At 35.6% G+C, this 57,671-nt stretch carries 54 protein-coding genes; 36 read left to right on the top strand and 18 right to left on the bottom strand.

The features are described 5' to 3' along the window. Window positions 1-202 precede the first annotated feature (202 nt). The 4 genes from R1X58_RS10120 to R1X58_RS10105 all read left to right on the top strand — a co-directional run bounded on the left by R1X58_RS10120 (window position 203) and on the right by R1X58_RS10105 (window position 5,915). On the top strand, window positions 203-472 hold the full coding sequence (locus R1X58_RS10120; protein WP_240574895.1) for an Asp-tRNA(Asn)/Glu-tRNA(Gln) amidotransferase subunit GatC: 270 nt from the start codon (window positions 203-205) through the stop codon (window positions 470-472). Window positions 473-475: 3 nt separating this feature from the next. Next, entirely contained in the window at window positions 476-1,876 is a 1,401-nt protein-coding gene (locus R1X58_RS10115) for an amidase family protein (protein WP_240574894.1), read from the top strand. Further along, window positions 1,876-5,211 carry a bifunctional amidotransferase subunit GatB/aspartate--tRNA ligase AspS gene (gene gatB/aspS / locus R1X58_RS10110; protein WP_240574893.1) on the top strand — a complete coding sequence of 1,112 codons (3,336 nt, stop codon included), beginning with the start codon at window positions 1,876-1,878 and terminating at the stop codon, window positions 5,209-5,211. The genes R1X58_RS10115 and gatB/aspS overlap by 1 nt, the downstream gene beginning before the upstream one ends. A 176-nt stretch (window positions 5,212-5,387) precedes the next feature. Further along, window positions 5,388-5,915: a DUF2911 domain-containing protein gene (locus tag R1X58_RS10105; protein WP_240574892.1), complete on the top strand. Its 528-nt coding sequence runs from the start codon at window positions 5,388-5,390 to the stop codon at window positions 5,913-5,915. 51 nt (window positions 5,916-5,966) lie between these two features. On the opposite strand, the gene R1X58_RS10100 is transcribed toward R1X58_RS10105, so the two are convergent. Both R1X58_RS10100 and R1X58_RS10095 read right to left on the bottom strand, forming a co-directional pair. Beyond that, on the bottom strand, window positions 5,967-6,293 hold the full coding sequence (locus tag R1X58_RS10100; RefSeq protein WP_240574891.1) for a DUF202 domain-containing protein: 327 nt from the start codon (window positions 6,291-6,293) through the stop codon (window positions 5,967-5,969). Window positions 6,294-6,336: 43 nt separating this feature from the next. Then, window positions 6,337-6,966: a 7-carboxy-7-deazaguanine synthase QueE gene (locus tag R1X58_RS10095; RefSeq protein WP_240574890.1), complete on the bottom strand. Its 630-nt coding sequence runs from the start codon at window positions 6,964-6,966 to the stop codon at window positions 6,337-6,339. A 188-nt stretch (window positions 6,967-7,154) separates the two neighbouring features. On the opposite strand from R1X58_RS10095, the gene R1X58_RS10090 reads away from it, so the two are divergent. The 6 genes from R1X58_RS10090 to rluF are packed head-to-tail and all read left to right on the top strand — an operon-like array spanning window position 7,155 to window position 12,342. Next, window positions 7,155-8,687: a helicase HerA-like domain-containing protein gene (locus tag R1X58_RS10090; RefSeq protein ID WP_240574889.1), complete on the top strand. Its 1,533-nt coding sequence runs from the start codon at window positions 7,155-7,157 to the stop codon at window positions 8,685-8,687. Window positions 8,688-8,735: 48 nt separating this feature from the next. Beyond that, window positions 8,736-9,287, top strand: a complete 552-nt coding sequence (locus R1X58_RS10085; protein WP_240574888.1) for a hypothetical protein — start codon at window positions 8,736-8,738, stop codon at window positions 9,285-9,287. Between the two features lie 5 nt (window positions 9,288-9,292). Next, window positions 9,293-10,267 (top strand): YitT family protein, encoded by a 975-nt coding sequence (locus R1X58_RS10080; RefSeq protein WP_240574887.1) that lies wholly within the window; start codon window positions 9,293-9,295, stop codon window positions 10,265-10,267. 17 nt (window positions 10,268-10,284) lie between these two features. Continuing rightward, a complete protein-coding gene (locus R1X58_RS10075) occupies window positions 10,285-10,659 on the top strand; it encodes a cupin domain-containing protein (RefSeq protein ID WP_240574886.1) in 375 nt (124 codons plus the stop codon). Continuing rightward, window positions 10,660-11,484: an alpha/beta fold hydrolase gene (locus R1X58_RS10070; RefSeq protein ID WP_240574885.1), complete on the top strand. Its 825-nt coding sequence runs from the start codon at window positions 10,660-10,662 to the stop codon at window positions 11,482-11,484. A 42-nt stretch (window positions 11,485-11,526) separates the two neighbouring features. Next, entirely contained in the window at window positions 11,527-12,342 is an 816-nt protein-coding gene (gene rluF, locus R1X58_RS10065; protein WP_240574884.1) for a 23S rRNA pseudouridine(2604) synthase RluF, read from the top strand. Window positions 12,343-12,458: 116 nt separating this feature from the next. Here the strand turns inward: rluF and R1X58_RS10060 are convergent, their stop codons facing one another. From R1X58_RS10060 to R1X58_RS10045, 4 genes are all read right to left on the bottom strand, one after another. Beyond that, window positions 12,459-13,028 (bottom strand): acetate uptake transporter, encoded by a 570-nt coding sequence (locus R1X58_RS10060; RefSeq protein WP_240574883.1) that lies wholly within the window; start codon window positions 13,026-13,028, stop codon window positions 12,459-12,461. A gap of 247 nt (window positions 13,029-13,275) precedes the next feature. Then, window positions 13,276-14,151: a bifunctional methylenetetrahydrofolate dehydrogenase/methenyltetrahydrofolate cyclohydrolase FolD gene (folD, locus tag R1X58_RS10055; RefSeq protein ID WP_240574882.1), complete on the bottom strand. Its 876-nt coding sequence runs from the start codon at window positions 14,149-14,151 to the stop codon at window positions 13,276-13,278. Window positions 14,152-14,201: 50 nt separating this feature from the next. After that, a complete protein-coding gene (ffh, locus tag R1X58_RS10050) occupies window positions 14,202-15,530 on the bottom strand; it encodes a signal recognition particle protein (RefSeq protein ID WP_240574881.1) in 1,329 nt (442 codons plus the stop codon). Window positions 15,531-15,725: 195 nt separating this feature from the next. Continuing rightward, entirely contained in the window at window positions 15,726-17,477 is a 1,752-nt protein-coding gene (locus tag R1X58_RS10045) for a hypothetical protein (RefSeq protein ID WP_240574879.1), read from the bottom strand. Between the two features lie 112 nt (window positions 17,478-17,589). Between R1X58_RS10045 and R1X58_RS10040 the strand changes: the two genes are divergently transcribed. From R1X58_RS10040 to R1X58_RS10030, 3 genes are all read left to right on the top strand, one after another. Continuing rightward, window positions 17,590-18,105, top strand: a complete 516-nt coding sequence (locus R1X58_RS10040) for an RNA polymerase sigma factor (RefSeq protein ID WP_240574877.1) — start codon at window positions 17,590-17,592, stop codon at window positions 18,103-18,105. A 69-nt stretch (window positions 18,106-18,174) separates the two neighbouring features. Then, entirely contained in the window at window positions 18,175-19,071 is an 897-nt protein-coding gene (locus tag R1X58_RS10035; protein ID WP_240574875.1) for a FecR family protein, read from the top strand. Next, window positions 19,064-21,415, top strand: a complete 2,352-nt coding sequence (locus R1X58_RS10030) for a TonB-dependent receptor plug domain-containing protein (RefSeq protein WP_240574873.1) — start codon at window positions 19,064-19,066, stop codon at window positions 21,413-21,415. The genes R1X58_RS10035 and R1X58_RS10030 overlap by 8 nt, the downstream gene beginning before the upstream one ends. A 67-nt stretch (window positions 21,416-21,482) precedes the next feature. On the opposite strand, the gene R1X58_RS10025 is transcribed toward R1X58_RS10030, so the two are convergent. Next, complete coding sequence (locus R1X58_RS10025) at window positions 21,483-24,119, bottom strand: valine--tRNA ligase (RefSeq protein WP_240574872.1); 2,637 nt, start codon at window positions 24,117-24,119, stop codon at window positions 21,483-21,485. A 311-nt stretch (window positions 24,120-24,430) separates the two neighbouring features. Here R1X58_RS10025 and R1X58_RS10020 point away from each other — a divergent pair, with 311 nt between their 5' ends. Next, a complete protein-coding gene (locus R1X58_RS10020; RefSeq protein WP_240574867.1) occupies window positions 24,431-24,856 on the top strand; it encodes a DUF1573 domain-containing protein in 426 nt (141 codons plus the stop codon). A 47-nt stretch (window positions 24,857-24,903) separates the two neighbouring features. Here R1X58_RS10020 and R1X58_RS10015 read toward each other — a convergent pair whose 3' ends face one another. Further along, the gene (locus R1X58_RS10015) at window positions 24,904-26,232 is read right to left on the bottom strand and encodes a PDZ domain-containing protein (RefSeq protein WP_255802954.1); all 1,329 of its coding nucleotides are present in this window, start codon (window positions 26,230-26,232) and stop codon (window positions 24,904-24,906) included. Between the two features lie 126 nt (window positions 26,233-26,358). Here R1X58_RS10015 and R1X58_RS10010 point away from each other — a divergent pair, with 126 nt between their 5' ends. The 4 genes from R1X58_RS10010 to R1X58_RS09995 all read left to right on the top strand — a co-directional run bounded on the left by R1X58_RS10010 (window position 26,359) and on the right by R1X58_RS09995 (window position 29,959). Continuing rightward, window positions 26,359-27,549, top strand: a complete 1,191-nt coding sequence (locus tag R1X58_RS10010; protein ID WP_240574866.1) for a pyridoxal phosphate-dependent aminotransferase — start codon at window positions 26,359-26,361, stop codon at window positions 27,547-27,549. Continuing rightward, window positions 27,549-28,562, top strand: coding sequence for a UDP-N-acetylmuramate dehydrogenase (gene murB / locus R1X58_RS10005; protein WP_240574864.1), 1,014 nt, complete (start codon window positions 27,549-27,551; stop codon window positions 28,560-28,562). Before R1X58_RS10010 ends, murB begins: the two co-directional genes overlap by 1 nt. A 66-nt stretch (window positions 28,563-28,628) precedes the next feature. Further along, window positions 28,629-29,159 carry an RNA polymerase sigma factor gene (locus R1X58_RS10000; protein ID WP_240574862.1) on the top strand — a complete coding sequence of 177 codons (531 nt, stop codon included), beginning with the start codon at window positions 28,629-28,631 and terminating at the stop codon, window positions 29,157-29,159. An 11-nt stretch (window positions 29,160-29,170) separates the two neighbouring features. Then, window positions 29,171-29,959, top strand: a complete 789-nt coding sequence (locus R1X58_RS09995; protein ID WP_240574851.1) for an anti-sigma factor — start codon at window positions 29,171-29,173, stop codon at window positions 29,957-29,959. 82 nt (window positions 29,960-30,041) lie between these two features. Here R1X58_RS09995 and aqpZ read toward each other — a convergent pair whose 3' ends face one another. Continuing rightward, window positions 30,042-30,767, bottom strand: a complete 726-nt coding sequence (aqpZ, locus tag R1X58_RS09990) for an aquaporin Z (RefSeq protein ID WP_240574849.1) — start codon at window positions 30,765-30,767, stop codon at window positions 30,042-30,044. A gap of 149 nt (window positions 30,768-30,916) precedes the next feature. On the opposite strand from aqpZ, the gene R1X58_RS09985 reads away from it, so the two are divergent. The 7 genes from R1X58_RS09985 to R1X58_RS09955 are packed head-to-tail and all read left to right on the top strand — an operon-like array spanning window position 30,917 to window position 38,233. Then, complete coding sequence (locus R1X58_RS09985; RefSeq protein WP_240574847.1) at window positions 30,917-31,120, top strand: membrane or secreted protein; 204 nt, start codon at window positions 30,917-30,919, stop codon at window positions 31,118-31,120. A 6-nt stretch (window positions 31,121-31,126) separates the two neighbouring features. Next, window positions 31,127-32,239, top strand: coding sequence for a glycosyltransferase (locus R1X58_RS09980; protein WP_240574845.1), 1,113 nt, complete (start codon window positions 31,127-31,129; stop codon window positions 32,237-32,239). Next, window positions 32,230-32,775 carry an RNA polymerase sigma factor gene (locus tag R1X58_RS09975; protein WP_240574843.1) on the top strand — a complete coding sequence of 182 codons (546 nt, stop codon included), beginning with the start codon at window positions 32,230-32,232 and terminating at the stop codon, window positions 32,773-32,775. The genes R1X58_RS09980 and R1X58_RS09975 overlap by 10 nt, the downstream gene beginning before the upstream one ends. Before the next feature lie 3 nt (window positions 32,776-32,778). Further along, window positions 32,779-34,023: an NRAMP family divalent metal transporter gene (locus R1X58_RS09970; RefSeq protein ID WP_240574841.1), complete on the top strand. Its 1,245-nt coding sequence runs from the start codon at window positions 32,779-32,781 to the stop codon at window positions 34,021-34,023. 47 nt (window positions 34,024-34,070) lie between these two features. Further along, a complete protein-coding gene (gene lipA / locus R1X58_RS09965; protein WP_240574839.1) occupies window positions 34,071-34,949 on the top strand; it encodes a lipoyl synthase in 879 nt (292 codons plus the stop codon). 3 nt (window positions 34,950-34,952) lie between these two features. After that, on the top strand, window positions 34,953-35,963 hold the full coding sequence (gene gap / locus R1X58_RS09960; protein WP_240574837.1) for a type I glyceraldehyde-3-phosphate dehydrogenase: 1,011 nt from the start codon (window positions 34,953-34,955) through the stop codon (window positions 35,961-35,963). Between the two features lie 32 nt (window positions 35,964-35,995). After that, a complete protein-coding gene (locus tag R1X58_RS09955; protein WP_240574835.1) occupies window positions 35,996-38,233 on the top strand; it encodes an ATP-binding response regulator in 2,238 nt (745 codons plus the stop codon). On the opposite strand, the gene lpxK is transcribed toward R1X58_RS09955, so the two are convergent. Beyond that, window positions 38,230-39,258, bottom strand: coding sequence for a tetraacyldisaccharide 4'-kinase (gene lpxK / locus R1X58_RS09950; RefSeq protein ID WP_240574833.1), 1,029 nt, complete (start codon window positions 39,256-39,258; stop codon window positions 38,230-38,232). The two genes, R1X58_RS09955 and lpxK, sit on opposite strands and share 4 nt — an antisense overlap. 121 nt (window positions 39,259-39,379) lie before the next feature. Between lpxK and R1X58_RS09945 the strand changes: the two genes are divergently transcribed. The 3 genes from R1X58_RS09945 (at window position 39,380) to msrA (ending at window position 42,039) form a co-directional block, all read left to right on the top strand. Continuing rightward, window positions 39,380-40,474: a Nif3-like dinuclear metal center hexameric protein gene (locus R1X58_RS09945; protein ID WP_240574824.1), complete on the top strand. Its 1,095-nt coding sequence runs from the start codon at window positions 39,380-39,382 to the stop codon at window positions 40,472-40,474. A gap of 3 nt (window positions 40,475-40,477) precedes the next feature. Continuing rightward, window positions 40,478-41,260, top strand: coding sequence for a zinc ribbon domain-containing protein (locus R1X58_RS09940; protein ID WP_240574822.1), 783 nt, complete (start codon window positions 40,478-40,480; stop codon window positions 41,258-41,260). Window positions 41,261-41,382: 122 nt separating this feature from the next. Further along, entirely contained in the window at window positions 41,383-42,039 is a 657-nt protein-coding gene (gene msrA, locus R1X58_RS09935; RefSeq protein ID WP_240574819.1) for a peptide-methionine (S)-S-oxide reductase MsrA, read from the top strand. Here msrA and R1X58_RS09930 read toward each other — a convergent pair. The 3 genes from R1X58_RS09930 to R1X58_RS09920 all read right to left on the bottom strand — a co-directional run bounded on the left by R1X58_RS09930 (window position 42,036) and on the right by R1X58_RS09920 (window position 44,242). Beyond that, a complete protein-coding gene (locus tag R1X58_RS09930; protein WP_240574817.1) occupies window positions 42,036-42,836 on the bottom strand; it encodes a class I SAM-dependent methyltransferase in 801 nt (266 codons plus the stop codon). The genes msrA and R1X58_RS09930 overlap by 4 nt on opposite strands. Before the next feature lie 143 nt (window positions 42,837-42,979). Further along, complete coding sequence (locus R1X58_RS09925; protein ID WP_240574815.1) at window positions 42,980-43,399, bottom strand: (4Fe-4S)-binding protein; 420 nt, start codon at window positions 43,397-43,399, stop codon at window positions 42,980-42,982. Between the two features lie 51 nt (window positions 43,400-43,450). After that, the gene (locus R1X58_RS09920) at window positions 43,451-44,242 is read right to left on the bottom strand and encodes a class I SAM-dependent methyltransferase (protein ID WP_240574813.1); all 792 of its coding nucleotides are present in this window, start codon (window positions 44,240-44,242) and stop codon (window positions 43,451-43,453) included. A gap of 161 nt (window positions 44,243-44,403) precedes the next feature. On the opposite strand from R1X58_RS09920, the gene kynU reads away from it, so the two are divergent. The 8 genes from kynU to R1X58_RS09880 all read left to right on the top strand — a co-directional run bounded on the left by kynU (window position 44,404) and on the right by R1X58_RS09880 (window position 52,334). After that, window positions 44,404-45,675, top strand: coding sequence for a kynureninase (gene kynU / locus R1X58_RS09915; RefSeq protein WP_240574811.1), 1,272 nt, complete (start codon window positions 44,404-44,406; stop codon window positions 45,673-45,675). After that, window positions 45,668-47,089, top strand: coding sequence for an FAD-dependent oxidoreductase (locus R1X58_RS09910; RefSeq protein ID WP_240574809.1), 1,422 nt, complete (start codon window positions 45,668-45,670; stop codon window positions 47,087-47,089). Before kynU ends, R1X58_RS09910 begins: the two co-directional genes overlap by 8 nt. Before the next feature lie 10 nt (window positions 47,090-47,099). Further along, window positions 47,100-47,504, top strand: a complete 405-nt coding sequence (locus R1X58_RS09905; RefSeq protein ID WP_240574807.1) for a RidA family protein — start codon at window positions 47,100-47,102, stop codon at window positions 47,502-47,504. After that, window positions 47,504-48,943, top strand: a complete 1,440-nt coding sequence (locus R1X58_RS09900) for an aldehyde dehydrogenase (protein ID WP_240574805.1) — start codon at window positions 47,504-47,506, stop codon at window positions 48,941-48,943. The genes R1X58_RS09905 and R1X58_RS09900 overlap by 1 nt, the downstream gene beginning before the upstream one ends. A 112-nt stretch (window positions 48,944-49,055) precedes the next feature. Next, the gene (locus tag R1X58_RS09895; RefSeq protein WP_240574804.1) at window positions 49,056-49,838 is read left to right on the top strand and encodes an SDR family oxidoreductase; all 783 of its coding nucleotides are present in this window, start codon (window positions 49,056-49,058) and stop codon (window positions 49,836-49,838) included. A 143-nt stretch (window positions 49,839-49,981) separates the two neighbouring features. Then, window positions 49,982-50,518, top strand: a complete 537-nt coding sequence (locus R1X58_RS09890; protein ID WP_240574801.1) for a 3-hydroxyanthranilate 3,4-dioxygenase — start codon at window positions 49,982-49,984, stop codon at window positions 50,516-50,518. Window positions 50,519-50,549: 31 nt separating this feature from the next. Then, window positions 50,550-51,635, top strand: coding sequence for an amidohydrolase family protein (locus R1X58_RS09885; RefSeq protein ID WP_240574797.1), 1,086 nt, complete (start codon window positions 50,550-50,552; stop codon window positions 51,633-51,635). Between the two features lie 57 nt (window positions 51,636-51,692). Next, entirely contained in the window at window positions 51,693-52,334 is a 642-nt protein-coding gene (locus R1X58_RS09880) for an O-methyltransferase (protein ID WP_240574794.1), read from the top strand. Window positions 52,335-52,489: 155 nt separating this feature from the next. Here the strand turns inward: R1X58_RS09880 and R1X58_RS09875 are convergent, their stop codons facing one another. The 5 genes from R1X58_RS09875 to R1X58_RS09855 all read right to left on the bottom strand — a co-directional run bounded on the left by R1X58_RS09875 (window position 52,490) and on the right by R1X58_RS09855 (window position 57,569). After that, window positions 52,490-52,777 carry a Sec-independent protein translocase subunit TatA/TatB gene (locus R1X58_RS09875; RefSeq protein ID WP_240574791.1) on the bottom strand — a complete coding sequence of 96 codons (288 nt, stop codon included), beginning with the start codon at window positions 52,775-52,777 and terminating at the stop codon, window positions 52,490-52,492. 114 nt (window positions 52,778-52,891) lie between these two features. Continuing rightward, window positions 52,892-55,198, bottom strand: coding sequence for a M1 family metallopeptidase (locus R1X58_RS09870; protein ID WP_240574789.1), 2,307 nt, complete (start codon window positions 55,196-55,198; stop codon window positions 52,892-52,894). 108 nt (window positions 55,199-55,306) lie between these two features. After that, window positions 55,307-55,810 carry a DUF6702 family protein gene (locus R1X58_RS09865; RefSeq protein ID WP_240574787.1) on the bottom strand — a complete coding sequence of 168 codons (504 nt, stop codon included), beginning with the start codon at window positions 55,808-55,810 and terminating at the stop codon, window positions 55,307-55,309. Window positions 55,811-55,882: 72 nt separating this feature from the next. Continuing rightward, a complete protein-coding gene (locus R1X58_RS09860) occupies window positions 55,883-56,683 on the bottom strand; it encodes a hypothetical protein (protein ID WP_240574786.1) in 801 nt (266 codons plus the stop codon). 88 nt (window positions 56,684-56,771) lie between these two features. After that, window positions 56,772-57,569 carry a hypothetical protein gene (locus tag R1X58_RS09855; protein ID WP_240574785.1) on the bottom strand — a complete coding sequence of 266 codons (798 nt, stop codon included), beginning with the start codon at window positions 57,567-57,569 and terminating at the stop codon, window positions 56,772-56,774. Window positions 57,570-57,671: the final 102 nt, after the last annotated feature.

The following is a 57,671-nucleotide window of genomic DNA, read 5'->3' as shown; positions in this document are numbered from 1 at the left end:
GCTTAGCGTATCCTTAAAAAAAATGTTGATAGTATGTTTATTCTCTATATATTTGAGAACGAATAAATAAAAATGACAGTAATTAACAACAATAATAATTTCAATAATCCTAAAAGTTAGGAGAGGAAGGTTATTGTTTAAAATATACGTAAAAAGCCTTCCGAGTTCGGAAGGCTTTTTTTTAACCGAAAATTTATTAGACATGAGTAAAATTATGACCGTCGACATCCTGTCGAGTATTAAAGGAGCACAACCCAGCGAGGCTGTGAACAAATTATTTGATGTAATTAAAAATGCACAAGCAACAAATAATACCTCTTTTAATAATAATCGTAATAATTGCGTGTCATTAGACGATTTAAGAGAAGACGAAGTGATTGAAAGTTCTGCAACCGAAAAGCAAATTATTATTGAAAACTTCCCGAAAGAGAAAAAAGGCTACTTAGTAGTTTCTAAAATTATAGAAGAATAACATATGGACTCTCAAATACATAAAATTCACCAGCAACTGGCAAATAAAGAGATGTCTTGTGTTGCTCTGGTTACAGAAAAATTGAACGCCTTAAAAGCTAACACCCATAACACCGTAAACTCTACTTTAGAGGACTTAGCCCTTGATTTAGCCGCTAAAGTCGATGCCAAAATTGCAAATGGTGAAACTATTGGATTGTTGGAAGGGATTCCTTTTGGCATTAAAGATGTTTACATGCTGCAAGGCACAACTACCACGGCGAGTTCCGATTTACTTAAAAACTACAAATCGGCTTACACCGCAACAGCTATTCAAAAGTTGCTTGATGCTGGCGCTATTCCTTTGGTAAAAGAAAACTGCGATAGTTTTGGTCATGGTTCGTCAAGTGAAAACACCATTTTCGGATCGGTTAAAAACGCTATAAACCCAGACCTTGTTGGTGGTGGCTCCAGTGGTGGATCGGCGGTAAATGTGGCGAAAGATTATACTGTATTTTCTATTGGCGGCGATACCGGAGGTTCGGTACGTCAACCAGCAGGTTACAACCATGTTTACGGACTAAAACCCTCTTATGGACGTATTTCACGCTACGGACTTATGGCCTATGCTTCGTCAACAGATTGTGTTGGACCTATCGCCAAATCAGTTGAAGATATACGTATCGTCTTAAACGTGATGAGTGGTAAAGATGTAAAGGATCAAACTACTTACACTTCCGTGGAAATTACCGCCGATAGCATTACAGATGCTTCTGAAATTAAATCAGTAGGTTATTTTAAAAACTTTATTGAAAGCGATGCGATTGATCCGAAAATTAAAGCTGACTTTTTAAACACCATTGAAAAAATTAAAGCCAAAGGTATCGAAGTGAAGGAACTGGATTTCTTTCAGTCTGATATTTTGGTATCTACCTATTACACACTTGCCATGGCAGAAACAGCCTCTAACCTATCGCGTTTAGATGGCAGTAACTACGGTAACCGTATTGATGATAAAAACTTAAAAGAATCTTATGCCGTAACGCGTTCTGAAAATTTTTCAGAAGAAACTAAACGAAGAATTGTTGGTGGAAACCAGGTACTATCACAAGGTTTTTCAGATGAAATCTATTTAAAAAGTTTAGCGCTTCGCGATGCGATTTCTGAAAACTTTGAAGATGATTTTAAAGATGTCGATATCATCTTATCACCGGTAACACCAAGCACACCTCCAGAAATTGGTAACAGTTTAAAAGATCCGCACGCCATGTATTTAAGCGATGCGTACACAGTTGGATTTAGTCTTGGCCAATTACCAACTTTAACCGTTCCGCAAGGTACTGAAACAGGCTTACAAATCACAGCCGCAAAAACGAATGACGAACTTGTTTTGAAGTTTGCTAACTTCTTAAAAGATACGATATAATGGAATTAGAACAACTAGACGCGCTTTTAAAAGCACACGAATTAGAATTGGTTATCGGACTAGAAACTCACGTTCGATTAAACACAAAAACCAAGCTGTTTTGTTCTTGTCCTAACCAAGAAATTGAAACACCAAACCAAAATATATGCTCTGTTTGTACCGGCCAAATGGGGGTTTTACCTGCTGTTAATAAAGAAGCCGTAAAAAAGGCTATTTATTTTGGAAAAGCAGTAAAATCAACCTTTTCTAACGATGTCATTTCGTGGGATAGAAAACACTACGAATATCCGGACAACCCGAAAAACATACAAATTACACAGTTTCACAACCCGATTATTCCGGACGGACAAGTCTCTTGTTTCCGTAATGATGGGTCTCAGTTTACTGTAAACTTAACTCAGGTACATATCGAGGAAGATGCAGCTAAACTGATGCACGAAAAAACGGTTTCTTTGGTAGATTTCAACAAAGCCGGTGTACCACTTATTGAAATTGTTACTGAACCTTGTATTCGCCATATTGAAGATGCTTCAACATACGCGCAATACATTCAGCGTATTGTTCAGAATTTAAAAATCTCTGAAGCTAACTTAGAAAAAGGAGAATTTAAGTCGGATGTGTCGGTGTCACTTCGTAAAAAACATTCTTATACTTTAAATCCGCGTACCGAAATAAAAAACTTAAACTCGTTTAAGTTTATGGTCGATGCCTTAAAAGAAGAAGTTGAAAAACAACTGAACTATTACATCGAGCATAAAGAATTTAGACCAGATCAAACTACCGTGCTTTGGGATGCCGATTTGAAGCAAACCAAAACCATGCGTAAAAAGGAATACGAGGCCGATTACCGTTTTATCTCGGAACCAGACCTGCCTTTTGTTTGTATAAAAGATGTGGTAGAATCGATTGATGTTGATGTAAGTTCATTACCTTTTGCGGTAGAATCTATCTTAATTAAAGGTGGTGTTTTACCGCAGGATGCGAAGTTTTTCACTGCTGATTCTTTACGTTCTGAAACTTTTGTAGCAATTAACGATGTTATTCAAGATCCGTCGTTTGTTGCAAAAACATTAACTAACAACATCAAACCTGAAGAATACGGAGACATTCACCGTATTGAACATTTAACTGAAATTTTTCAGTTATTTAAGTCTGAAAAAATTACCTCTGTATTGGTTCAAAACGCGATTACCGAATATTTAAAAGACAGGCATTTTGATTACAACCAATATTTTGATGAGAATACCATTTCTGAAGAAAAAATCCAGGATGCCATTGCTAAAGTCATTTCAGAAAACGAAGCCATAGCTAACGACATTAAAGGCGGAAACCAAGGCAAAGCTGGAATTTTAGTTGGAAAAGTAATCGCCATTATCGGTAAAGGCGCTTCTGGAAAAGTGATTCGTGAAGGGATTTTAAATGCTCTGCAAGCGGATAGCACTTCAACGTCATCAGCTGAGTCAACTGTAAAAACAAAAGCTGAAGCGCAGAGTTCTTCTAAAAAAGAGCAAGAAGAAGTTTTACCTGAAATTCCAATCGTCATAAAAGAAGAATATCGAACACATTTAATTACCGATATTACTGATTATAGCATTAATCAGGAAGTCACTCTTGCAGGTTGGGTTTCGAGTGTTCGTGATCACGGCGAATTAATTTTCATTGATTTGCGAGATTCAAGTACCGAAATTTTTCAGGTGCGTTTAAGCCGAGAGTCTTTCACTAACCTTGATGAACTGGTACGTTTAAAGCCTGAGTCGGTAATAACAGTTTCGGGAACTATTGTGCAACGTAAAGAAGACGATTATAATACCGCTTTACGCACAGGAAAAATTGAACTGGAAGCTAAAGATCTTGATATTTTAAATCTTTCAAGAACACTGCCGTTTGAAATAAAACGTGCCACAAAAACCAACGAAAACACCCGTTTTCAATATAAATATTTAGATCACAGAAATGACGATGTGCGTCGTACCATTGTTAACCGTCATAAAGTGATTAAACTGCTTCGCGACATTTTAGATGAACAGGATTTCCTTGAAATAGAAACACCTATTTTAAGTGCCGGAACCGACGAAGGGGCCCGTGAATTTATTGTGCCTTCAAGAAAACAAGCTGGGGCTTTTTATACATTGCCACAGGCACCACAGCAGTTTAAACAAATGTTAATGGTGAGTGGTTATGAAAAATATTTCCAGATTGCACGTTGTTTTAGAGATGAAGATTCTCGTGGCGACCGTCAGCCAGAGTTTACGCAGTTGGATATTGAAATGGCTTATGCGAGTATGCAGCAAATCATAGATTTAAACACTAAAATGTTTAATGAAGTTGTGACTAAAATTTACGGTAACAAATGGATTTTACACCCGTTTGAAGTTCTAACCTACAAAGAAGCGATGGATAATTACGGATGCGACCGTCCAGACTTACGTTTTGGATTAAAACTTCAGGATATAACTGAGATTGTTAAAGACACGACATTCCAGGTTTTCAGTAAACCAATTGAAGAAGGCGGTATTGTAAAATGTATTAAAGTAACAGCCGAAGAGCAAGGTAAAAAGCGTTTATCTAAAGGGCAGATTGAAAAATTAACAGCCATAGCACAGCAACACGGTTTAGGTGGTTTGGCCTATATTATTGTGAACGAAGACGATTTACAATCGCCAATTATTAAATTCTTAGGTAAAGACATCGCTGCCGGAATTATTAAAGCTACGCATGCTCAGGTAGGTGATATTGTTTTCTTCTCGGCTGCCGATTATGCTACTGCAAATAAAGCTTTAGATGCCGTACGCCAAGAATTAGGAAGCATGTTGAAATTAATTAACCCTAAAGAATTAAGACCAGCCTGGGTAGTCGATTTCCCAATGTTCGAAAAAACAGATGAAGGTCGCTGGACATTTACACACAACCCATTCTCAATGCCTGCTGTTTACGATATTGAAAAACACATGAGCGGTAAAGACGAAGAAATCGGTTCCATTATTGCTCAGCAATACGATTTAATTCTGAATGGTTACGAAATTGGTGGCGGTTCGGTGCGTGCCCACAAACCAGAGATTTTAGAAGCCACTTACAGAAACATGGGCTACAATAAAGAAGAAATGCTAAAAAGCGTGGGCACCATGTACAAATCGTTCCACTACGGAGCACCGCCACACGGTGGTATTGCCTGGGGTGTCGATCGATTAATGATGATTTTAGAAAAGAAAACATCCATTCGTGAAGTGATGGCTTTCCCTAAAACCGGAACCAGTGAAGATTTACTGTTTGGGGCGCCATCCATGCTTTCAGATAAAAAAGTAGAAGAAATGAATGTAAAAATCATGAGAAAATAATTCTCAGTTTGAGTTAATAATAAAAAAGCTTCAGTATGTTCTGGAGCTTTTTTTTATCATTGAATTTAAACAAATTAAAAAAATTAACAGTCTTAAATAATATTTAGAAAAACTTTAAGAACATTTCATTTTATCTTTAAAAACACAATAATCTTTAAACAACTAATATCATTTTTATGAAAAAATCAACTTTATTAACCACACTTGCTTTTGCCTTTGTTATGCTATTTTCTTTAAATGCAAGTGCTCAAAAATTTGCAAAATTAGACAAAAGCCCATTAGACATTGCTTATTACAGAACCGACAGAAATGCTCCACCAATGGCAAAAGTTATATACAGCAGACCGCAACTTAACGGAAGAGCTTTAGCAACCTTAGCACCAAACGGAAAAGTTTGGAGAACAGGTGCTAACGAAGCAGCAGAAATAAAATTCTATAAAGATTCTAAACTTGGAGGCAAAGATGTTAAAGCTGGCACATACTCGTTATACACGATTCCTGGTGATAGTGAATGGACAATTATTTTAAGTTCAGACACCGATGTTTGGGGAGCCTACAATTACAAAGAAGCCAACGATGTTTTAAGAGTAAAAGCTCCTGTAAGTAAAGGAGAATCTGTAGAAGCGTTTTCTATAGCATTTGATAACGATAATATGTTTTTAGCTTGGGATACCACAAGAGTTGCCGTACCAATCAGTCAGTAATTATAAGTTTATAGCATAAAAAAAACACCTTGAAATATCAAGGTGTTTTTTTTATGCTTCAATGTTTTCAGCCATATCGTATAATCGGTTTAAACTTCGGCGTAGCACATAAAATCGATGAATCCCAATTACAAAAAAGACTATCGAAAAGACCAATGAAATATAAGCCAGGTAATCAAAATTAGAATACTCATCTTTCAACTGAAAAAAAGCAAAACTCCCGATCAATAAATACAAAGACGATCTAATATAGGACAACAACGTTCGTTCATTAGCCAAACGTGTACGCTCAATAGACAACTGATCGCGTAAAATAATTCGGCCGTCTGGTGTAAACTCTCGCTTAGTACTTAAAAACTTATGTCGTTTTTTTTTCAAGGTTTCGTGTTTTAAACATCCACCTTAAAAATACAGTATTTTTTTAAGGAATATTTAAATACTTATGTGTTTGTAAAGAAACTTTCCACTTTGGGTGTTTCATCACATAATCCACGATTTCCGGAATTACTTTATCACGTTTGCTCCATTCCGGCTGCATATACAAAATACAATCTCCATTTACTTTAGCTGCTTGTTCTTCAGCAAAACGAAAATCATCCTTATTATATATAATCACCTTAAGTTCGTTGGCTTTGGCATATACTTCTTCGGTAGGCAACTTCATTTTTTTGGGCGATAAACAAATCCAATCCCAGATTCCGGTTAACTTATAAGCCCCAGAAGTTTCGATATGAACCTGCATCCCTTCAGCTTTTAACTGAGTTGTTAAAGCCGTCATATCCCAGGTTAAAGGTTCCCCTCCGGTTATAACAATGGTGTCACTATACTTTTTAGCGTTCTCTACAATCTTCGTTGTTTCGGTAGGCGGGTGTAAATCGGCATTCCAGCTTTCTTTTACATCACACCAATGGCAACCCACATCGCAACCACCAACACGAATAAAATATGCGGCAGTTCCCTTATGATATCCTTCCCCTTGTATGGTGTAAAACTCCTCCATTAAAGGCAACATTTCGCCTTTCTCTACTAATGATTGTATTTCGCTTTTCATGGGTGCAAAGATACGTATTCATTTACTTATTTCACTTTTTTTACCGTTCATTTAACGTCTTGATTTTTTCATCAAAATAAAGACATTCAACAATATGCAAAAATTGGGTTTAAGACTATGGATATTCACAAAAAACAGCTATTTTTTTCTTCATCAATTTTCATGTATTTTTAACCAAAACTAAAGGTATGAGCAGAACAGACGATTTTTTAAAACACATTACTGAAGGCAATATAACTAAGGGAGACTTCATTCCTATTGGTGCTGCCATGTTAGATGGACAAACCATTACTGGCGCCCACGTAAAAATTCCTTTAAAAACCTTAAATCGTCATGGTTTAATTGCCGGAGCTACCGGAACTGGAAAAACAAAATCGTTGCAGGTTTTAGCTGAAAATTTAAGTGAGCGTGGCATTCCTGTTTTGCTTATGGATATTAAAGGCGACTTAAGCGGACTGGCAAAACCGAGTCCGGGGCATGTGAAAATAGATGAGCGTATGGCTCAAATTGGTTTGCCTTTTGAAGCCAAAGGTTTTCCAGTTGAAATGTTAACCTTATCGGAACAAAACGGTGTTAGACTTCGGGCCACCGTTAGCGAATTTGGACCTGTATTATTATCTCGAATTTTAGACTTAAATGATACGCAAGCCGGAATTGTAGCAGTAATATTTCAATATTGCGACAATAATAAACTGCCTTTATTAGATTTAAAAGATTTTAAAAAGATTTTACAATACGCTACAGATGAAGGTAAAGATGAATTTATTGAAGCTTACGGACGAATTTCAACGGCGTCAACAGGAGCCATCTTACGTAAAATTGTAGAACTGGAACAACAAGGTGCCGATTTGTTTTTTGGAGAAACCTCATTCGATGTTCAGGATTTATTACGTATTGATGAAAACGGACAAGGCTATATAAACATCATCCGATTAACCGATATTCAAGACAGGCCAAAACTGTTTTCAACCTTTATGCTTAGTTTACTGGCGGAAATTTATTCTACTTTTCCTGAACAAGGCGATTCCGGTAGACCTGAATTGGTCATATTTATTGACGAGGCACATTTAATTTTTGATGAAGCTTCAAAAGCGTTACTCAATCAAATTGAAAGTATCGTAAAATTGATTCGTAGTAAAGGTGTCGGACTGTATTTTGTAACACAAAACCCAACCGACGTTCCTGAAGAAGTTTTAAGTCAGTTAGGTTTAAAAATTCAGCATGCCTTACGCGCCTTCACCGCAAAAGACAGAAAAGCGATTAAACTAACCGCTCAGAATTATCCGGATTCTGAATATTACAACACCGAAGACGTTTTAACATCGCTTGGTACAGGAGAAGCTTTAGTATCGGCTTTAGATGAAAAAGGACGTCCTACGCCTCTTGCCGCAACCATGATGCGAGCACCTATGAGTCGTATGGATATTTTAACAGATGATGAATTGAAAGAACTACTTTCAACCTCAAAAATGGTTAAAAAGTATAATGAAACCATAGACCGCGAAAGTGCTTACGAATTATTAAATGAAAAAATTGCAAAGGCAGAAGCTGACGAAGCCAAAGAAAAAGCTAAAAAAGAACAGGAAGCTTTAAAAAAAGCCAAAACTTCATCATCAACAAGACGCCGAAGCACAGCAATGAACCCTGTTGTTAAGGTATTAACCAGTGCCACATTTATTAGAAGTGTTTTTAGTATTTTAACTAAAATCATGAAAAAATAATACGACATTTGTCGTTTAAAAAACAAAAAACAACCTATCTATCATTACATGAAAAAATTAATATTAAGCATCTCTGCATTGTCTTTATTATTTGCAAGTTGTAGTAAAACGCCAGACCCTTTTGAGGTATCAAAACAACATGTGGGGTTATTAACAGACTCTACACTTGTTAAAGACTTAAAAACCATATTTATTAACGATTCCATAGCAGAAACCTTTAACGATAAAGGTGCCTGGGGTGTTGATAAAAGCATTGAGGTTTTCGATAAAGCAGGACAAAAACTTTTAATATTAAACCCGGAATATAAAACAGATACGACGGCAGTCGTAAAAAGCATTCAAATTATAGATCCGCGTTACAAAACCGATAAAAACATTACAACAGCAAGTACGTTTAAAGATATTAACAGCAATTACAAAATATCAAGAATCGATAACTTAATTAATTCGGTTGTGGTTTCTGTAAACGATATCAATGCTAGTTTTACCATTGATAAGAAAGAATTACCTGCCAATATTAGATTTGATATGAATCTGGATATTGAAGCCATGCATATTCCTGATAACGCTAAAATAAAGTACTTCTTTATTAACTGGTAAACCTTATGAATCCGTTTTTATCCAAATTACTGGTCGATGTTGCTCGCAAAAGGCTAAAAAGCAAAAGCGATGCCCCTGTGAGTAAACGGCAAATTGTGCCACTGGTAAGGATATTTCAGGTGGAACTGGCTCACGCTATTAAAGAATACATCTTTATAATCATTGGTGTATTTTCTGCCGGATTCGGATTAAAAGGATTTTTATTACCTAATCATTTTATTGACGGAGGCGCCACTGGTATTTCATTATTACTAAACCATGTGACGTCTCTTGATTTAAGTATCTTCCTGATACTTGTCAACCTTCCCTTTTTAATATTAGCCTCAAAAACTATTAGCTTAAAATTTGCTATTAAAAGTATTGCCGCTATTGCTTTTTTAGCTTTTGTTGTTCATTTTATCGACTACCCCACCATAACCGACGATAAACTTTTAATTTCTGTTTTTGGTGGTTTTTTCCTTGGTTTAGGTATCGGATTATCTGTGCGAGGCGGCAGCGTAATAGATGGTACCGAAGTACTGGCTATTTACTTGAGCCGCAAGTTATCACTCACTATTGGAGACGTTTTACTTCTCATCAATATTTTAATATTCTCGGTTGGCGCTTATGTCCTTTCCATTGAAACGGCACTTTACGCAATTTTAACGTATCTTGCGGCCGCAAAAACTGTCGATTTTGTTGTTGATGGCGTTGAAGAATATGTTGGTGTTACCATTATATCAACACACCACGAGGAATTACGTGTCATGCTCACTGATAAACTCGGACGTGCCTGTACCATTTACGCAGGCAAAGGTGGCTTTGGAACCACAGGAAAGAGTTACGATAAAGATATTATTTACACCGTAGTCACCCGTTTAGAACTTGCAAAACTTCAAACTGAAATTGACAAAATAGACAGAAACGCCTTTATAATAATGGGGGTTGTAAAAGACCTAAAAGGCGGTATGATTAAGAAGAAACCCTTACAGGGACATTAAACGAAAACCAAAATATTTTGGCCAATAAAAAATACACTGTACAAAACAGTCCGTTTGTTGTACCTACAACCGATGGCAAAGTTATAAAAGAACATTTTGGCGTTGCTACAAATGGCAATAACAACATTAGTATCGCCCATATGAAAGCACCTGCCGGGTGGAGCGAACCTTTTCAAACACCTGAATTCGACGAATACACATTTATAATAAGTGGTAGAAAGCAATTTATTATTGAAGGAGAAACCGTTATTTTAGAAGCTGGCCAATCCATAAAAATAGAACGCAATACCCGAGTACAATACTCCAATCCGTTTACCGAAGTCTGCGAATACATTGCCATTTGCACACCTGCATTTTCAATGGATTTAGTACACCGAGAAGAAGAACATTAAATGAATAATACCCTTGTTAAAACAATAGGTAAACTTGTTAACACAGTAAGCTACCTATCACCAAGTTATGCAGCTAAAAAAGCTGTAGATATTTTTTCAACCCCTAGAAAAGGAAAATTACACACCGAAGAATTAGAATACCTAAAATCGACCAAGCAAAAAGTTTTTAAATACAACGGTATAGACATCCACACCTATCAATGGACAGGATCTAAACAAACTATTTTACTGGTTCATGGTTGGGAAAGTAACGCCTATCGATGGAAAGATTTAATAGACATTTTTAAAACAGAAGATTATAATATTGTGGCTTTAGATGCACCAGGGCATGGTAATTCCGGACACAAAACATTTAATGCAGTTTTATATTCAGAATGCATTAATATGGTGGCTCAGGCATTTAAACCAGACGTTATTATCGGTCATTCTATTGGAGGTACGGCCTCTGCTTTAGCTACTAATAACCATAAACTTCCCATTGAAAAATTAATCATGTTAGGTGCACCTTCTAACTTTGACGAGGTTATTGAAAACTACGTTAAAATTATGGGCTACAACAAAAGAGTTGTAAATGCTATGGATGCTTATTATTTAAAACACTTCGGAAAATTACCTAGTTTTTACAGCATCAAAAACTTTTCAGAACATCTGGAAGCCGACGGATTAATTATTCACGATAAAAAGGACCGCATTATTTCGTATCGCGATGCGCTTCACATTTCAAAATACTATAAAAATGCGAAGCTGGTTAAGACCAAAGGTTTTGGTCACGGCTTAAAAAACGAAATCGTTTACAATCATATTTTAGAGTTTTTAAACGCTTAGAATTGTTGTATTTTTACTCCCTAAATTCATTATCTCAAGACCATGTCGGAAGAATTAAAACGTATTAATAAATATTTAAGTGAAATTGGATACTGCTCACGCAGAGAAGCCGATAAACTTATTGATGCCGGTCGTGTAACTATAAACGGCAGTGTTCCTGAAATGGGTACTAAAATTGCACCGGGCGATGTGGTTTGTGTTGATGGTAATGAAGTAAAAAACACCAAAGAAAGCTTTGTATATCTGGCTTTCAACAAACCAGTGGGCATTGTGTGTACTACGGACACCAGCGTTGAAAAAGACAACATTATCGATTATTTAAACTACCCGAAACGCATCTTTCCTATTGGGCGATTAGATAAACCTAGTGAAGGTTTAATTCTTTTAACCGACGATGGCGATATTGTGAACAAAATTCTCCGTGCCAGCAATAACCATGAAAAAGAATATATTGTAACGGTAGACAAGCCTATTTCTCAAACTTTTATTGAGCGTATGGCTGGTGGTATTTATTTAGAGGATTTAAAGAAAACCACCAACAAATGTAAAGTAGAAAAGCTAAGCACTTACGAATTTAAAATTATATTGACTCAAGGACTAAACCGACAAATCCGTCGTATGTGTGCGTATTTAAATTACGAAGTACAGACTCTGAAACGTGTTCGCATTATGAACATTAAACTGGACACACCTGTTGGAGAATACCGTGAATTGACCAAAGAAGAGTTCGCCGAATTAAATAAACTCATTAGCACCTCAACTAAAGTCTTCAAACCAAAAACAGACAGACGTTCTGGCACAACTTCTGAAAGACCGCAACAAAACGACAAAAGGCAACCGAAACGTAGAAAGCGTTAAAAACCCTACTTATTTTTATTGCTGTCATTCTGAATTTATTTCAGAATCTGGCATCAGCACGTATTTTAGATTCTGAAATAAATTCAGGTTGACAAAATATTCACTTTTTTCAATTATTACTTCTTACCAATCCAGGCTTTCCCGTTCTTCAACAATTCTTTTCCGCTAACATCATTCAATATAATGACAGCCATCATATACCAGGCAGAAAGTGCACAAATAATCAAATCAATAGCTGCAACTTTATTCATTACTGGAAAACCAAAATGCCCCAGATCTAAAAGGATAAAACCAATCAATAAAGTTGTAAATGTAACAGCCATGGCTGAATGAATATATAAAGATCCTACCCAGAATATAGCTGTTAAAAAAGTAAATCCCAGTAAATACAAACCTGTTTCAAAAGAAGTTGTTTCATAAACACCTAAGTGGTTCAAAATCCAAATGATACCCAAACCAATCCAAAATGCACCATAAGTTGTAAAAGCAGCAAAACCGAAGTTATTTCCTGTTTTTTGCTCCATAAAACCTGCTATAAACTGCGCCAATCCTCCAAAAATAAGGCCCATGGACAAAACAGGACCCAAACCAGAAAAACCAAGGTTGTGAAACTGTAACAATAAAGTGGTTAAACCGAAACCAGCTAATCCTACCACTGCTGGATTTCCTAATTTGTTGTTGCTCATATCGAACTATTAAAGAATTAAAATTGGCCGCAAAAATAAATTATAAACATTTTTAAAATCATGACTAAAAGCAGAAAATTTGTCTTTATTTTTTCCTATCTGGCAGCCCACAATTAAAATGCAGATAATAGTTATTAATCGATTCGCATCTTCATTCCCCAAAAGGAGAAAATAGACAAGTGACCGCACAAAAAAAAAGCAGCATTTAAAAAAATGCTGCTTTTTTTATTTTCAATAAAGATATTATCTATGCATGCCTTTCTCTTGCTAATAAGGTATTTTTAAGAAGCATAGCAATCGTCATTGGTCCTACACCACCAGGTACCGGGGTAATAAAACTTGCTTTAGGGCTTACACTTGCAAAATCGACATCACCAGCTAAACGGTAACCCGCTTTTTTAGTTTCGTCTGGTACGCGAGTAATTCCAACATCAATAACAACTACACCATCTTTAACCATATCGCCAGTTAAGTATTCTGAGATACCAATAGCAGCTACAATGATATCTGCACCACGAGTAATCTCAGCTAAGTTCTTCGTACGACTGTGTACAACAGTAACTGTTGCATCACCAGCCTTACGCTTCTGGCTCATTAAAATACTCATTGGGCGACCAACAATATGACTACGTCCCATAACAACCACATTTTTACCAGAGGTTTCTACATTGTAACGCTCTAATAATTCCATGATTCCAAACGGAGTTGCCGGAAGGAACGTTGGTAAATCTAATGCCATTCTACCCACATTTGTTGGATGGAAACCATCTACATCTTTATCTGGATCGATAGCCATTAATACCTTTTGCTCATCGATGTGCTTAGGTAATGGCAACTGCACGATAAATCCGTCGATATCGTCATTGGTATTTAATTCGTGTATTTTTTGTAATAACACTTCCTCAGTTGTTTCCTCTGGTAAGTCTATTAATGTTGAATTAAATCCTATTTTTTCACAAGCCTTTACTTTAGCATTCACGTAAGTCATACTTGCACCATCTGTTCCTACTAAAATCGCTGCTAAATGAGGTACCTTTTCGCCATTGGCAACCATGTTGCTCACTTCTACCGCGATTTCCTCTTTAATATCGTTACTTACTTTTTTTCCGTCTAAAATTGTCATATTTCAGATTTTGCTTGCTTGTTTATTATAAATGTTCTTAAAATTTACTATTAACGCATGCCTCGCATCATGCTCATCATCTTTTTAGCACCACCACCCTGCATCATCTTCATCATTTTGCTCATTTGATCGAATTGCTTTAAAAGCTGATTAACTTGTTGTACCGAAGTTCCAGATCCTTTACCAATACGTTTTTTTCTGCTCGCATTGATGATTGAAGGATTGGTTCTTTCTTCAGGTGTCATTGAATAAATGATGGCTTCAATGCCTTTAAAGGCATCATCATCAATATCGACATCTTTCAACATTTTTCCAGCACCAGGTATCATGCCCATAAGGTCTTTCATGTTACCCATTTTCTTAATTTGCTGAATCTGATTTAAGAAATCGTCGAAACCAAACTGGTTTTTAGCAATTTTCTTTTGAAGCTTACGTGCTTCCTCTTCATCAAACTGCTCTTGCGCACGCTCTACTAACGACACCACGTCTCCCATACCAAGGATACGATCTGCCATACGTGACGGATAGAACACATCGATCGCTTCCATTTTCTCACCAGTACCAATAAACTTAATTGGTTTATTCACTACCGATTTAATTGAAATGGCTGCACCACCACGTGTATCACCGTCTAATTTAGTAAGAATAACACCGTCGAAATTCAATACATCGTTGAAGGCTTTCGCGGTGTTTACAGCATCCTGACCTGTCATAGAATCTACAACAAATAAGGTTTCCTGTGGTTTAATAGCTGCGTGAATGTTTGAGATTTCAGTCATCATGGCCTCATCAACAGCTAAACGACCAGCGGTATCTATAATCACCACGTTATGTCCGTTGGCTTTGGCATGTGCAATACCTGCCTGAGCAATCGCTACCGGATCTTGATTTCCTTTATCGCTAAAAACCTCTACACCTATCTGCTCTCCAACCACATGTAACTGGTCGATTGCCGCAGGACGATACACGTCACAGGCTACTAATAAAGGTTTCTTTGTTTTTTTATTTTTAAGATAATTAGCAAGCTTACCAGAAAAGGTTGTTTTACCAGAACCTTGTAAACCTGACATTAAAATAACACTTGGTGTACCTGACAAGTTGATTCCTTCGGCATCACCTCCCATTAATTCGGTTAACTCGTCTTTTACGATTTTAACCATTAATTGCCCAGGCTGTAATGTCGTTAATACATTTTGCCCCAGTGCTTTTTCCTTAACGGTATTTGTAAAATGTTTTGCTATTTTAAAGTTAACATCGGCATCCAGTAAAGCACGTCTTACTTCCTTTAAAGTCTCTGCAACGTTTACTTCTGTAATACTTCCGTGTCCTTTAAGAACGTGTAAGGCTTTATCTAATTTATCGCTTAAATTATTAAACATAATTGTTATTGAAATTTTAAGAAGTGCAAATTTAGTGATTTGCTGTGTATTATAGAAGTATACTTATACAAAATATAGAACAAAAAAAAGGACTACCAAAATACATATTTTGACAGCCCTTTTCCGTTGAAAGCTTCCTTAAATAATTAACCTACTAACTTAAACAAACAAGTTGCACTTTCAACTGTAGCAGAATTAATTTCTCTTTTCCAAGACTAAAATGCGTTCTACTGCACCAGAAGCACTTAAATCTTTTAATTCTATTCGAGTTGTTGACACTTCTTTAACTCTCCAACGGTGATTTAACACTGTAAATGGCTCGGTTTCCTCAAAGTGCATCCCCAGGAATACCCCTTCATAACGATAAGCTAACCACGATCCGTTAATAACATTAGCCTCTAAATCGGTTGCTGTTACACGACCTGAAACCATAAAATTCAAAGTAAAGTTGCTGTAATCTGAAGTTTTATCGACATCTCCATCCTGGTATTTAGCAACTTCCCAATCGCCAACAATTAATAAAGCGTCAATATATTTTAAATCGCCGTCAAGCTCCGGACAGTGTCTTTTCAACACCATTTTATTACTATCATTCTCTAATTTGATTAATCCTGGTTCAAGAAAAGTAATTAACCATTCCAGATTTAAATTTGGTCGACCTTCAAAAGCTATCTGCAACATAAAACCTGTATCAACGGCAGTCACCAGATAGGTGCCTTCAACAAGCTCACCATTTATGCGAAGTTTCACAAGATTTTCAGTATAGAATTTTAATGGTGTTCCTATGTATTCATTTTCATTATCTACACCTTCAACATTTAAACGCTCTACACGCCAGTAACATTCCTGTAAATAATTCTCAATGCTTTCTTTAGTATAATCGAAAACAATGTCACAGTTTTTCTTTAATATGACACGATTACCTCCGGCCTGATATAATTTAATTCTTCCGTATTCTAAATCGTAAACAAACCATTCCAAACTAAAATCTACTAAAGTATCAAACTCTAACTTTATCAAGGCTCCATTATCTGTAACACGCGTAGACCAGGTTCCTGTTAAGGTATCACCTCCTCTGGTGCGCACCTGCACAATGTTTTCAGCTTTAAATACTACGGCATACTCTCGATATTTGTCGCGTAAATCGTCCTCATTTCTTTCAAACTCATACACCACCCAAGGACAGGTTTGCAATAAATTATCTAAACGCTCTTTAGTGAAATCGGTATCTCCGTAATCATTGTCATCATCTTCATCGCAGGCATTTTTAGCCTCTCGCATCGCATTTCTCAATGCCAGATTATTATTCACTTCTATGGTTGTTCCATCTCCCAAAACCATAGTCACAGGAAAGTTTAAACTCGCAAATACTTCGCCTTCTCGCACTCTATGAATAAATCGATACATGGCTCTGTCGCTTTCAATAGTCACCACATCGATAGCCTGAAATCGCGTATCGTAAACGGAAAAAGAAATAGGGTATTGAAAATCGATACACTCAATATCATCATCATCTTCATTTTCTCCACGGCATTCCTGTGCCAACTCGATTAGAGCAGCTTTAGATTCAATAGTAATTTCAGTGAAGTTGGAGGTCGTTACAGTAATTGGAAAGAAAATCTCCAAGTCACTATAATCGTAATCGAACTCCTTAAATAAAGCTGCTATAATTTTATAATCTTCGGTTGAATCGATTTTAATCTCCAAACCATGAACCGACACCGTTATTGGTAACCCAACCGTTAAACAGCTTGCTCTATCAATAATATTATCCATAGATCCGTCTTTAGTTGAAGTTGCTTCAATTAATACAGCCAACTCCGAATTTGCTGCAATAGCTTCAGATTCTTCGGCAGTTGTAATATCGACAACTTCATCCTGGCAAGACGTCATTAGGGAAAGGGCAAAAAAAGACAGTAGTAGTAATAATTTTAGTTTAGTTTTCATGATATGTAATTTTGGTTGATCATAGCTTTTGGTAATAGAACAAGTTAACTTTAAAAATTCCTACCCTGTATATTCTTTTTTTTTATTTTAGTTACTCCAAGTTCAAGGGAATATGCCAAAATCGATACAGGATAATATATGCGAAGAACGTTTGTTTTCTTCCATTTTTAATAAATACGCCAAAGATTTACGCAACTTTTTATATTATAAATTCGGAGAGCAACTTAACCCAAAAGATAAAGTACAGGAGGCTTTTGTAAAACTCTGGGAAAACTGCGGAAAAGTTACTCCAGAAAAAGCCAAGAGTTTTGTATTTACTACCGCAAACAACTTAATGCTAAATGAAGCTGCGCACCAAAAAGTGATATTAAAATATCAAGGAACAAAACCTACACATTATACTAATGAAAATCCTGAATTTTTAATGCAGGAGGATGAATACCGTAAAAAAGTTCAGCTCGCCTTAGCCAATTTAACAGATGCTCAGCGTGAAGCCTTTTTAATGAATAGAATTGAAGGCAAGCGATTTAAGGAAATAGCCGAGATTTTAGACATATCAACAAAAGCCGTTGAAAAACGCATTTACGGCGCTCTTGAAAAATTGAGAAAAGACATTAAAGAACTGTAATCTTAAAAATTTTAGTTTTTAGGGTAGGAAAAAACAATAGTTAACTGTTATATAGACGAATAAGGAATTATGGATAGAGAACAATTAATATCGAAATGGTTAAATAACGAACTGAACAATCAGGAACTTGAAGCCTTTAAAAAGCTTGAAGATTATGAAGATTTAATTCAGTTGAACAAAGCCTTGCTGAGCTTTAAATCTGAAGAATACAATACGGCTGAAGCTTTAGATCAGGTTTTAAACACAATTAACAGTTCGAAAAAAACAACAACTCCTTGGACAAAATACATGGTTCGGGTTGCCGCGGTATTAGCTATTTGTTTCAGTTTATATTACTATACAACTACTTTAGACACGACCTACACTACCGATATAGCTGAAAAAACATTTATAGAACTACCCGACCAATCTGTTGTAAACTTAAATGCCAAATCGACTTTAGTTTTTAATAAAAGTGATTGGAAAAATGAACGCGAAGTCAACCTTTCTGGAGAAGCTTTTTTTAAAGTTTCTAAAGGATCTTCGTTTCATGTAAAAACCAAAACCGGTACTATTACCGTATATGGTACACAGTTTAACGTTAAACAACGTGAACAGTTTTTTGAAGTTATTTGCTACGAAGGTTTAGTTGGAGTGACTTACAATTCACAAGAGACTAAATTAAAACCTGGTGACAGTTTTTTAATTCTAAACGGGAAATTTATTGCTAAAGAAAAAGAAAAAAACCTAGAACCTTCGTGGTTAAATAATGAAAGCACCTTTAAAAGTTTACCTTACAAACAAGTCATTACTGAATTCGAAAGACAATACGGCGTGAACATTAAACTATTAAACATAGATGAAAACCAATTATTTTCTGGTAGTTTCACCCATAATAATTTAGATATTGCACTAAAATCTATCACCGTACCGTTACATATAACCTATAGTAAAACAAACAATACTATAACATTAAAAGGTGAATAGAAACTTTATACTTTCTATTATTTACGGATTATGTTTTTTGATGTTTTTACCGGTTAACGGACAAACCCATCAAGAAAAGCAATCTCTTTTTTCTGTTTTAAAAATTCTTGAAGGGCGCTACAACATTAGTTTCTCGTATGCCGATGCTTCCATAAAAGAAAAAGCAGCACCTTTACCTTCTAAAGACCTGAGCTTACAAGATGCATTAGACCTTTTAAATATTCAAACCTCATTAGAGTTTGAAATTTTAGATTCTCGGTTTGTTGCCATTAAAGAGCGTATCGTATCTGAAGAATCTTCTTTTAAAGTACAGCGTCTTGATGAAATTATTGTTTCAAAGTATCTTACCAATGGTATAGAAAAACTAAATGACGGTGCCATTACCATAAACACAGAAGCCTTTGGCATTCTTCCCGGATTAATAGAACCCGATGTATTACAAACCATCCAGGCACTTCCCGGAATTATAAGCACCGATGAAACAGTTTCCAACATCAATATTCGAGGCGGCACTCACGACCAGAACCTCTTTCTTTGGGACGGCATTAAAATGTATCAGTCAGGTCATTTTTTCGGATTAATTTCGGCTTTCAACCCCTATACAACCGAAAAAATAAACGTTTACAAAAACGGAAGCAGTGCCAGATATGGCGATGGTATTTCCAGCGTTATCGACATGAAATTACCCAATACTATTGATAACGAATTTAAAGCAGGTCTTGGCTTCAACCTAATTAATGCCGATGGTTTTGCGAAAATTCCACTATCAAAAAAAACAGAGTTACAGATATCCAGCAGACGCTCACTTACCGATTTAATTGCCACACCAACCTACGACCAATACTTTAAACGCATTTTTCAGGATTCCGATTTAACCAATACCTCAAGTTCTAATTCAATTTCGCAAAACGAAAAGTTCTATTTCTACGATGTGGCTTTAAAATTTCTTTACGACATCACAGAAAATGACAAAATCCGTTTTCATTTTTTGAATGTAAATAACTTTTTAAATTACGACGAGCAATCTACCAATAACAATAGAGACGAAGCCTTAAACAGCAGTTTAAGACAAGAAAACTTAGCAGCCAGTGTCACCTATACCAGAGATTGGAATGAAACATTATCGACCACTTCTCAAATTTATGTTTCCAACTACGATTTAGATGCCACCAATTTTGACATTATTAATAACCAACGCCTGATTCAGGAAAATGAAGTTTACGATGGCTCTGTTAAATTGAATATTAATTACACCCCGAATTACCAGTTTAAAATTAACGGAGGTTATCAATTTACAGAAGTTGGCATCAGTAATTTAGAGGATGTTAACAATCCTTATTTCAGAAGTTATATTAAAGAAGTCATTCGTAGTCATGCGGCTTATGCCGAAACCCAATATTTATCTAATAATGCACAAACAAAACTTCATTTTGGCGGGCGCTTAAACTACTTTCCTAAATTCGACAAAGTTTTAATTGAACCACGATTAAGTTTTAGTCAACGGTTTTTAAACAACTTCAGGCTGGAAATTTTAGGAGAGTTAAAAAGCCAGACTACTACGCAAATTATCGATTTACAAAACGATTTTTTAGGCATTGAAAAACGCCGATGGGTTTTAGCAAACAATTATACCGAAATCACTACAAAGGATAATCAGACTATTTTTCCCGTGCCTATTTTAAAGAGCAAACAAATATCTACCGGAATTCATTATAACAAAAACGAATTACTCATTAGTCTGGAAACTTACTTAAAAAAGATAGACGGCATTACTACCCGAAGTCAGGGATTTCAAAACCAGTATCAGTTTGTGCATGCTTTAGGAAGCTACGATATTAAAGGTTTAGATGTACTAATTAATAAACAGTTTGGAAATACGGTGAGTTCATGGGTTTCCTATTCTTACAGCATTAACGACTATACTTTCGATAGTTTAAACAATGGACAATCATTCCCGAATAATACCGACATCAGACACGCCATTTCTTTTGCAGGAACCTATACCAATCATAATTTTAAATTTGCCTTAGGTGTTAACTGGCATTCTGGAAAACCAACCACAGAACCCGACAATACCGACAGTCCGGATGACGATGTGATTACGTATGCAACCCCCAATAGTTCAAACCTTAAAGATTATTTACGAACCGATTGTTCGGCAACGTATGCTTTTAATATTTCAGATGCAGCTAAAGCCACGGTTGGCGCTTCTATATGGAACCTTTTAAATCATAGTAACATCATTAACAGCTACTATACTTTAGACGCTGCCAATAATGTAAACAAAGTTGAAAATCATTCGTTAGGCATCACGCCTAACGTGAGTTTTAGAGTAAGGTTTTAAGTCTTTAGAAAATAAAAAAGACACATTTTTCAATGTGCCTTTTTCAATATTTTAAAATCTCTATTTTTTAGTTTAAACTCGCTAAACTCGATTTAATCGTTTCAATTTTAGCCAGAGCATCGGCTTCCTTTTTACGCTCGTTAGCAATCACCTGTTCCGGCGCACCATTTACGAAACGCTCGTTAGATAATTTCTTTTGAACCGATTTTAAGAAACCTTCTGTATAATTTAACTCTTCGGTTAACTTTTTAATTTCAGCTTCAACATCAATGCTTCCTGCCATTGGCACAAAGTATTCATTCGATTTTACTCGGAATGTTAAAGCGCCTTCAACAGCTTCAGTTACATATTCAATCGTTTCAAGGTTTCCTAACTTTTGAATGATGGAATCGAAAGTTGTACTGGTATTTCCATTATTAATTACAGAAAATCCAATGGCATCTTTAAAGGCTATGTTCTTTTCTTTTCTGATATTTCTGATTCCTGAAACTACTTCTGAAGCAAAATCAAACTCAGCAATCAAGATTTCATTTACTGGTTTAGCTTCCGGCCATTTTGCAACAATTAAAGCTTCTTCCGGAGTACGTTCTGCAATATAATGCCAGATATCTTCGGTTAAGAACGGCATAAACGGATGAAGAATTTTTAAGTTATCTTCAAATGCAGCGATTAATGATTTATAAGTTACAGCATCTACCGGTTTTTGATACGCAGGCTTCACGATTTCCAACAACCATCCTGAAAAATCATCCATAATCAATTTATAAATCGCCATTAACGCATCGCTTAAACGGTATTTACTAAAGTGATCTTCGATTTCAGTTAAAGCTTTTTGGAATTTAGAAGCATACCAATCTAATGCAATTTTACTTGATTCCGGTTGAGGAATGGTTTCATCAATTTCCCAACCATCAATTAATCGATAAGCATTCCAGATTTTATTTCCGAAACCTTTTCCTTGCTGACAAAGCGCTTCGTCGAATAATAAATCGTTACCTGCAGCACTACTTAACAATAATCCCACACGAACACCATCGGCACTATACTCTTCAATCAATTTTAAAGCATCTGGGGAGTTTCCTAAGGACTTACTCATTTTACGGCGTTGCTTATCGCGAACAAGTCCGGTTAAGTATACATTGTTAAATGGTCTTTCACCTTTATACTCGTAGCCGGCAATGATCATTCTGGCAACCCAGAAGAATAAAATATCCGGACCAGTTACTAAATCGTTTGTTGGATAGTAATATTTAATATCGTCGTTTTCAGGATTACGAATACCATCGAACACGCTCATTGGCCATAACCAAGATGAGAACCAAGTATCCAAAGCATCGGTTTCCTGACGTAAATCTTCAGCTTTTAAATTAGCTTTTCCTGTTTTTTCAATAGCTAATTTTAAAGCGTCTTCCATAGTTTCAGCAACCACAAAATCTTCTTTTCCATCACCATAGTAATACGCAGGAATTTGTTGCCCCCACAATAACTGACGAGAAATATTCCAATCGCGGATGTTTTCCATCCAGTGGCGATAAGTATTCTCGAACTTCTTCGGGAATAATTGAATCTCGTTATCTTCACCTAAAACCGCTTCGATAGCAGGTTTTACCAATTCTTCCATCTTTAAGAACCACTGATCGCTTAAACGAGGCTCGATAACCGCTTTGGTACGTTCTGATGTTCCTACTTTATTTACATGTGTTTCAGTTTTAATTAAAACACCACTTTCCTCCAATTCCTTAGCAATCGCTTTACGCACTGCAAAACGATCTTGACCTTCATAATGCAATCCGTAACTGTTTAAAGTAGCATCTTCATTGAAGATATCAACCACTTCAAGATTGTGCTTATCGCCTAAAACCTTATCGTTTTCATCGTGTGCAGGAGTTACTTTTAAACATCCCGTACCGAATTCAACATCTACATATTCATCCTCAATAATTGGAATGACACGACCACAAATAGGTACAATGGCCTTTTTACCTTTTAAATGTGTAAAACGCTCATCGGTTGGATTGATACAAATAGCAGTATCACCAAAAATAGTTTCAGGACGTGTGGTTGCAATAGTCAGCACATCATCACTTCCTTCAATTTTATAATTTAAGTAATAAAGATTTCCTTGCTTTTCTTCGTAGATTACCTCTTCATCAGACAATGTTGTCTTTGCTTCGGGATCCCAGTTTACCATGCGATAACCACGGTAAATCATCCCTTTGTTGTACAAGTCAACAAACACTTTTATTACGGCTTCAGACATATCGTCGTCCATCGTAAACTTAGTTCTGTCCCAATCACAAGAACATCCTAATTTTTTAAGCTGCTCAAGAATTACACCGCCATATTCGTGGGTCCAATCCCAGGCATGCTTTAAAAATTCATCGCGAGATAAATCGTTTTTATCAATACCCTGCTCTTTTAATTTCGCTACAACTTTAGCCTCGGTAGCAATAGACGCATGGTCGGTACCCGGTACCCAACACGCATTTTTACCTTGTAAACGTGCTCGACGTATTAATACATCCTGGATAGTATTGTTTAACATGTGCCCCATATGTAAAACCCCAGTTACGTTTGGAGGAGGAATTACAATGGTGTAAGGTTCTCTTTCGTCTGGCTCTGAATGAAAATAGTTGTGTTTCATCCAGTAGTCATACCACTTACTTTCTACCTGACTGGCTTCATATTTTGATGGTATTTGCATACTTTGGAATAGTTTTTGAATATTGAAGTGCAAAAGTACTCATATTTCTTTTTCTGTGAAAACTATATTAGCAGTAAGAAACAGAAGTACTTATTTTAACAGAATTAGAAAAAATTAATAAAAAGTATTACGTACTTTTAATTGTAATTACAGATAAACATTGATGTAATACATCTAAAAATTTTGTAGAATGATTAAAAAGTGAGTATGTTTGATTTAGTTTTTAGAGAAGTTGAGCATGAAATGAAACTTAATTTCTCTATTAATAACATGTAAAACAAGAACATAAAACAATTAAAAAATAATAAACCATGAAACAGTTATTAACAATCTTATTCATCGGATTAATTAGTTTATCGGTTAATGCGCAGGATAAAAAAGCGAAGATAGAATTCAAATCTGAAACTATTGATTACGGAACGATTGAAAAAGGATCTAATGGCGTACGCGAATTCGAATTCACAAACACAGGTGATGCACCGCTTATCATTTCGAAAGTATCTTCAAGCTGTGGATGTACGATTCCTAAAAAACCAGACGAACCAATTTTACCTGGAAAAACTGGGGTTATTGAAGTCAAATACGATACAAACCGTGTTAACCCAATTAGAAAAACAATTACTGTAATTTCTAATGCAGACACACCAACAGTAGCTTTAAAAATTAAAGGCGAGGTTGTAGATACAAAATCGGCAGATACTATGCTTGAAAAGAAAAAAAGTATCGTACAGCAATAATAAAATAAAATTCAACATAATTAAGGCAGCGAAATCGCTGCCTTTTTTTATTCCAAAGGATTCTTTAAAACAAAATTAAACGCTAAATCTACTCCGTTACGCTCTACCTTTAAACGGATATGCTTACCGGCATCTTCATAAAACATTTCCATAATTTTTTGAAGCGTAAAGTGGTGTGCCGGTTTTCCATTAACCGATAATACAATATCGTTAATCTGTACCCCTGCAATAGCTGCTGGAGAATTTTCACGAAGTTCAACAACAGCATATACCGGCTTTAAGACCAATTTTGATTCGGTTTCAAAATAAATTATTTTATCATCCCTATTTGAAGTATCTCCCTTACTTATAACTTTAGTTTTATCTTCTTTCACAAATCTCATACCATCATGCGCTAATTCTATTCCGCTCTTATTGTACCTGAAATCTTCATTAAAATGCTCATTCCTTTTGAAAATCACCTTTGCATTCGAATAATCAAAAACTACATTAAATCGCTTCAACACATTACCAGAGAGACTTCCAGATCTCTCTCGGTGTTTTATAGCATGAACAATAAATAACGAATCCGGATAAGCTACATTCGGCAACCTCAATACAAAACTTTTTAAATGCAAAGCATCGATTTTTGATCGTTTACCGTAAACACTACCACTAAGACCATGTCCCAAAAAATCGTAAAAAAAATGATTCCCAGATAATATACCCCGTTGGTCATCTTCAAATAACCATAAGGCATCACTTCCTCCTGAATCAATCAATAATTTCACAGGAATTGATTTCTCATGTAAATCGACAACCGCATTCATATAAGGCTTATTATTGTAAAATTCAAGATTAAACTCTTCACACTTCCTGCATGTCTTGTAACGATACTCTTCAGGATTTGTAAGCCGCAAAAATTGCTTTGAATAATTAACCTCAACGACCAAATCTTTTAGTAAATCAAACCCAATTATACCATGAACAGGGACACCTAGTTTGGGCGCCAGATTTAAATTCGCATCATAAATTGCATATAAATCCTGATTAAGTTTAACAGCATCACCAATTTTAAACACATTATTTATCGATCGGTGCGCCATTATCTGTTCCCCTTCACCTAACCCTCGTAGATAAATAGTATCGGTGTGCTTAATTTTCAAAGAATCTGAAACATTCAAGAAATTAAACAGAATAGGCTTTGTAACACCTGTGTCTAACAGGAACGACAAACCCACCCCGTTTATCTCAACAGGAACAATAATTAAATTGTTAATGAGTTTAAATTTGACTTTATCAGACTGTGTTTTATTACGAACAACGAACCTATTTTGAGAAAAATTATGAAAACTCAAGAAAAAAAGGCATACGCTAAAAAATACATATTTTTTCATGAGAATTAATTCGAATAATTGACTATTCAATTTACAAATCTTTGAAACACAATACTTATTTTAGCCAGATTTTTAAAAAAACTTTAATATAATTTTCTCAACTTTGCGCTTCGCAACAAAAAAATAATGCCAACTATTTCAAAAAAAGGGCGATTAATGCCCGAGTCACCTATTCGTAAATTAGTCCCTTTTGCTGAGCAAGCAAAAAAGGACGGCAAACATATTTACCACTTAAATATTGGTCAACCAGATATTAAAACTCCTGAAGTCGCCTTACAGGCTGTAAAAGATAATACGGTTGAAATTCTTTCGTATTCAAGATCTGAAGGATCGGAAACATACAGAACCAAATTAGCCGCCTACTATAAAAAACATGATATTACAGTAGACCCTAAAGATATTGTGGTAACTACAGGTGCAAGCGAGGCCTTATTATTTTTATTTAGCAGTATTATGGATCCGGGAGATGAAGTTATTATCTCTGAACCTTTTTATGCCAACTATATTGCCTTTTCAACTGCGACAGGTGTAAATGTAGTTCCTGCTATTTGCGATATTGATGATAACTTTGCGTTACCATCTATTGAAACTTTTGAAAAACTAATTACCCCGAAAACCAAATCTATTTTAATTTGCAATCCGGGGAACCCGACGGGATATTTATACTCGAAGGAAGAAATTCAACAATTAGCCGATTTGGCAAAAAAGCACGATTTGTTTTTAATTGCCGATGAAGTATACCGTGAATTTGTATACGATGGTGAAACCCACTACTCCATTTTACAATTAGAAGACATGGATGAGCACACTATTGTGATTGATTCTGTTTCTAAGCGTTACAGTATGTGTGGTGCGCGCGTTGGTTGTCTGGTTTCAAGAAACACCACCGTTTTACAAACCGTACTAAAATATGCTCAGGCACGTTTAAGTCCGCCAACCTTTGCGCAAATAGCCAGTGAAGCTGCCTTAGATACGCCTCAAAGTTATTTTGATGATGTGATTGCCGAATATGTAGACAGACGCGACACTTTAATTAAAGAATTACAACAAATTGAAGGTGTAAAAGTAGGCTCTCCAAAAGGCGCATTTTACTGCATTGTTGAGTTACCTATAGAAAATTCAGACAATTTTGCTCAATGGCTTTTAGAGCATTTCGACATCAACGGCGAAACCGTTATGATTGCTCCTGCAGGCGGATTTTATTCAACTCAGGGCTTAGGTCTAAACCAAGTAAGGATTGCATACGTACTTAATAGAGAAAGCTTAATAAAAGCCGTTAACATAATTAAAGAAGCCTTAAAAGTTTATAAAGACTAGTGTATATTCAAAAAAACATATCATTAAAGCCTTTTAATACCTTTGGTATTGACGTTCAAGCAGATTATTTTGTTTCAGTAAACTCTGTTGAAGAGCTAAAATCCGTTTTATCACTTAACGATTACCCGAATAAATTAATTCTTGGTGGCGGAAGTAATATGTTGCTAACAAAAGATGTTAATGCTCTTGTTATACATGTAAACCTAAAAGGTATTGAAATTGTAAATGAAAATGAGCACGAGGTTTACATTAAAGCCTATGCTGGTGAAAACTGGCACGAATTTGTATTATGGTGCATTAACAACCATTATGGAGGTGTTGAGAACCTGTCGTTAATTCCTGGTAATGTAGGCACGGCACCTATTCAGAATATTGGCGCATACGGCGTTGAGCTTAAAGATGTTTTTCATTCCTGCGAAACTATAGCTATAGAAGATGGTTCATTCGCTAACTTTTCAAACGCTGAATGTGATTTCGGGTATAGAAACTCTATTTTCAAACAGGACGCCAAAGGAAAATATATAATTACCTGTGTAACTTTTAAACTTAGCAAAAAAGATCACAAATTACATATCAATTACGGCACAATAGCTTCACAATTAGACACTATGAACGTAAGTAACCCGACTATTCAGGATATTTCAAAAGCCGTTATTGCAATTCGCGAAAGTAAATTACCAAATCCAAAGGAGATTGGAAACAGTGGTAGCTTCTTTAAAAACCCGGTTATTTCAAAAGCATTATTTGAAAAACTCCTTGCTAATTTTGAAGACATACCTAGCTATCCGGTTTCAGACACCGAAGTAAAAGTACCTGCCGGCTGGCTTATTGAAAAAGCAGGATTTAAAGGAAAACGTTTTGGCGATTACGGAGTACATAAAAATCAGGCATTAGTTCTGGTAAACTACGGAAATGCTAAAGGCGAAGACATATTAAAACTATCTAAACTAATACAAGACACAGTTAACCGTCTATTTAATATTAACATAGAAGCTGAAGTAAACATTATTTAATACAAAAGAAATTTCTACCTTTGGCGGTAATTTGCCCCCAAATTATTCACTTTAAAACCTAAAAAGTTGATATCATCTATAGAAAAAGAAATTGTTAATCTGCTGGAACGTGGCGATAAGAAAGCCATATCCCTTCTATATGAGAACTATGCAGATTCTTTATTTGGTGTTATTAAAAAAATAATATCAGACGATGATACTGCCCAGGATGTGCTTCAGGAAAGCTTTGTAAAAATATGGCGCTATTCAAAAAAATACGATGCCAGTAAAGCCAAGCTTTTTACCTGGTTATATCGAATTGCCTATAACACAGCAATTGACAAAGTTCGATCTTTAAAAAATAAAGATGGAAACGAAGTCCAAATAGAAGCCACATACGTATATAAGTTATCAGCATCAGAGTTAAATCAGGATGTTTTAGATATAAAAAAACATCTAAGTAGTTTAGATGAAAAATATCAGATCGTATTAAATGCACTCTTTTTTGAGGGCATGACGCAGCAAGAAGCCAGTGAAGAATTAGATATTCCGCTGGGTACTATAAAATCGAGATTAAAAATTGGATTACGAGAATTGAAAAAGATTTATAATCCTTAACTTAAAAAGTCATGAATGCGAAAATAACTACTTTTTTAAATTCTGGCCTATTAGAAAAATATCTTTTAGGTGAAACTACTGTTGCCGAAACAGAAATGGTTGAAACCTATATTTCGAAATATCCAGAAGTTGAAAATGCATACAACGAGCTACAAAACAATTTAGAAATTGTAGCCAAAAGTCATGCTGTAGAAGCCCCTGTAAGCATCTTAAACAGCATTTTAGATGAACTTGACGACACACCTGTTGTGGCGATGAAACCTACTAGAAATTACAAATCTTGGTACAAATACAGTATTGCTGCCAGTGTTGCTGCCTTACTGTTTGCAGGTACCTCGTATATTTTCTATAACCAGAATAAAAAATTAAATCATGAAAATCAGGTTGTTGTTGACGAAATTTTCGACTTACGAAACGATATTCAAATGAACAACAAAAGGTTAGACGATTTAATGCAGCAATTTAAACAGCTTAACGACCCTGAAACGTATAAATACATTATGCAGGGTAACAATCGTGCTAAAAACTTAAAAACAGTTGCTTATATCAATCCAAAAGATAAAACATCGATGATTGATGTGGTTTCGTTACCTCAGCTACCCGAAGAACAATGCTATCAAATCTGGGCAGAGTTACAAGACAAAATGGTAAGCTTAGGCATTTTAAATGAAACTGACAGACAACTTAGAAAAATACCTTATACCGAAAACGCTCTGGGATTAAATATTACCATAGAGCCTAAAGGAGGAAACACAACAGCCTCTCTAGATAATTCGGTTGCAGAAATAGATTTACAATAGATTAATAGAACACTATTTATAACATAAAAAAAAGCCTAATTAACTTAATTAGGCTTTTTTTTTATTTGTATTCTTATCTAATTTAGCTATCCAATTCTTCCTTTTCTGGGCTTTCTAAAAGATTTTTATATATTAAACCTCCCACTATGGCTCCTAAAATAGGTGCTACCCAAAATAACCATAACTGCGCTAAGGCATCTCCCCCGACAAATACAGCCTGTGATAACGAACGAGCAGGATTTACAGATGTGTTTGTTATAGGAATAGAAATTAAATGAATTAAAGTTAATGCCAAACCTATGGCTATACCCGCAAATTTGCCATTAGCAAATTTATCGGTTGTGCCCATAATGATAATTAAGAAAAACATGGTTAACAAAAACTCTGTTAAAAAAGCAGCTCCCATACTATAACTTTTACCAAAATAAACGGCATGATCGTAAAAATTAGTTGCAAATGCTCCCGGAGCATCCCCCCCTGTTCCTCCATTTATAAAATATATTGCTGCAGCCGCTGCAATAGCTCCTATACACTGCGATACAATATAAGGAACAGCTTCTTTTGCAGAATGCCTACCTCCTGATAACAAACCAAGTGTGACTGCCGGATTAAAATGTCCACCAGAAATATGACCTACCGCATAAGCCATTGTTAAAACCGTTAGACCAAATGCTAAAGCCACACCTACTAAAAGTATGCCTACCTGACCAGAGTCGGCCGGAGCTATTTGTGATGCAAAAATTGCACTACCGCATCCTCCGAAAACAAGCCAAAATGTTCCAAAAAATTCTGCAAATAATTTTTTCATGAATTAAATAATTTAAAGGTTAACTACCTAAAGATAAGAATTTTTACAACGCCATGTAGTCCAAAATTTAAATTTGAAGACACACTATCTTTTAATCGTCTATTCCAATTCTATTCAAAAAGCATTATCTTTGCATAAAATATTTTCACATGAAACTTGTATTATTAACATTAGCATTGCTAGGATTAGGTGTCGCAGGTATAGCCATTAAAATTTGGGCTAAAAAAGACGGTAAATTTGCCGGAACATGTGCCAGCCAAAACCCAATGTTAAATAAAGATGGGCAGGCTTGTGGTTTTTGCGGAAAAACGCCTGATCAATTTGATACTTGTAACGAACCTCAACACTCATAATTTTATATGAGTATACTTGATTTTGTGTTCTACACATTTGCTGTTGTAGTTGTTATTCAAGTTATTATATATTTAGTTGTTTTTGGCAAATTCGCCTATTTAAAACCTAAAAAAAAACGTACTCAAAACCTTCCCGTTTCGGTAATTGTTTGTGCTAAAAATGAAGCTGAAAATTTAAAAACGTTTCTGCCTTCTATCATTTCACAAAATTATCCTGAATTCGAAATTGTTCTGATTAATGATGCTTCCAGTGATGATACGCTTGACGTTATGGAAGATTTCAAAAGTCAGTATAGCAACATTAAAATTGTTGATGTAAAAAACAACGAAGCCTTCTGGGGAAATAAAAAATATGCATTAACCTTAGGCATTAAAGCATCAAGTCACGAATATCTACTGTTTACCGACGCCGATTGCAAAGTGCTTTCTAAATACTGGATTCAGGAAATGACATCCCATTTCTCTGACAGAAAAAGTATTATTCTAGGATATGGTGCTTACAGCAAGATTAAAAATTCATTTTTAAACAAACTCATCCGCTTCGAAACCTTACTAACGGCCGTTAATTACTTTTCGTTTGCCAAACTCGGGAATCCATATATGGGAGTAGGTAGAAATCTTGCCTACACAAAAAAGGAGTTTTTTAAAGCCAACGGATTTATTAAACACATGAAAGTGCGCTCGGGCGATGATGATCTATTCGTAAATCAAGTAGCGACAAAAAGCAATACAGCGATTTGCTTTTCAGCTGATAGCTTTACAGAATCTACACCGAAAACGAAATGGAGCGCTTGGATTAGACAAAAACGTCGTCATATTTCAACGGCAAAACACTATAAATTAAACCATAAGTTAAGCTTAGCTCTATTATACTTTTGTCAGGTTTTATTCTGGATTTTAGCTATTGCTCTTTCAATAACGACTTACATGTGGCCATTTGTTGTTGGATTAATTGTTTTCCGGTTTATCGTTCAATATGCTGTTTACGGATCTTCAGCAAAAAAACTAAATGAAAGCGATCTTTTAGTACTACTTCCTTTGTTAGAAATCTTTTTAATTAGTGTGCAATTGGTTATCTTTATAAAAAATCTTACATCAAAACCTAACCATTGGAAATAAAGGAAGCCATTGCACGTGCTAAGGAAAACGACCAAAAAGCATTTAATTTTTTATTAGATACCTTTTGGGATGATGTTTATGGTTTTCAATTAAAGCGTATTCAAAATGAAAATGATGCTGAAGATATTACCATTCAGACATTTTCACGAGCTTTCGATCGCATTGAAACCTTTGATGATAATTACAAATTCAAGACCTGGCTCATTACCATTTCTAAAAATATTCACATCGATTTACTTCGGAAGGAAAAAAATTCCATTTCACAAGTTATGTCGAATGACGACAAATCGGTGTATCAAATTTTAGATGAATCCCCTACTCCTGAAGATAAACTCATTACGGATCAGCATTTAGCTAAACTACTTCGTGACATAAAAAAACTGAAACCTCATTATCAGGAAATTATAAACATGCGTTACTTTCAGGAATTAAGCTACAAGGAAATTTGCGTTCAGCTTAAAGAACCAATAAACAACGTAAAAGTGAAACTACTTCGGGCGAAAAAGCTATTGGCTGAAATTATTCAGTCAAAATAAAAAATGATTTCGAAGCTTAAAAATCTAGGTCCTGGATTATTATTTGCCGGTGCAGCAATAGGCGTTTCTCATTTAGTACAATCAACCCGAGCTGGGGCCGATTTTGGCATGGGACTACTTTGGGCTTTATTGTTAGTCAACCTCTGTAAATATCCATTTTTTCAGTTCGGACCACGCTACGCCACCGCTACCGGCGAAAGCTTATTAGATGGTTACAAAAAACTAGGCAAAGGTGTTTTAACTATTTATTACATCCTTAATCTTGCCACCATGTTCACCATCCAAGCTGCAGTAACCATTGTTACCGCGGGATTGGCAGCTAATTTGTTTGGAAATTTTGGAAGTTTCAGCATTGGAGATAAAATAATTTCCAGTACCGAAATCTGGACGTTAGTTATTCTATTAATTTGTGTTACGTTACTTACTATTGGTAAATACAAACTGTTAGACAGATTAATGAAAGTTATTGTAATTACTTTAACCATCAGTACTTTTGCAGCAGTTTTCATTGCACTTTCCAACACACAACAACCTGTTTCCTTTGCTCAAATTATCCCTAACAACAGTTTAGACATAGCCTTTCTTATTGCCTTTATGGGATGGATGCCTGCTCCTTTAGACGTATCAGTTTGGCAATCGCTCTGGGCAGTTCAAAAAAACGAAGATACCAAACAATACACACCGGAAAAATCACTTTTCGACTTCAACATCGGCTATTTAAGCACAATAATTATTGGCATTGGCTTTTTACTCTTAGGTACTTTAGTCATGTACAAAAGTGGTGAAAGTTTCAGTCCGTCGGCAAGTGTATTTTCAGGACAACTTATTAGTATGTATACTAAAAATTTAGGCAACTGGGCTTATGTAATTATTGGAGTTGCTGCATTTACAACCATGTTTAGCACCACATTAACCACGCTTGATGCCTCACCAAGAGCCATGGCTAAGGCGACACAACTTCTTTTTAAAAAAGAAACCAAATTAAACTACACCTTTTGGATTAGCCTATTAACCATTGGATCTATTTATATTTTTTTCTTTTTAGCTTCAGAAATGGGTATACTTATCCAACTGGCAACTATTCTTTCGTTCATAACTGCTCCTTTTTTTGCGATTATCAATTATATTTTAATTTCCAGTAAACACACACCAGAACCCTGGCGACCTTCTAAAAAATTACATGTTTTAAGTTGGCTGGGAATCATCTTTCTTATAAGCTTCAGCATTTGGTATCTAAGAACATTATAGCCGCATTTTAAAAGAATACTTTGTATCTTTGTGCTTTATTTTTCAATATGAATACAGAAAGCACTTCAAATATATTACCGGAAAGAAAACCAAAACCGAAATGGTTACGCGTTAAACTTCCAACTGGAAAAAAATACACCGAATTACGAGGACTTGTTGATAAGTATAAATTGAATACTATTTGTACTTCGGGAAGTTGCCCGAATATGGGTGAATGCTGGGGAGAAGGTACTGCTACCTTCATGATTTTAGGTAATGTTTGTACACGTTCATGTGGTTTCTGTGGTGTAAAAACCGGGAGACCAGAAACGGTAGACTGGGATGAGCCAGAAAAAGTAGCGCGTTCTATAAAAATTATGAACATTAAACACGCTGTTTTAACCAGTGTTGATCGTGACGATTTAAAAGATATGGGAAGCATTATGTGGGCCGAAACCGTTAAGGCTGTTCGCCGAATGAACCCAGAAACCACTTTAGAAACCCTTATTCCAGATTTTCAAGGTATCGAGCAACACATCGACAGAATTATTGATGTAGCTCCGGAAGTGGTATCCCACAACATTGAAACCGTACGTCGTTTAACGCGTGAAGTACGTATTCAGGCACAATACGACCGTAGTATGGACGTTTTGAAGTATTTAAAACAACAAGGACAACGTCGTACAAAATCGGGGATCATGTTAGGTTTAGGTGAAACACGTGAGGAAGTTATTGAAACGCTTCACGATTTAAAAGCCAACGATGTAGATGTAGTAACTATTGGTCAATATCTTCAACCAAGTAAAAAACATTTACCGGTTCAGCAGTTTATCACGCCAGATCAGTTTAAAGAATACGAAGAGATCGGAAAAGAATTAGGTTTCCGTCACGTTGAAAGTAGTGCACTAGTACGTTCTTCTTACAGAGCTCAAAAACATATTAACTAAGGTATGATTAACATAGCTATCAATGGATTTGGTAGAATAGGCAGACGCGTTTTCAGATTATTACAAAATTATGAAAACGTTCAGGTGGTTGCTATTAACGATTTGGCTGATGTTAAAACTCTAAGTCACCTACTTAAATATGACAGTGTACATGGTGGTTTTAACGGAACAGTTTCATTTGAAGAAAATAACTTTATTGTTAACGGAAAAAAGATTGCACTTTTAAACCATAAACATCCAAAAGATATTGACTGGACACCCTTTAATGTTGATTTTGTAGTTGAATCTACCGGTAAGTTTAAAACGGAAAAGGAACTACAGTATCATATTAACAATGGTGCAAAACATGTGGTTTTAAGTGTTCCGCCTTTAGATGATCATATAAAAACTATTGTCTTAGGGGTTAATGACGATAGTATTGATGGTAGCGAGACCATTATTTCTAATGCCTCTTGCACCACGAATAATGCTGCTCCAATGATTGATATCATTAATAAACTTTGTGGCATTGACCAGGCCTATATTACCACAGTACACTCCTACACTACAGACCAGAGTTTACACGACCAGCCGCACCGTGATTTAAGACGTTCACGTGCAGCAGGACAATCTATTGTACCTACCACAACAGGTGCTGCCAAAGCGTTAACCAAAATATTCCCAGAACTGTCTGATGTTATTGGTGGTTGTGGTATTCGCGTTCCTGTTATTAACGGCTCATTAACCGATATTACCTTCAACGTAAAAAAAACCGTAAGTATTGAAGAGGTTAACAATGCCTTTAAAGAAGCGGCTTTAGGGAATTACAAAGGTATTTTAGAATATACCGAAGACCCAATTGTCTCAATTGACATTGTTGGTAACACACATTCTTGTATATTTGATTCAGGGATGACCTCCGTTATTGGTAAGATGGTAAAAATTATTGGATGGTACGATAATGAGAGTGGTTATTCACAAAGAATAATTGACTTAATGTGTAATTTATCGAAAAAAAGTGCGTTTTATCGATAAATTATTTATATTTGTCGGTAAACATATCTAAAATGCTTCAAATAAAAAGTTACATAGTCCTACTACTATTGCTCTTTAGCATGTGTGTTTCATCGCAGAATTCTGCCAATGATGATCCAGAGTTAATTCAAAATGAAATCAATTATCACATTGAAAATGCTCAAAAAAATCTGGAGAACTTCAGCTATTATGAAGCTCAAAAAAACCTGGATTCAGCTCTTAAAATTGCAGAAAACACCAATAACAAAGAAAATATAGCCATAATCTATGCCCTAAAAGGAAAACTTCAATTGTATGTTGAAGAGTTTGAACAGGCTATAAATTCATTAAACAAAGCTGTTGAAATACAGCGTACCATAAACGACAATGTCAATCTTGGTAAATCCTATAAGATATTTGGTGATGTTTATGCTGCAAAAAAAATGTACTATCAGGCTCTAGATTCTTACAGAGCAGCAAAATCTAAATTTGAAGAAGAAGAATTACATGCCGATTTAGCCGATGTGCTTCTTGCTGAAGGTAAAACCTACTTACTTTTAAAAAATTACAACAGAGCCCGCGATGTTATTGAGCAATCTTTAGCATTGGCCAGAAAAAATGATTTACTTAAAATACAAAGTGAAGATTTAGTTTATCACGCCATTGTTTACAATAAACTTAAGAATAACGAAAAAGCGCTAACGCTTGCAAACGAAGGTGTAGCCATAGCCAAACAGGAAGGTTTTTTAAGCATTTTAGATAAAGGCTATTTAATTACCAGCGATATCTACAATGAACTTGAAGACTTTAGGGCTTCAAGAGAAAATTTAAAATACCACATTGAAATTTCAGATTCTTTAGCAGGCATTAAACGTGCTAACTATTCTAAAGCACAGGAGACTCAAGCCAAATTAGATTTTGCTTTACAGGAAAACGCTAAATTATCTGAGGATAAGGAAAAAGCTGAAGACGATAAAAATTTAGGAACCTTAATCTCGATTTTAAGTGTGGCCTTAATTACCATTTTATCGTTATTGACACTGTCCTTATACAAAAACAACAACATCAGGTTAAAGACCAATAATATGCTCCACAAAAAAAATGGAGAACTTATTATTGCTAAAGAAAAAGCTGAATTAGCTTCGAAAACTAAAGCAAACTTCCTTTCAACCGTAACACACGAGTTAAGAACACCGCTTTATGCTGTAACTGGTTTAAGTAATATGTTGCTGGAAGAAAACCCGAAACCGGAACAAATTCAGCATTTAAAATCTTTAAAATTCTCAGGAGATTACCTATTAACCTTTATTAATGATATTCTTCAGATTAATAAAATTGAAGCTAATAAAGTTGATATTGAACCAGAGCCATTCAACCTTAAGAAAAAAATCAACAATATTATCCTGGCTTTAAACAATTCTGCACAAGATAATAATGTTAAAATTCATCTGGAATACGACACGACGCTTGGGGAAAACTTTATTGCCGATCAAATTAAAATATCTCAAATCCTTATTAACCTTATTGGTAACTCAATTAAGTTTACCAAAGACGGCGATATATGGATTAGAATCTATAAAATTGAAGAAAACGATAAAATCTATACCCTTCGATTTGAAGTAGAAGATAACGGTATTGGTATTAGTCAGGAGAAACAAGACCATATGTTTGAAAGTTTCTCACAAGGTTCGATACAAATTAATCGTAAGTACGGAGGTACCGGATTAGGTTTATCTATTGTTAAAGGTTTAATTGATATTCTTAAAGGAAAAATTTATGTAAAAAGTGAACTTGGAAAAGGAACAACTTTCTACTTCGAAATTCCATTAGAATATACGGCGACCGAAGAAAACTTAGACAACAAAACCACTTACTTTAGTGGAAATCCAGACGATTTAGACCTAGAAAACGTTAAGGTTCTTGTGGTTGAAGACAACAAAATCAACCAGATGATTACCAAGAAAATCTTAACTAAAATGAAGCTAAATTGTGAGATAGTTGACAACGGTGAAGCTGCGGTTGATAAGATTAAAACCAATAAGTACGACATCATTTTAATGGATATCCATATGCCGGGCATTAGTGGTATAGAAGCCACTAAAATTGTGAGAACCTTTGATAAGGAACTTACTATTTTTGCACTTACAGCTGTTACCATTGAAGATAAAATGCATGAGTTTGAGGAAGCTGGATTTACCGATATTATTCCTAAACCATTTAAGCAGGAAGAGTTTGAGAAAAAACTTTACAATGCTTTAGCATCTAAAAAAGGTAGATCTGAAACCGCTTAATTAGCGTTAACAAAATCTAAAACAAGTTTATTAAAAACTTCCGGTCGGTCAATCTTTGTTTTTATTGGGAGATAGTATAATCTTTTTTTAAGTACATCGTATTGTTTTAGACGCATAAAATCTTTTTCTGTGGTTAAGAGCGTCGATTTTGTACTCAGTAATAAAATTTCCTGATCAGTAAAATTATGATGATCATCAAAATTTAAATGATCAAAATGTTTTCCTTTTTCTTTTAAATATTTCACCAAAGTATTCGCATTGGCAATCCCAGTTACCAAAGTAAAATCTCCAAATGTCTCTAAAGATTTTGTTTCATGAGATGAATACACATTGGTATCGTATTCAATGGAACTAAAAAATACTTCCTGATACGGTTCAGGCTTAATAGCCTTAATAATATGTTGTTTTCTGGATTCACTTAAATCGTCTGGACATTTTGTTATCACAATAACATTGGCACGTTTTGCTCCACTTCTGGGTTCTCGTAAATTTCCGGTTGGTAACATCCAGTCTTTAGTATAAATATTACTATAAGCAGAAAGTAAAATATTAAACCCAGCTTTTACTTTTCGGTGCTGATAAGCATCATCTAATAAAATAATATCTGGGGTTCCATCTAAATCTTGTAATTGCTTTATGCCATTTCTACGATCGGCATCTACCGCCACCAGAATATCGTTACCAAACTTATTGTAAAATTGAAAAGGTTCATCACCCAGAGTTTCCACTATTGATTGTTCATCACCTAACTGAAACCCTTCTGTTTTTCGTTTATAACCTCGGCTTAATGTCGCTACCAGATGGTCGTCTTTCAATAAGTTAATCAAGTACTCAATCATAGGAGTTTTACCTGTTCCTCCAACACTAAGATTACCTACACAAATAACCGGAAAGTCGTAAGATGATGATGTTTTCACACCACGATCATACAATACATTTCTCAAATAGGTAATTAAATAATATACAGGTACAAACGGAAAGACTATTTTTCTAATTAACTTCATCAGGCCCCAATCTAATTTCATTTTAACGTGGCAATATAAGCATTTTTCATCTCACTAAAGAATCTTTAGGTTTTCTAAAACTTAATAATTATTGTCTCTAAATGACTTAAAATTTTATCTTTGGTATAAACAAAATAATTTCATGATAATTCAGGATGTTATTGACCACTTGGAGACCTTAGCGCCTTTGGCTTACGCCGAAGATTTTGATAATGTAGGCCTTCTTGTTGGTGATAAAAGAGCGAAATTAACAGGCGTGTTAGTAACGCTTGATACTTTAGAAACTGTTGTAGATGAGGCAATCGAAAACAACTGCAACTTAATAGTCAGCTTCCACCCTATCATCTTTAAAGGACTTAAAAAAATAACAGGAAAAACATATGTAGAACGCGTTGTTCTTAAAGCCATAAAACACGATATCGCCATTTACACCATGCACACAGCCCTAGACAATACGTTTCATGGTGTTAACGATATGATTTGTAATCAGCTCAAATTAAGCAATAAGCAGATTTTAATTCCACAACTACAAACCATAAAAAAACTAACTACCTATGTTCCTAAAAATGAAGCCGAGCAACTTAGAGCGGCTTTATTCAATGCTGGTGCCGGAACTATTGGTAATTATAATAATTGTAGCTTTAATGTGGAAGGTTATGGTACGTTTAATGCTAATAAAAATGCCAATCCTACTATTGGAGAACGCGGCGTCACACATACCGAGGCTGAAACTAAAATAACAGTTACCTTTCCAAAACATTTAGAATCTCAAATTCTTAAAACTTTGTTCGACACCCATTCTTACGAAGAAGTGGCTTATGAAGTGGTTACTATTGAAAATAAAAATCAGCATATAGGCATAGGCATGGTGGGCGAATTGGAAGAATCTATGGATGAAAAAAACTTCTTGACCTATGTAAAAGACAAAATGAATACCGAATGTATTCGTCATTCTGCCTTTTTAAATAAAAACATTAAAAAAGTTGCGGTACTTGGCGGTTCTGGAAGTTTTGCTATTGATGCTGCTAAAGCCGCTGGTGCTGATGCATTTATCACAGCCGATTTAAAATATCACGACTTTTTTACGGCTGAAAACAGCATCCTACTAACCGATATTGGACATTATGAAAGTGAGCAGTTCACAAAAAACGGTTTAGTAGCACATCTTACAAAAAAAATTACTAATTTTGCAATCATTTTATCAAAGACAAATACCAATCCTGTTAAGTATTTTTAAAGTATGGCTAAAAATAAAGAAGTAACTGTTGAAGAGCGCTTAAGAGCTTTATACGATTTACAACTCATCGATTCACGTATAGATGAAATTAGAAATGTTCGTGGAGAACTTCCTTTAGAAGTTCGTGATTTAGAAGATGAAGTTGCAGGTCTTAACATCAGATTAGAAAAATTAGTTTCTAGTTTAGAAGTTATTGACAACGACATCGCATCTAGAAAGAATCTTATTGAAGAAGCTAAAGCTTTAATTAAAAAGTACACCGAGCAACAAAAAAATGTTAGAAATAACAGAGAATATAATTCTTTAACTAAAGAGGTTGAATTCCAGGAATTAGAAATTCAATTAGCTGAAAAACACATTAAAGAATTTAAAGCTCAAATTGAACAGAAAAAAGAAGTTATCGCTGAAACTAAAGAGCGTTTAAAAGAGCGTGAAACGCACCTTAAACACAAGAAAAGCGAGTTAAACGATATTTTAGCTGAAACTGAAAAAGAAGAAAAAGCTTTAATTCAAAAATCTGAAGATTACAAAAACGAAATTGAAGAGCGTTTAGTTTCTGCATACACCAGAATTCGTCAAAACGTGAAAAACGGTTTAGCTGTTGTACCAATTGAAAGAGGTGCTTCAGGAGGATCTTTCTTCACTATTCCACCTCAAATTCAGGTTGAGATTGCTGCTCGTAAAAAAATCATTACTGATGAGCACAGTGGACGTATCTTAGTTGATGCACAGTTAGCTGAAGAACAAAAAGAAAAAATGGAAAAATTATTCGCTAAAATAAGCTAATAACTTTCTAACTAAATATTTAAAAGCCTTTACCAATTTTGAGTAAAGGCTTTTTTATTTCAAATTATTAAGGTTTTTAAAATTGTAACGTCTAAATCTTAAAACGCAACAACTCGAAACCAATGAAACATCTTATTTTCACCTTCACCCTTACCCTAATTATAAGTTGTCAGAATACAGCCCAAAACTCAAAAGCTCAGGAAGCGATAATAAACTCAAATCCAGTAGAAGTCCCATTAAAAAATGGAAAAGCTCGCGCTTACTTTGCCAGTGGCTGCTTTTGGTGTGTTGAAGCTATTTATGAAAGTATTAAAGGTGTAGATGAAGTGATTAGCGGGTATTCCGGAGGTCATACTAAAAACCCTACTTACGAAGCCAGTAACACGGGAAAAACGGGGCATGCCGAATCGGTTGAAGTGATTTATGACCCTAACATAGTAAGTTTTTCAACTTTAGTTGATGTTTATTTTGGCTCGCAAAATGTGACTCAGGTTAACGGACAAGGTAATGATATTGGCTCGCAATACCGTTCTATTATTTTTTATCAGAATGAAGAACAGAAGGCTATCATTCTGAAGAAAAAAGAAGTATTAGCAAAAAAACTAAATGCTAAAATCGCAGCCGAGGTATATCCGTTTCAAAAATTCTGGAAAGCTGAAGATTATCATCAAAATTACGAACGCCTGCATCCCAACAATCCTTATGTACGCAATGTTTCTATTCCGAGGTTAAATCGGTTTAAAGCTAAATTCCCAGAATTGCTAAAAGAAAATCATTAAGGTTTTGTCGCCTTAATTTCAAAAATTAAAGGATACAAACGGTCTTTAGTTACATAATTATGAGATTCGGTTTTTACTAAATCTGGTAAAACATTATACGGACTTTCATCATGCTCCCGTAAATATTCTATGCTTAGACCTGCTTCTGTTAATGCTGTAACTACTTCACCTAAACCATGATTCCAACCATATTCCTTACTTACTATTTTCGATTTGGTGTCCGCATAAGTACCTTCATATTCCTCATAAATCACTTCGTCCTGCATATAGCCATACTTCATAACTGGCTTACCTTCTAAATAATCGAACATCCAAACAATAGGATGAAATTCAACAATATAAAAAACACCTCCTGACCTTAAACGATCGGCTATAATTTTACCCCAAGGTTTTAAATCCGGCAACCAGCCAATAACACCATAACTTGTAAAAACAATATCGAATGTTTCTGAAATATAATCGGGGACATCTAGTACATTACAACAAACAAATTTAGCATCTAAACCCAATTCGTCATTAAGACCTTTCGCCATTTTAATGCCTTCATTACTTAAATCTACACCAACGCAAATAGCTCCCTCTCTACTCCAACTCAAGGTATCTTGCCCAAAATGACATTGCAAATGCAATAAAGATTTTCCACGAACATTTCCTAAAGCCAACAGCTCATAAGAATTTAAAGAAGTCTTACCTGTTATAAAAGCCTCAAAGTTATACATTTCACTTTCTACATGAATCTTAACCTTGTCATTCCAAGTCTTTTTATTGACTTCAAAATATTCCGAATTTTTATTCATCTTTTAACCACCATTAACATCCAAAAGCATCTTTATAACGTATATATTATAAATCGGCTTAAGGAAATATAGATTTAATATTCCGCGTATGCGTCTCTATATATTTAAAGCGCTTCAATTATACAGTTGAAGCGCTTTTTCTTTTAGCCTTTAAAATTCTCCTTAGCGTGCGATCCATCACAAAAAGGTTTGTTATGAGAATGTCCACACCTACAAAATGCCGTGGTTTTATTTTTCACTTCCTGACTTCCATCTTTATGACTGATATGAAGCGTGCCATAAACTAATAACGGACCATTTTCTAAAACCTCAACATGAGCCTCTAAAACTTCAGAGGTTTTATCTTTTTTGTTGTTCATATAATAACTCAAAGCTCCCGACGGACAAGCTTTAACCTGATCTACCAATATTTCCGTTTTAGCACCATCAATATTAATCCATGGGCGAACCATAGGTTGAAAAACCTGAGGTAAACCTTTAGCACAAATACCGGAGTGGATACATTTTTCAGGTTTCCAGACAATCGTTACTTCTCCATTTGTATATTCTTTTGTCTTATCCATGATGTTATCTATTAAGTTATAAATTAATATATAGGAAGCTATTAATAAATTTCACTTAAACTTTCCCTTAATAGCTATGGCTCTTGCTAACAGCTTCACTAAACCACCAGATTCAGATTTTAGTCTTTCTTGAAGATTGCTTTTTAAAGCTTCCTTATGCTCACTATCCAAAGAAGCTAAATAACTTGGTGCTGGACCTTGTCCTCCTAAAAATGGATTCCAATAATCATCAAAATTTTTAAAATTTGTTTCTATATCAAGTTTAGTCGATTCAATATTTTTTAGATTGGCCTTTTCGAATGCTTTAATTAAGTTCTCTGAATTACAAATTGGAAATCGTAATCCCTCATCGAATACTTTTGATTTTGAATCAATTTGATAAGCTGCATCCCAAAAATACCTCAAGAAATCCATCCTATCGGAATAATCCCAAACATAAGCCGCAATAACACCATTAGGTCTAGAAACTCTTTTTAATTCAGATAGTGCTTTTTCTAAATTCTGAAAAAAATTCAAGGCAAGACCAGAAACTACCACCTCGAAACTTTCATTTTTAAACGGTAAATTCTCAACACTTCCAACTCTAAATTGACCGGTAATTAAAATTCTCTGTTTCACTTGTTCAATAAAACCCTCTGACGGATCGATGCAACTTAAACTCATTGGCTTACAATGTTGTTCAATAGACTCACTTAAGGCACCTGTTCCACAACCAACATCAAGCCAGTTTTTTCCCAAACCTGCATCTAGCCATTTAAGAAATTTTGCAGCCATTAATGAACTCCATCTTCCCATAAAGTATTCATACGGGTCTCCTGCTTTCCATACATCATTAATTTCCATTGTTATAAAACTTTCGAATTTATCCACCCATCACCAAAGCCACTAATAATCAATACATTTCATTAAATATACAAAATTTAGAAGTTGAAATTAGAGTAGGTTAACAACTTTATTCCTAACTTTAGGAAACATAATTTTTTAGAAAACTAAACGAAACTATTTTGTTCGACTTTAAATCTGGTCTTGATTTCGCTAAAGAATTAGACCAAAATGACATATTGACTTCTTACCGAAATCAATTTCATATTCCGAAAGACAAACACGGAAATGACTTGATTTATCTCTGTGGTAACTCTTTAGGACTACAACCCAAAATAACCAAAACCTACGTTGATCAGGAATTGGAAGATTGGGCCAACCTAGGTGTTGAAGGCCATACTGAAGCCAAACACCCTTGGTTGCCGTATCATGAATTTTTAGCTGAAAGTATGGCAAAGGTCGTTGGCGCAAAACCTATTGAAGTGGTTGTAATGAACACTCTTACCGCCAATCTCCACTTTATGATGGTGTCCTTCTATCAACCAACACCAACTCGCTACAAAATTTTAATTGAAGCCGATGCATTCCCTTCCGATAAATATGCTGTAGAATCGCAACTACGTCATCATGGTTATGACGACAAAGAAGGGGTTATTTTATGGAAAGCTCGTGAAGGCGAAGAACTTTTACGATACGAAGATTTAGAAGCTATTTTAGAAAAAAATGGTAATGAGATTGCTCTTATTATGATTGGTGGCGTAAATTATTATACTGGACAATATTTCGACTTAAAACGCATCACTCAACTCGGACAAAACTACGGTTGTAAAGTCGGTTTCGACTGTGCTCATGGCGCAGGAAACGTACCTTTAAATTTGCACGATTCGGGCGCCGATTTTGCCGTATGGTGTACTTATAAATATTTAAACTCTGGTCCGGGTAGTTTAGCAGGCGCCTTTGTTCATGAACGCCATGCTTACAATAAAAACTTAAACCGGTTTACTGGCTGGTGGAGCCACAATAAACAAACGCGTTTTAATATGCGCGATGAATTCGACCAACTTCCGGGCGCTGAAGGCTGGCAATTAAGTAACCCGCCTATACTTTCGATGGCTGCCATTCGGGCCTCTTTAGATTTATTCAATGACGTAGGCTTTGAAAACCTAATCGAAAAATCTAAAAAGCTAACTGGTTATTTTGAGTTTTTAATCAACGAACTCAACAACGAACACATTAAAATTATCACACCAAAAAACAGCAATCAACGTGGTTGCCAATTATCCATTCAGGTAAAAAATGCCGATAAAACATTACATAAAAAATTAACAGAAGCAGGCATTATTTGTGACTGGCGTGAACCCGATGTTATTCGCTGTGCTCCTGTACCACTTTACAACTCATTCGAGGATGTCTATCGCATGGTTGAAATTTTAAAAGGGATTTTAAATGAATAACAACCAAACCATACAAATTATTGGAGCCGGACTTTGTGGTTCGCTACTTGCTTTGCGACTTGGTCAACGTGGATTTAATGTTGAAGTTTTTGAAAAACGTCCTGACCTGAGAAAAGTAGACATCAGTGCCGGGCGCTCCATTAATCTTGCGTTTTCCAACCGAGGCATTAAGGCCATGAATATGGTAGGTATTCAACATAAAGCAGAGCCACTTTGTATTCCTATGCATGGTCGCATGTTACATGATATTGAAGGCAACACCTTTTTATCACCATATAGCGGAAAGGAGAACGAATATATCAACTCCATTTCCCGTACAGATTTAAATGCCCTGCTCCTTAATGAAGCCGAAGCTTTAGACAATGTCACCATTCATTTTAACCATAAATGTACTTCGGTAGATTTTGAAAACAAGATCTCCTATTTTTATAAATATGAAGATAAAACTGAGTTTTCAAAAGCAGCCGATGTCATTATCGGGACCGATGGCGCGGGTTCTGTGCTTCGAAAAAGCTATTATTTAGAAAAGAAATTTTTATTCAGCTTTTCTCAGGATTATCTCACGCATGGCTACAAAGAATTAAGTATTCTCCCTGCTGAAAATGGCGGATTTAAAACTTTTAAAAACGCATTACACATTTGGGGACGTGATTCATTTATGCTGATTGCTCTACCAAATTTAGATGGCAGTTTTACGGTGACCTTATTTTTAAGTTATGAAGACGGCGAGTATAATTTCAATAATCTAACAACTCCAGAACGCGTTACAGCATTCTTTTCAACTTACTTTAAAGATGCTTTAGAGTTGATGCCTAATCTTTTGGACGACTTTTTTAAAAACCCTACTTCACCTTTGGGAACTGTAAAATGTTCACCCTGGCATTATAAAGGAAATACCTTGTTATTAGGAGATGCCGCACATGCCATTGTTCCGTTTTACGGTCAAGGAATGAATGCTTCCTTTGAAGATGTTACTGAATTTGATAAATTGTTAGATGAAAATTTCACCGATTGGGAAAGCCTCTTTAAAGCCTTTGAAACAGATCGAAAAAAAGACACCGATGCCATTGCCGATTTAGCCATCGATAATTTCCATGAAATGAAAGGCCATGTGAACAATGCTATTTTCCGCGAAAAGCGTAACTTAGAGATGGCTTTCGAAAAAACATTTCCAGAAGCTTATGCCTCGAAATACGGCCTGGTAACCTTTAATGAAAACATAGGCTATCGCGAAGCCATGTTAAGAGGACGAGCACAAGACAAGGCTATTTTAAACATGCTAACTGATGGCGATATAGAAACGCCGCTTAAACTGGACAACAAAACCTGGCTTGAACACACCTTAAAACAAGTTCAGGCAGAAACCGAACATATTTTAGAAGAAGACCGTGTTGCTAAAAATATGCATCACTAAAAACAAGACTATGAAAAGCGAAGCTGTAACACCCCGAGGGGCCTATCCGCATACCAAACGTGTGGGCGATTTCATTTTCGTTTCCGGTACCAGTTCCCGTCGACCTGATAATTCTATTGCAGGTGTTGATGTTATTGACGAAATGAATACGAAACATTTAAATATTGAGGTTCAAACGCGAGAAGTCATAAAAAATATTGAAAAGAATTTAGCTAAAGAAGGCGCTACCCTTAAAGATGTTGTTGATGTCACTACCTTTCTTGTTAATATGAATGACTTTGCAGGCTACAATAAAGCTTACGCCGAGTTTTTTGATAAAGAAACCGGCCCAACAAGAACCACAGTGGCGGTTCATCAACTACCGCATCCCGATTTGGTAGTTGAAATAAAAGCAATGGCCTATAAAAAACTGTAATGCTTAAAATTCAAAACTACATAAACGGTAATTTTCACGATCCCTTATCAAATGAATGGCTAGACAACTACTGCCCTGCCGATGGGGAAATTTATGGTAGTTTACCAAATTCAGGGAAAGAAGATGTCGACAATGCGTACATAGCAGCACAATCGGCGTTTCCAAGTTGGTCACAAACCACATTGGACGAGCGCAGTCGGATTTTAACAAAAATTTCCGAACTCATTGAAGCGAATTTAGATCGCTTTGCGGAAATAGAAAGCAAGGATAATGGTAAACCCATACATTTAGCCAAAACCATCGATATCCCCCGGGCAGCAAGTAACTTCCGTTTTTTTGCGCATGCCATCACACAGTTTTCAAGTGAAAGCCATCAAAGCATTGGTTTGGATGCTGTAAACTATACCTTAAGACAACCCATCGGAGTTGTTGGCTGTATTTCTCCATGGAATCTTCCGTTGTATTTATTTACCTGGAAAATTGCACCTGCGATTGCAGCTGGTAATTGTGTGGTTGCTAAACCCAGTGAAATCACTCCAGCAACAGCTTATTTACTGGGAGACATTTGTAACGAAGTAGGCTTACCTAAAGGCGTGCTAAATATTGTGCATGGTTTAGGCTCTACAACCGGACAAGCCATCATTGAACATCCCGATATTAAAGCTATTTCCTTTACAGGAGGCACTATAACCGGAGCGCATATTGCCAAAACAGCTGCCCCTTTATTCAAAAAATTATCTTTAGAACTTGGTGGTAAAAATCCGAATATCATTTTTGCTGATTGCGATTATAACAAGATGTTAGAAACAACCGTTAGATCGTCGTTTGCTAATCAAGGACAGATTTGCTTATGTGGTAGTCGCATTTTTGTAGAACGTTCCATTTACGAACAATTTAAAACTGATTTTGTAAATAAAGTAACGCAATTGAAAGTTGGTCATCCATTAAATCAAGATACTGATATTGGCGCTTTAGTTTCAAAACAACATTTTGAAAAGATTTTAAAGTATATTGATATCGCGAAAAAAGAACACATTATTTTATGCGGTGGTAACAAAATTATTATTGAAGGCTACGAAAACGGCTATTATGTAAAACCCACCATTGTTGAAGTTACTAGTAATGATTGTCAGCTCAATCAGGAAGAAATATTTGGACCTATAGTAACCATCATGCCGTTTGATACGGAAGACGAAGTATTACAAATGGCAAATGATGTAAAATATGGTTTATCGGCTACGCTATGGACTAACGATTTAAAACGTGCCATGCGTTTAAGTAACCATATACAAGCAGGAATTATTTGGGTAAACACCTGGATGCTTCGCGATTTAAGAACGCAGTTTGGTGGTGTAAAGGACTCTGGTGTTGGTCGTGAAGGTGGTTTTGAAGCCTTACGATTTTTTACCGAAGCTAAAAATATATGTATAAAATATTGATACAACTTGTAATGCAAAAGATGTCACCTTGAGCGCAGTCGAAAGGTAGTTTAAGCATCACAATAAACTAAATAATTAACTTTAAAAGATTTCTGCCTACGCAGGAAAGCCTATGAATTTAAACTTAAAAAACAAATACGCTTTAGTTTGCGGAAGTACCGCCGGAATTGGTAAAGCTACCGCTATTGCTTTAGCCGAAGAAGGTGCTATAGTAACCCTAGTGGCCCGAAACCGTGACAAATTAAAACAAGTACTTACCGAATTACCCAATAGCGACAAACATGATTTTATTGTAGCCGATTTCTCTAACCCAAGAGACTTACAGGAACAAGTGATTAAGTATGTTGAAAAACACCACGGATTTCATATTCTAATTAACAACACAGGAGGACCTCGAAGTGGCGAAATTATTAGCGCCAGTCTCGATGAATTCGATAATGCCTTTATTCAGCATTTAAAATGCAATCATGTGCTGGCGCAGTCTACCATTCCGTTTATGAAAGATGAAGGGTTTGGGAGAATTGTGAATATCATTTCTACATCGGTTAAAGAACCTATCCCCGGACTTGGCGTAAGTAACACCATTCGAGGTGCTGTGGGAAACTGGAGTAAAACACTGGCTACCGAAGTTGCTGCCTCTGGCATCACGGTAAACAATGTACTACCCGGTTTTACCGAAACCGAACGTCTAAACGAAATTATACAAATAAAAGCTAAAAATGAAGGTCGTACCGTGGAAGACATGGCAGAAATAATGAAAAACTACACGCCAGCCAAACGTTTCGCCCAGCCAGAAGAAACGGCTAATGCCATTGTATTCCTGGCAAGCGAAGCGGCTAGTTACATAAACGGAATTAACATTCCTGTTGATGGCGGACGCACAAAAAGTTTGTAACTTTAGAAATGAATCATTGCGTGAGGGATTACTCATTAATTATTAATTTAAAATTAATGAATTCGTGAATACAGGTATTTGAAGCAAGCTACCGTGTAGCGCGGAAAGCCCGACCCGAAGGGGCACGCCCAAAACATAAAACTATGAGTAAATTAGTTTCTCCTTTAAATTTTAAATCCTGGATTGAAGAAAACCGTCATCTTTTAAAACCACCGGTAGGCAATAAAGTGGTATGGAAAGACGGCGATTTTATTGTCATGGTGGTTGGCGGACCTAACAGCAGAAAAGACTACCATTATAACGAAACACCGGAATTTTTTTATCAGGTGGAAGGCGATATTGTTTTAAAAATTATTGATAATGGCGAACCTAAAGATGTTCATATTAAGGAAGGAGATATTTATTTATTGCCACCAAAAGTTCCGCATTCTCCGCAACGTGGCGCGAATACCGTTGGCTTAGTGATTGAATACAAACGTCCTGAAGGCATGAAAGATGCACTGCTTTGGTTTTGCGAATCCTGTACCACAAAATTGTACGAAGAAGATTTTACTTTAGATAATATTGAAACCGATATGCCTAAAATTTTCGACACCTATTACAGTGACCTCGACAAGCGTACCTGTCCGAATTGTGGTGCCACAATGCAACCACCAAAAAAAGTAAAGATTGAAGATTAATTTTAGAAATTGAAATCAGTTCTAAACAACTATGGAACAACGTAAACTTCGAATTAACGGACACTCACACCTTTTGCCCTACCCTGAAGAAATTCCAGATTTTATGCGTGAAAAAGGCATTTTTTGGGTGGATAAAGACCGAAAATTTATGCTACAAAAAGATTGGAAACGTCCGGTTACGGATTCCAGTTTCTTTCTTCATGAAAAACTGGAATGGATGGAGCGTTACAAAATTGACCATGCGGTAGTTTTAAACCTTTCTCAGCTTTATGGCAATGGTTTACGTGTTGAAGAAATGAAACAAGCCTTACGTTTCCAAAACGACTTTAATGCCCGTATTCAACACCAGTACCCTAGTAAATTTACCTGCGGATTTGTGGTACACCCAGGCTTTGTTCGTAGTGCCTGCTGGGAAATTGAGCGTTGTGTAGAAGAAAACGGTATGGGTCTGCTATGTTTACCAACGCACTATATGGACACCATTGGTACCTGGCGTTGTATTTTTGATGAAGAAAACGAACCCATTTTTGAACTGGCTAACAAATACAATCTTGCTGTAGAAATTCACCCCTACGACGGTGAAAAATTTATAAAACTGGAAAATACCTCCTGGCGCTTTCACCTCATCTGGATGTTGGCACAATGTGCCGATGCTTATCATTTTTTAACCTTAAACGGTTATCAGGAAAAATACCCCAATATGCGCACGTGTTTTGCGCATGGGGGACAATTAGCACAAATTAATTTAGGTCGTCGTATTCAAGGGTTTGATGGACGTCCTGATCTGTTTGAAGGCAAACACCACCCGCGAAAAGCTGTGGGACATAAAAACATCTTTTTCGACACGCTGGTACACGATACCGGTTCTTTAGAATTATTGATAAAAAACCAAGGCGTTAAACAGGTGTTGATGGGCTTAGATGACCCTTATCCGCTAGGTGAAATGGAAAGCATTAAACAATCCTCCTACCCTGGTAAAATTTTAGATTTGGCTATGGAGCGTAAAATCATTAACGAAAACGACCGTGATGCCATCTGGCAAAATAACGTGATTCAATGGCTACATGGTGATGATGAAGTGGCGAAACAAAAATTAGTGGATAGAATATTAGGATAATAAACTATTCACTCAAAATATCCTATTTTTGCAATCTGTTGTTAAAAACAAGCCCATATGTATTTTTTACCTGAAGATTTAGACGATTATGTAGTTGCCCATTCTGAAAACGAACCTGAATTATTGCAGCAGTTAACACGTGAAACCTACCAAAAAATATTGCAGCCCATTATGCTTAGCGGTCCGTATCAAGGCCGTGTACTAAGTATGATTTCTAAGTTGGTACGCCCTAAAAACATATTGGAATTAGGGACTTTTACAGGGTATGCGACGCTTTGTCTGGCAGAAGGTGTTCAAAAAGATGGTGAAGTACATACCATTGATGTGAATGAAGAACTGGTCGATTTTCAGCGTAAATATTTTGATAAATCGGAATACGGTCATCAAATAGTTCAGCATTTAGGTAGTGCGATAGATATTATTCCTGACCTTGATAAAACCTTCGATTTGGTTTTTATCGATGCCGATAAACCGAATTATGTGAATTACTTTCACTTAATTATTGACAAATTAAATCCGGGTGGGATTATCATTTCCGATAACGTATTGTGGCATGGTAAAGTGGTAGAACCTTTAGACCCCAAAGACCATTCGACCAAAATTGTTTTAGAGTACAATACCTTATTAAAGGAAGACCCAAGAGTTGAAACGGTATTATTACCTATTCGTGATGGCTTAACGATTAGCAGGAAGAAATAGATTTTTAGACTGCTTAGACGGGTTAGATTTTAGACTAAATTTTAGCTTTTAACTCGGTCTAAATATCTAAAATTCTATTTTGCGTTAGCGATTGAAGCAAACTACCGTGTAGTGCGTAAAGCGCGACCTTTAGGTAACGTACAAAAAAAGATTAATTACATTTTACGTTTTACCGAACCTGCAAAGTCTTCAACATCGTCTTTAACACTGTTTATTTCCTTTTTAATATCGGATACAAAGCTGGTATCGATGCCGTTACTTTCAGCACTTTTGGTGATTTCGTGTTTTATGTCGTTGGTTGCATTTTTAATGGTGCGCATACCTTTACCTAAACCACGAGCAATCTCCGGGAGCTTATCAGCTCCAAACACCATGATAGCAATAAATAGGATGAATGCTATCTCGGCCCCGCTAATGAATAAAAATGTTGTTTGTAGTATCACAGTACAAATATAGGGAGTTGTTAAGCAGATTAAAAAATATTCTTAACGGAAAATGTGTTAAGAGTTTCGTTAAAAAAAGAAAGCCAACACATTCGTGTTGGCTTTTCTTATGATTTATGATTTTATCTTTTGTTTAAACTGATCGAATTCACTTTTAACTTCCTGCTTAGGCCAGATGTTGTTTGTGGTATCGACATCGGCAGTTTCCTCTTTCGGGTCGATTTCGATACTTACAATTTCTTTATCTGAAGCAATGGCTTTACTTACTTCGTTATCGTTTAATCTCCAGATTTGTGCCGGATAAGTTATTGTTTCTGAAGTTCCATCAGCATAGGTATATTTAGCAATAATTGGCATTACTAATCCTCCTGGTTTTTCAAAAGTAATATTGTAGAAGTACTTAGGTTCTTTAATATTTTTACGTTCTTCAGGTGTAAAGTTGTCCATTAAATACTCTTTAAGCGATGTTGAATTATCAACTAAACTACCTTCTTTTAAATCTTCTGAATAATCTTCGCTACCTTCTTCAACCATGAATACTAGAGGCACTAAGTTATTAACCGAGCCTCCTGATTTTGCCAAATAGTCTTTTATGTATTTGTTAGGCTTAGAAGACACAAAGTATTTTTTAACATCTTTAATACCTATGTCAACCCAATCTGTAGTGTAGAACCACCCTCTCCAGTACCAGTCTAAATCGAATGCCGAAGCATCTTCCATGGTTCTGAAGAAATCTTCAGGCGTTGGGTGTTTAAACATCCAACGTTGCGCGTATTCTCTAAACGCATAGTCAAAAAGTTCTGGTCCCATTACCGTTTCTCTTAAAATATTTAATGCTGTAGCCGGTTTACCATAAGCGTTGTTACCAAACTGGTATACGTTTATTCCTTTACTCATAATTGGCGCTATGAAATTTTGATCACCACCCATGTAAGGTACTATCATTTTTGCTGGTCCGCGATCTGATGGGAAATTGTCATGACCTACCGATAACGCTTCCGGGTGTTTTTTTCCGAAATCCTGTTCGGCTACATACTGTACAAAAGTATTTAACCCTTCGTCCATCCATGTCCATTGACGCTCGTCGCTGTTTACAATCATTGGGAAGAAATTATGTCCAACTTCGTGAATAATAACCCCCATCATACCATACTTTGTACGATCGCTATAGGTACCATCTGCATTAGGACGACCATAATTCCAACAAATCATTGGGTATTCCATCCCCTGCTCTTTAGCATGCACCGAAATGGCTTTGTGATATGGGTAATCGAAAGTCATTCTTGAATAAGACTCTAAAGTACTTGCCACCACTTTTGTTGACCAGTCTCCCCATAACGGATTACCTTCTTTAGCATATAATGATACTGCCATAACATCGCGATCTCCGATTTTAACAGCCATCATATCCCAAATATACTTTCTTGACGTAGCGAAAGCGAAATCACGAACATTTTCTGCTTTTAATTTCCAGGTTTTTGTTGTTTCAGCAAACTGACCTTCTTTTGCGGCAGCCTCCTCCTGAGTTACAATAACCACAGGTTTGTCGTACGATTTTTGAGCCTGCTCGTAACGCTCCATCATTTTTTTAGAGAATACCTCCTTACGATTTGTTAATCGACCGGTACCATCCAAAATATGATCAGAAGGCACCGTAATGTTTACTTCGTAATCACCGAAGGGTAAAGCAAACTCTTCACGCCCCCAGAATTGTGTATTTTGCCATCCTTCAACATCGTTATAAACTGCCATTCTTGGGAAGAACTGGGCAATAATATAAGTTCTGTTACCATCTTTTGGGAAATACTCATATCCAGAACGGCCACGACCATCAACATGATCATTAATATTATACCACCATTTTACGTTAAAGGAGAATTTACCACCCGATTTTAAAACTTCAGGCAACTCAATACGCATCATGGTTCTGTTAATCATATACGTTAACGGTTTTCCACTGGTATCTGAAACTTCCTGAATATTAAAACCTCCATCAAAAGGTTCTTTCATAAAGTTAGATACAAACTGAGACGGGCGCAATACATCAGATACTCCAGAACCTTCAATAAGCGGCGATTTAGAATCCTTAGCTCTCATGTTCTGGTCTAACTGAACCCATAAATATTTTAAATCATCTGGTGAATTGTTTGTATAAGTAACCGTTTCGTATCCTGAAATTTTTTGGTTTTTATCGTCTAAAACGATATCCATTTTATAGTCTGCCTGTTGTTGGTAATAAGCTGTTCCTGGAGCTCCAGATGCCGCTCTGTACATATTAGGAGTTGAAAACTCATCATACAATTGCCTGAACTTATTGGTATTTGTATGGCCTTTTTTAACCTCCTGTTTTTCTTGATTTTGGGCAAAAGCCGCTGTAGAAACAAAAAATACGGATAGAAAATAATACTTAAATCTCACCATGTGATTAATGTTAATTTTTAAAAGAATTTTAGTTGTATTAAAAAATCATTAACTGATTATTACAAAAAACGCCAAATTGCAACGAATAATAAAATATAAAACTATTATTTAGTTAAATTTTAACAGTACACTTGCCTTTTGTGGAAATAGTATGACGCTTTTCTGTTTCGAATTGATATTTGTTTTAACGATATTCTGCTGTTCTTCAAAGACATCGAATAACACTTCGTTAGTAATTTCTATGTTTTCTATGTACTTTACCTTTTCAATTTCCAGATAACACTTGGCAATATCAACATCGTAAGCTTTTCCAATAAATTGAACATTAACAGGTTTCCCGTTAATTTTAATCATTAGCTTTTCCTTCAAATATTTTTCCATATAAGCATCAACCGATTCCGATTCATTTTTACCTGCCAGCGTAATATTCTCATCGTAACGCTCTCTTAACAACTTTTCGAAATCGTCAATAAATATTCTGGAAATAATCTGTACCGACTGCTTTTCTTCTACATAATCTATCTGAGTAACACTTATATAGTATTTATGAACCGTCGCAAATGACAAAAATGACAGGGCGAAAACAAGAAGTGATATTTTAAATAATTTCATTATTATTTTAAAGGTTTGTTTGAATTACGAATGTAAGTATTTAAATGCTTTCAAAAGGTGTACCAAATCGGATTAATCACTTCCCTCACTCCTATTCTGCATATAGTCTCTATACTTACTTCTCAAAAATAACAGGATATTAAAATCGGTTTGATTTTTACAACGCTTTACAAAATTCGGATCGTCGGCACAGAAGTAGAAAAATTCCATTCTATAGGCCTCATCTAAGGGATTAGACCTAAAAAAATCGGAGGCCAATCGTACTTTAACACTTCGCATTAAGGCTTCGCATTCTTCATGCTCTACTCTTTTTTTTAGCATTTTAGTACGTCCCGTAATAGCGTTAATTAATGGATCAAAAGAAGCTCCCCCTAATAACATACCGGGTAACATCTTTGGTTTAAAATCACCTGCCTGACTTAAACGTCGTTCGCTTTGGGTTTTCTTTCTACCTGTATACCCCGGAATACCAACATCGTAAAAATTAATTGGCGCTTTACCATCCACATTATTAATATCTGAAAATAAATTTCCGGTTAACACCTTGCCTACAACAACTTCATCTAATTCATTTACCTGCTCTTCCAACATGACACGCATGGCTTTAAACATCATGATATTTTTATCAACAACCACATATTTTGACTGGTGTACCAAAGAAGAAAACTGAATAGTATCATTCAATTTAGCTTTAATCTTAAATTCCCCTTGAGCATTGGTTATGGTAAACGCCTGCTCTGCTTTATTGAGCACATGAATATTTTCAACCTCAACAAAACTATTCACCATACCGGATATTTCCACAGTTTGTGAAAACCCGAAATAGCTGAAAAGCATGAAACTTATAAAAATAAAATTTTGAATGGTTGGCATTATGCTGTTTAAAAACCTAAATAACGCCCAACATCTCTTAAATAAATTAAAAAACAGATTTAAACTTTTGTTAAAAAGACTTTTGGAGCTATTTCTCGTTTAAAAAAGCAACACTTTTATCGTGCAGATGCTCTAAAAACTCCATTTCCTTACCATAACTCAATAAAGAATAATCAAAATCGCTGGCTTGCACATAGTGAATAAAATCTTCTACGCGATGCTCTGGAATTCCAAAATTATCAACCAAAAATGTAGAACTGAAATAATATTTAACCGATTCTAATGGAACCTCAGGAATCCCCTTTTCCTCTTTCTCTGGTGCTTTAGATCGAAATAATGGCAACAACAACTGGTCTACAACATTCACAATATTAAGACCATTAATCATAGTTATGTGTTGTGTTGGTGTTGCAATATTATTAGCCTGGGTTTGACTATCGGGTTTAAAATCGAATTGATCTTGGTGTTTAATTCCAAAATATAAAGCATCTAATTTAGGACTAAACTTTTGAGTCATTTTTACATCGGTCTCTAAATTACCTGACAAACTATTTGGGATAAGCACAATCTCATCTAGCTTGTTAATCTCCTCAATTAAAAAGATTTTCATCTGTCTTGATGCAATGATGGCTTCGTTTACTTCAAACTTTAAATTTTCAAACTGCAAAGCACTCACCTCAATATTATCATGCAAACGAACATCGAGTTTAAACTCGCCTTTTTCATTGGTTACCGCAACTTTGTTCGATGTTGCATTGTAGATCGTAATACCATACACATCATTACTTTCAACTATAATCTTCCCGTCAACTTCAATTCTCTTAAAATCTTGAGAAAAAACAGTTAAGCTGGTAACGAATAAAATAAAAAACAAGCTTTTTTTCATGAGTTGGAAAATTATGATTTTTTAAAATTAGATGACATATTTAATAGATTCAGAAAAAATCTATTGGATAACTACAAACAATATTTCACTCTTAAAAATAAG

The sequence above is a fragment of the Aestuariibaculum lutulentum genome (assembly GCF_032926325.1).
In the GTDB taxonomy this organism is placed as follows: domain Bacteria; phylum Bacteroidota; class Bacteroidia; order Flavobacteriales; family Flavobacteriaceae; genus Aestuariibaculum; species Aestuariibaculum lutulentum.
This window is presented reverse-complemented; position numbering and strand designations above follow the sequence as displayed.

Bases quoted from the DNA above. Each gene is read 5' to 3' on its own strand.
- R1X58_RS10120 (WP_240574895.1), top strand. From the start codon at position 203: ATGAGTAAAATTATGACCGTCGACATCCTGTCGAGTATTAAAGGAGCA.
- R1X58_RS10115 (WP_240574894.1), top strand. From the start codon at position 476: ATGGACTCTCAAATACATAAAATTCACCAGCAACTGGCAAATAAAGAG.
- gatB/aspS (WP_240574893.1), top strand. From the start codon at position 1,876: ATGGAATTAGAACAACTAGACGCGCTTTTAAAAGCACACGAATTAGAA.
- R1X58_RS10105 (WP_240574892.1), top strand. From the start codon at position 5,388: ATGAAAAAATCAACTTTATTAACCACACTTGCTTTTGCCTTTGTTATG.
- R1X58_RS10095 (WP_240574890.1), bottom strand. From the start codon at position 6,966: ATGAAAAGCGAAATACAATCATTAGTAGAGAAAGGCGAAATGTTGCCT.
- R1X58_RS10090 (WP_240574889.1), top strand. From the start codon at position 7,155: ATGAGCAGAACAGACGATTTTTTAAAACACATTACTGAAGGCAATATA.
- R1X58_RS10085 (WP_240574888.1), top strand. From the start codon at position 8,736: ATGAAAAAATTAATATTAAGCATCTCTGCATTGTCTTTATTATTTGCA.
- R1X58_RS10080 (WP_240574887.1), top strand. From the start codon at position 9,293: ATGAATCCGTTTTTATCCAAATTACTGGTCGATGTTGCTCGCAAAAGG.
- R1X58_RS10070 (WP_240574885.1), top strand. From the start codon at position 10,660: ATGAATAATACCCTTGTTAAAACAATAGGTAAACTTGTTAACACAGTA.
- rluF (WP_240574884.1), top strand. From the start codon at position 11,527: ATGTCGGAAGAATTAAAACGTATTAATAAATATTTAAGTGAAATTGGA.
- R1X58_RS10060 (WP_240574883.1), bottom strand. From the start codon at position 13,028: ATGAGCAACAACAAATTAGGAAATCCAGCAGTGGTAGGATTAGCTGGT.
- folD (WP_240574882.1), bottom strand. From the start codon at position 14,151: ATGACAATTTTAGACGGAAAAAAAGTAAGTAACGATATTAAAGAGGAA.
- ffh (WP_240574881.1), bottom strand. From the start codon at position 15,530: ATGTTTAATAATTTAAGCGATAAATTAGATAAAGCCTTACACGTTCTT.
- R1X58_RS10045 (WP_240574879.1), bottom strand. From the start codon at position 17,477: ATGAAAACTAAACTAAAATTATTACTACTACTGTCTTTTTTTGCCCTT.
- R1X58_RS10040 (WP_240574877.1), top strand. From the start codon at position 17,590: ATGCCAAAATCGATACAGGATAATATATGCGAAGAACGTTTGTTTTCT.
- R1X58_RS10035 (WP_240574875.1), top strand. From the start codon at position 18,175: ATGGATAGAGAACAATTAATATCGAAATGGTTAAATAACGAACTGAAC.
- R1X58_RS10025 (WP_240574872.1), bottom strand. From the start codon at position 24,119: ATGCAAATACCATCAAAATATGAAGCCAGTCAGGTAGAAAGTAAGTGG.
- R1X58_RS10020 (WP_240574867.1), top strand. From the start codon at position 24,431: ATGAAACAGTTATTAACAATCTTATTCATCGGATTAATTAGTTTATCG.
- R1X58_RS10015 (WP_255802954.1), bottom strand. From the start codon at position 26,232: ATGAAAAAATATGTATTTTTTAGCGTATGCCTTTTTTTCTTGAGTTTT.
- R1X58_RS10010 (WP_240574866.1), top strand. From the start codon at position 26,359: ATGCCAACTATTTCAAAAAAAGGGCGATTAATGCCCGAGTCACCTATT.
- R1X58_RS09995 (WP_240574851.1), top strand. From the start codon at position 29,171: ATGAATGCGAAAATAACTACTTTTTTAAATTCTGGCCTATTAGAAAAA.
- aqpZ (WP_240574849.1), bottom strand. From the start codon at position 30,767: ATGAAAAAATTATTTGCAGAATTTTTTGGAACATTTTGGCTTGTTTTC.
- R1X58_RS09985 (WP_240574847.1), top strand. From the start codon at position 30,917: ATGAAACTTGTATTATTAACATTAGCATTGCTAGGATTAGGTGTCGCA.
- R1X58_RS09980 (WP_240574845.1), top strand. From the start codon at position 31,127: ATGAGTATACTTGATTTTGTGTTCTACACATTTGCTGTTGTAGTTGTT.
- R1X58_RS09970 (WP_240574841.1), top strand. From the start codon at position 32,779: ATGATTTCGAAGCTTAAAAATCTAGGTCCTGGATTATTATTTGCCGGT.
- lipA (WP_240574839.1), top strand. From the start codon at position 34,071: ATGAATACAGAAAGCACTTCAAATATATTACCGGAAAGAAAACCAAAA.
- gap (WP_240574837.1), top strand. From the start codon at position 34,953: ATGATTAACATAGCTATCAATGGATTTGGTAGAATAGGCAGACGCGTT.
- R1X58_RS09955 (WP_240574835.1), top strand. From the start codon at position 35,996: ATGCTTCAAATAAAAAGTTACATAGTCCTACTACTATTGCTCTTTAGC.
- lpxK (WP_240574833.1), bottom strand. From the start codon at position 39,258: ATGAAATTAGATTGGGGCCTGATGAAGTTAATTAGAAAAATAGTCTTT.
- R1X58_RS09945 (WP_240574824.1), top strand. From the start codon at position 39,380: ATGATAATTCAGGATGTTATTGACCACTTGGAGACCTTAGCGCCTTTG.
- R1X58_RS09940 (WP_240574822.1), top strand. From the start codon at position 40,478: ATGGCTAAAAATAAAGAAGTAACTGTTGAAGAGCGCTTAAGAGCTTTA.
- msrA (WP_240574819.1), top strand. From the start codon at position 41,383: ATGAAACATCTTATTTTCACCTTCACCCTTACCCTAATTATAAGTTGT.
- R1X58_RS09930 (WP_240574817.1), bottom strand. From the start codon at position 42,836: ATGAATAAAAATTCGGAATATTTTGAAGTCAATAAAAAGACTTGGAAT.
- R1X58_RS09925 (WP_240574815.1), bottom strand. From the start codon at position 43,399: ATGGATAAGACAAAAGAATATACAAATGGAGAAGTAACGATTGTCTGG.
- R1X58_RS09920 (WP_240574813.1), bottom strand. From the start codon at position 44,242: ATGGAAATTAATGATGTATGGAAAGCAGGAGACCCGTATGAATACTTT.
- R1X58_RS09910 (WP_240574809.1), top strand. From the start codon at position 45,668: ATGAATAACAACCAAACCATACAAATTATTGGAGCCGGACTTTGTGGT.
- R1X58_RS09905 (WP_240574807.1), top strand. From the start codon at position 47,100: ATGAAAAGCGAAGCTGTAACACCCCGAGGGGCCTATCCGCATACCAAA.
- R1X58_RS09900 (WP_240574805.1), top strand. From the start codon at position 47,504: ATGCTTAAAATTCAAAACTACATAAACGGTAATTTTCACGATCCCTTA.
- R1X58_RS09895 (WP_240574804.1), top strand. From the start codon at position 49,056: ATGAATTTAAACTTAAAAAACAAATACGCTTTAGTTTGCGGAAGTACC.
- R1X58_RS09890 (WP_240574801.1), top strand. From the start codon at position 49,982: ATGAGTAAATTAGTTTCTCCTTTAAATTTTAAATCCTGGATTGAAGAA.
- R1X58_RS09885 (WP_240574797.1), top strand. From the start codon at position 50,550: ATGGAACAACGTAAACTTCGAATTAACGGACACTCACACCTTTTGCCC.
- R1X58_RS09880 (WP_240574794.1), top strand. From the start codon at position 51,693: ATGTATTTTTTACCTGAAGATTTAGACGATTATGTAGTTGCCCATTCT.
- R1X58_RS09870 (WP_240574789.1), bottom strand. From the start codon at position 55,198: ATGGTGAGATTTAAGTATTATTTTCTATCCGTATTTTTTGTTTCTACA.
- R1X58_RS09865 (WP_240574787.1), bottom strand. From the start codon at position 55,810: ATGAAATTATTTAAAATATCACTTCTTGTTTTCGCCCTGTCATTTTTG.
- R1X58_RS09860 (WP_240574786.1), bottom strand. From the start codon at position 56,683: ATGCCAACCATTCAAAATTTTATTTTTATAAGTTTCATGCTTTTCAGC.
- R1X58_RS09855 (WP_240574785.1), bottom strand. From the start codon at position 57,569: ATGAAAAAAAGCTTGTTTTTTATTTTATTCGTTACCAGCTTAACTGTT.